The 57,671-nt window shown below is 45.6% G+C and carries 54 protein-coding genes and 1 pseudogene; 44 read left to right on the top strand and 11 right to left on the bottom strand.

Features of this window, described 5'->3' with window-relative positions; translation table 11 throughout:
• Positions 1–58: 58 nt before the first annotated feature.
• The 10 genes from mnmE to C7R94_RS20525 all read left to right on the top strand — a co-directional run bounded on the left by mnmE (position 59) and on the right by C7R94_RS20525 (position 11,338).
• A complete protein-coding gene (mnmE, locus tag C7R94_RS20575; protein WP_047070294.1) occupies positions 59–1,435 on the top strand; it encodes a tRNA uridine-5-carboxymethylaminomethyl(34) synthesis GTPase MnmE in 1,377 nt (458 codons plus the stop codon).
• A 16-nt stretch (positions 1,436–1,451) separates the two neighbouring features.
• Positions 1,452–3,350 (top strand): tRNA uridine-5-carboxymethylaminomethyl(34) synthesis enzyme MnmG, encoded by a 1,899-nt coding sequence (mnmG, locus tag C7R94_RS20570; RefSeq protein ID WP_106784227.1) that lies wholly within the window; start codon positions 1,452–1,454, stop codon positions 3,348–3,350.
• An 11-nt stretch (positions 3,351–3,361) separates the two neighbouring features.
• The gene (gene rsmG, locus C7R94_RS20565) at positions 3,362–4,078 is read left to right on the top strand and encodes a 16S rRNA (guanine(527)-N(7))-methyltransferase RsmG (RefSeq protein WP_106784225.1); all 717 of its coding nucleotides are present in this window, start codon (positions 3,362–3,364) and stop codon (positions 4,076–4,078) included.
• 267 nt (positions 4,079–4,345) lie between these two features.
• Positions 4,346–4,759 (top strand): MgtC/SapB family protein, encoded by a 414-nt coding sequence (locus C7R94_RS20560; protein ID WP_233220624.1) that lies wholly within the window; start codon positions 4,346–4,348, stop codon positions 4,757–4,759.
• A 635-nt stretch (positions 4,760–5,394) separates the two neighbouring features.
• Positions 5,395–6,249 carry a nucleoid occlusion protein gene (noc, locus tag C7R94_RS20550; RefSeq protein ID WP_047070289.1) on the top strand — a complete coding sequence of 285 codons (855 nt, stop codon included), beginning with the start codon at positions 5,395–5,397 and terminating at the stop codon, positions 6,247–6,249.
• A 508-nt stretch (positions 6,250–6,757) separates the two neighbouring features.
• Positions 6,758–7,516: a ParA family protein gene (locus C7R94_RS20545; protein ID WP_015894094.1), complete on the top strand. Its 759-nt coding sequence runs from the start codon at positions 6,758–6,760 to the stop codon at positions 7,514–7,516.
• Complete coding sequence (locus C7R94_RS20540; protein WP_106784222.1) at positions 7,513–8,358, top strand: ParB/RepB/Spo0J family partition protein; 846 nt, start codon at positions 7,513–7,515, stop codon at positions 8,356–8,358. Before C7R94_RS20545 ends, C7R94_RS20540 begins: the two co-directional genes overlap by 4 nt.
• 15 nt (positions 8,359–8,373) lie before the next feature.
• Positions 8,374–9,528, top strand: coding sequence for an aminotransferase class V-fold PLP-dependent enzyme (locus tag C7R94_RS20535; RefSeq protein WP_106784220.1), 1,155 nt, complete (start codon positions 8,374–8,376; stop codon positions 9,526–9,528).
• Between the two features lie 30 nt (positions 9,529–9,558).
• Positions 9,559–10,272: a DUF554 domain-containing protein gene (locus tag C7R94_RS20530; protein ID WP_106784217.1), complete on the top strand. Its 714-nt coding sequence runs from the start codon at positions 9,559–9,561 to the stop codon at positions 10,270–10,272.
• Between the two features lie 166 nt (positions 10,273–10,438).
• Positions 10,439–11,338 (top strand): diacylglycerol/lipid kinase family protein, encoded by a 900-nt coding sequence (locus C7R94_RS20525; RefSeq protein ID WP_106784215.1) that lies wholly within the window; start codon positions 10,439–10,441, stop codon positions 11,336–11,338.
• Between the two features lie 90 nt (positions 11,339–11,428).
• On the opposite strand, the gene yyaC is transcribed toward C7R94_RS20525, so the two are convergent.
• Positions 11,429–12,034 carry a spore protease YyaC gene (yyaC, locus tag C7R94_RS20520; protein ID WP_106784213.1) on the bottom strand — a complete coding sequence of 202 codons (606 nt, stop codon included), beginning with the start codon at positions 12,032–12,034 and terminating at the stop codon, positions 11,429–11,431.
• Positions 12,035–12,248: 214 nt separating this feature from the next.
• Between yyaC and C7R94_RS20515 the strand changes: the two genes are divergently transcribed.
• The 4 genes from C7R94_RS20515 to C7R94_RS20500 all read left to right on the top strand — a co-directional run bounded on the left by C7R94_RS20515 (position 12,249) and on the right by C7R94_RS20500 (position 14,521).
• The gene (locus C7R94_RS20515; protein ID WP_047070283.1) at positions 12,249–12,530 is read left to right on the top strand and encodes a putative Se/S carrier protein; all 282 of its coding nucleotides are present in this window, start codon (positions 12,249–12,251) and stop codon (positions 12,528–12,530) included.
• A complete protein-coding gene (locus C7R94_RS20510; RefSeq protein WP_106784210.1) occupies positions 12,527–13,402 on the top strand; it encodes a mechanosensitive ion channel family protein in 876 nt (291 codons plus the stop codon). The genes C7R94_RS20515 and C7R94_RS20510 overlap by 4 nt, the downstream gene beginning before the upstream one ends.
• A 15-nt stretch (positions 13,403–13,417) precedes the next feature.
• Positions 13,418–13,627, top strand: coding sequence for a DUF951 domain-containing protein (locus C7R94_RS20505; RefSeq protein WP_007720174.1), 210 nt, complete (start codon positions 13,418–13,420; stop codon positions 13,625–13,627).
• Positions 13,628–13,741: 114 nt separating this feature from the next.
• Positions 13,742–14,521 (top strand): Ig-like domain-containing domain, encoded by a 780-nt coding sequence (locus C7R94_RS20500; RefSeq protein WP_106784208.1) that lies wholly within the window; start codon positions 13,742–13,744, stop codon positions 14,519–14,521.
• A gap of 218 nt (positions 14,522–14,739) precedes the next feature.
• On the opposite strand, the gene C7R94_RS20495 is transcribed toward C7R94_RS20500, so the two are convergent.
• Positions 14,740–14,826, bottom strand: a complete 87-nt coding sequence (locus C7R94_RS20495) for a YjcZ family sporulation protein (protein ID WP_017246824.1) — start codon at positions 14,824–14,826, stop codon at positions 14,740–14,742.
• Positions 14,827–15,183: 357 nt separating this feature from the next.
• Here C7R94_RS20495 and pepF point away from each other — a divergent pair, with 357 nt between their 5' ends.
• On the top strand, positions 15,184–17,094 hold the full coding sequence (gene pepF / locus C7R94_RS20490; RefSeq protein ID WP_106784206.1) for an oligoendopeptidase F: 1,911 nt from the start codon (positions 15,184–15,186) through the stop codon (positions 17,092–17,094).
• Positions 17,095–17,157: 63 nt separating this feature from the next.
• Here pepF and C7R94_RS20485 read toward each other — a convergent pair whose 3' ends face one another.
• Both C7R94_RS20485 and C7R94_RS20480 read right to left on the bottom strand, forming a co-directional pair.
• Positions 17,158–17,781 (bottom strand): NAD(P)-dependent oxidoreductase, encoded by a 624-nt coding sequence (locus C7R94_RS20485; RefSeq protein WP_106784204.1) that lies wholly within the window; start codon positions 17,779–17,781, stop codon positions 17,158–17,160.
• Positions 17,782–17,997: 216 nt separating this feature from the next.
• Positions 17,998–18,864: a stalk domain-containing protein gene (locus C7R94_RS20480; RefSeq protein ID WP_158264697.1), complete on the bottom strand. Its 867-nt coding sequence runs from the start codon at positions 18,862–18,864 to the stop codon at positions 17,998–18,000.
• A 335-nt stretch (positions 18,865–19,199) separates the two neighbouring features.
• On the opposite strand from C7R94_RS20480, the gene ychF reads away from it, so the two are divergent.
• The 10 genes from ychF to C7R94_RS20430 all read left to right on the top strand — a co-directional run bounded on the left by ychF (position 19,200) and on the right by C7R94_RS20430 (position 28,123).
• The gene (gene ychF, locus C7R94_RS20475; protein WP_047070275.1) at positions 19,200–20,300 is read left to right on the top strand and encodes a redox-regulated ATPase YchF; all 1,101 of its coding nucleotides are present in this window, start codon (positions 19,200–19,202) and stop codon (positions 20,298–20,300) included.
• Between the two features lie 143 nt (positions 20,301–20,443).
• The gene (rpsF, locus tag C7R94_RS20470; RefSeq protein ID WP_047070274.1) at positions 20,444–20,731 is read left to right on the top strand and encodes a 30S ribosomal protein S6; all 288 of its coding nucleotides are present in this window, start codon (positions 20,444–20,446) and stop codon (positions 20,729–20,731) included.
• A gap of 29 nt (positions 20,732–20,760) precedes the next feature.
• Positions 20,761–21,240 (top strand): single-stranded DNA-binding protein, encoded by a 480-nt coding sequence (locus tag C7R94_RS20465; RefSeq protein WP_047070273.1) that lies wholly within the window; start codon positions 20,761–20,763, stop codon positions 21,238–21,240.
• Positions 21,241–21,280: 40 nt separating this feature from the next.
• Entirely contained in the window at positions 21,281–21,511 is a 231-nt protein-coding gene (rpsR, locus tag C7R94_RS20460) for a 30S ribosomal protein S18 (RefSeq protein ID WP_005831740.1), read from the top strand.
• A 101-nt stretch (positions 21,512–21,612) separates the two neighbouring features.
• On the top strand, positions 21,613–22,521 hold the full coding sequence (locus tag C7R94_RS20455) for a DUF2232 domain-containing protein (RefSeq protein WP_106784199.1): 909 nt from the start codon (positions 21,613–21,615) through the stop codon (positions 22,519–22,521).
• 4 nt (positions 22,522–22,525) lie between these two features.
• Positions 22,526–24,463: a DHH family phosphoesterase gene (locus tag C7R94_RS20450; RefSeq protein ID WP_047070271.1), complete on the top strand. Its 1,938-nt coding sequence runs from the start codon at positions 22,526–22,528 to the stop codon at positions 24,461–24,463.
• A gap of 26 nt (positions 24,464–24,489) precedes the next feature.
• A complete protein-coding gene (rplI, locus tag C7R94_RS20445; protein ID WP_047070270.1) occupies positions 24,490–24,933 on the top strand; it encodes a 50S ribosomal protein L9 in 444 nt (147 codons plus the stop codon).
• Between the two features lie 24 nt (positions 24,934–24,957).
• Positions 24,958–26,307: a replicative DNA helicase gene (gene dnaB / locus C7R94_RS20440; RefSeq protein WP_047070269.1), complete on the top strand. Its 1,350-nt coding sequence runs from the start codon at positions 24,958–24,960 to the stop codon at positions 26,305–26,307.
• Between the two features lie 181 nt (positions 26,308–26,488).
• Entirely contained in the window at positions 26,489–27,775 is a 1,287-nt protein-coding gene (locus C7R94_RS20435; protein WP_047070268.1) for an adenylosuccinate synthase, read from the top strand.
• A 132-nt stretch (positions 27,776–27,907) separates the two neighbouring features.
• The gene (locus tag C7R94_RS20430; RefSeq protein ID WP_007720197.1) at positions 27,908–28,123 is read left to right on the top strand and encodes a hypothetical protein; all 216 of its coding nucleotides are present in this window, start codon (positions 27,908–27,910) and stop codon (positions 28,121–28,123) included.
• A gap of 66 nt (positions 28,124–28,189) precedes the next feature.
• Here C7R94_RS20430 and C7R94_RS20425 read toward each other — a convergent pair whose 3' ends face one another.
• Positions 28,190–28,645, bottom strand: a complete 456-nt coding sequence (locus C7R94_RS20425) for a hypothetical protein (RefSeq protein ID WP_083995087.1) — start codon at positions 28,643–28,645, stop codon at positions 28,190–28,192.
• Between the two features lie 173 nt (positions 28,646–28,818).
• Here C7R94_RS20425 and C7R94_RS20420 point away from each other — a divergent pair, with 173 nt between their 5' ends.
• The 6 genes from C7R94_RS20420 to C7R94_RS20395 all read left to right on the top strand — a co-directional run bounded on the left by C7R94_RS20420 (position 28,819) and on the right by C7R94_RS20395 (position 36,023).
• Positions 28,819–30,315, top strand: a complete 1,497-nt coding sequence (locus C7R94_RS20420; RefSeq protein ID WP_106784197.1) for a LysM peptidoglycan-binding domain-containing M23 family metallopeptidase — start codon at positions 28,819–28,821, stop codon at positions 30,313–30,315.
• A gap of 206 nt (positions 30,316–30,521) precedes the next feature.
• Positions 30,522–31,232 (top strand): response regulator YycF, encoded by a 711-nt coding sequence (gene yycF / locus C7R94_RS20415; protein ID WP_106784195.1) that lies wholly within the window; start codon positions 30,522–30,524, stop codon positions 31,230–31,232.
• Entirely contained in the window at positions 31,229–33,052 is a 1,824-nt protein-coding gene (gene walK / locus C7R94_RS20410; RefSeq protein WP_106784192.1) for a cell wall metabolism sensor histidine kinase WalK, read from the top strand. The genes yycF and walK overlap by 4 nt, the downstream gene beginning before the upstream one ends.
• Positions 33,049–34,431, top strand: coding sequence for a YycH family regulatory protein (locus C7R94_RS20405; protein WP_106784190.1), 1,383 nt, complete (start codon positions 33,049–33,051; stop codon positions 34,429–34,431). Before walK ends, C7R94_RS20405 begins: the two co-directional genes overlap by 4 nt.
• The gene (locus tag C7R94_RS20400; protein ID WP_106784187.1) at positions 34,418–35,191 is read left to right on the top strand and encodes a two-component system regulatory protein YycI; all 774 of its coding nucleotides are present in this window, start codon (positions 34,418–34,420) and stop codon (positions 35,189–35,191) included. The genes C7R94_RS20405 and C7R94_RS20400 overlap by 14 nt, the downstream gene beginning before the upstream one ends.
• Positions 35,192–35,234: 43 nt before the next feature.
• Positions 35,235–36,023 carry an MBL fold metallo-hydrolase gene (locus C7R94_RS20395; protein WP_106784185.1) on the top strand — a complete coding sequence of 263 codons (789 nt, stop codon included), beginning with the start codon at positions 35,235–35,237 and terminating at the stop codon, positions 36,021–36,023.
• Here C7R94_RS20395 and C7R94_RS20390 read toward each other — a convergent pair.
• On the bottom strand, positions 36,018–36,254 hold the full coding sequence (locus tag C7R94_RS20390; protein WP_106784183.1) for a hypothetical protein: 237 nt from the start codon (positions 36,252–36,254) through the stop codon (positions 36,018–36,020). The two genes, C7R94_RS20395 and C7R94_RS20390, sit on opposite strands and share 6 nt — an antisense overlap.
• Before the next feature lie 279 nt (positions 36,255–36,533).
• Here C7R94_RS20390 and C7R94_RS20385 point away from each other — a divergent pair, with 279 nt between their 5' ends.
• From C7R94_RS20385 to rlmH, 3 genes are all read left to right on the top strand, one after another.
• Positions 36,534–37,766 carry a S1C family serine protease gene (locus tag C7R94_RS20385; RefSeq protein ID WP_106784181.1) on the top strand — a complete coding sequence of 411 codons (1,233 nt, stop codon included), beginning with the start codon at positions 36,534–36,536 and terminating at the stop codon, positions 37,764–37,766.
• A gap of 545 nt (positions 37,767–38,311) precedes the next feature.
• A complete protein-coding gene (locus C7R94_RS20380) occupies positions 38,312–38,578 on the top strand; it encodes a CxxH/CxxC protein (protein ID WP_233220622.1) in 267 nt (88 codons plus the stop codon).
• A 3-nt stretch (positions 38,579–38,581) separates the two neighbouring features.
• Positions 38,582–39,061: a 23S rRNA (pseudouridine(1915)-N(3))-methyltransferase RlmH gene (gene rlmH, locus C7R94_RS20375; protein ID WP_048035457.1), complete on the top strand. Its 480-nt coding sequence runs from the start codon at positions 38,582–38,584 to the stop codon at positions 39,059–39,061.
• Between the two features lie 329 nt (positions 39,062–39,390).
• Here the strand turns inward: rlmH and C7R94_RS20370 are convergent, their stop codons facing one another.
• The 3 genes and pseudogenes from C7R94_RS20370 to C7R94_RS30725 form a co-directional block, all read right to left on the bottom strand.
• A complete protein-coding gene (locus C7R94_RS20370; RefSeq protein WP_106784178.1) occupies positions 39,391–39,981 on the bottom strand; it encodes a TetR/AcrR family transcriptional regulator in 591 nt (196 codons plus the stop codon).
• A gap of 21 nt (positions 39,982–40,002) precedes the next feature.
• Complete coding sequence (locus C7R94_RS20365; protein ID WP_106784176.1) at positions 40,003–40,578, bottom strand: HD domain-containing protein; 576 nt, start codon at positions 40,576–40,578, stop codon at positions 40,003–40,005.
• Positions 40,579–40,789: 211 nt separating this feature from the next.
• Positions 40,790–41,174 (bottom strand): annotated as a pseudogene (locus tag C7R94_RS30725) (IS4 family transposase); the annotation flags it as partial.
• Between the two features lie 221 nt (positions 41,175–41,395).
• Here C7R94_RS30725 and C7R94_RS20355 point away from each other — a divergent pair.
• The 7 genes from C7R94_RS20355 (at position 41,396) to C7R94_RS20325 (ending at position 47,516) form a co-directional block, all read left to right on the top strand.
• A complete protein-coding gene (locus tag C7R94_RS20355; protein WP_106784173.1) occupies positions 41,396–41,914 on the top strand; it encodes an SRPBCC family protein in 519 nt (172 codons plus the stop codon).
• Between the two features lie 284 nt (positions 41,915–42,198).
• Positions 42,199–43,026, top strand: a complete 828-nt coding sequence (locus C7R94_RS20350) for a helix-turn-helix transcriptional regulator (protein WP_106784171.1) — start codon at positions 42,199–42,201, stop codon at positions 43,024–43,026.
• Positions 43,027–43,113: 87 nt separating this feature from the next.
• Positions 43,114–44,097 carry an ABC transporter substrate-binding protein gene (locus C7R94_RS20345; RefSeq protein WP_106784169.1) on the top strand — a complete coding sequence of 328 codons (984 nt, stop codon included), beginning with the start codon at positions 43,114–43,116 and terminating at the stop codon, positions 44,095–44,097.
• A gap of 29 nt (positions 44,098–44,126) precedes the next feature.
• Entirely contained in the window at positions 44,127–44,465 is a 339-nt protein-coding gene (locus C7R94_RS20340; protein ID WP_047070248.1) for a cupin domain-containing protein, read from the top strand.
• Between the two features lie 286 nt (positions 44,466–44,751).
• Positions 44,752–46,425 (top strand): DUF6138 family protein, encoded by a 1,674-nt coding sequence (locus C7R94_RS20335; RefSeq protein WP_106784167.1) that lies wholly within the window; start codon positions 44,752–44,754, stop codon positions 46,423–46,425.
• 97 nt (positions 46,426–46,522) lie between these two features.
• The gene (locus C7R94_RS20330) at positions 46,523–47,020 is read left to right on the top strand and encodes an imm68 putative immunity domain-containing protein (RefSeq protein ID WP_106784164.1); all 498 of its coding nucleotides are present in this window, start codon (positions 46,523–46,525) and stop codon (positions 47,018–47,020) included.
• 73 nt (positions 47,021–47,093) lie between these two features.
• On the top strand, positions 47,094–47,516 hold the full coding sequence (locus C7R94_RS20325; RefSeq protein WP_106784239.1) for a tetratricopeptide repeat protein: 423 nt from the start codon (positions 47,094–47,096) through the stop codon (positions 47,514–47,516).
• A 269-nt stretch (positions 47,517–47,785) separates the two neighbouring features.
• Here C7R94_RS20325 and C7R94_RS20320 read toward each other — a convergent pair whose 3' ends face one another.
• On the bottom strand, positions 47,786–48,829 hold the full coding sequence (locus tag C7R94_RS20320; RefSeq protein ID WP_106784162.1) for a zinc-binding alcohol dehydrogenase family protein: 1,044 nt from the start codon (positions 48,827–48,829) through the stop codon (positions 47,786–47,788).
• 125 nt (positions 48,830–48,954) lie between these two features.
• Here C7R94_RS20320 and C7R94_RS20315 point away from each other — a divergent pair, with 125 nt between their 5' ends.
• Both C7R94_RS20315 and C7R94_RS20310 read left to right on the top strand, forming a co-directional pair.
• Positions 48,955–49,332, top strand: a complete 378-nt coding sequence (locus C7R94_RS20315) for a winged helix-turn-helix transcriptional regulator (protein WP_106784159.1) — start codon at positions 48,955–48,957, stop codon at positions 49,330–49,332.
• Between the two features lie 102 nt (positions 49,333–49,434).
• A complete protein-coding gene (locus C7R94_RS20310) occupies positions 49,435–50,568 on the top strand; it encodes a response regulator (protein ID WP_233220621.1) in 1,134 nt (377 codons plus the stop codon).
• 17 nt (positions 50,569–50,585) lie between these two features.
• Here C7R94_RS20310 and C7R94_RS20305 read toward each other — a convergent pair whose 3' ends face one another.
• Positions 50,586–53,663, bottom strand: coding sequence for a hybrid sensor histidine kinase/response regulator (locus C7R94_RS20305; RefSeq protein ID WP_106784155.1), 3,078 nt, complete (start codon positions 53,661–53,663; stop codon positions 50,586–50,588).
• 583 nt (positions 53,664–54,246) lie between these two features.
• Between C7R94_RS20305 and C7R94_RS20300 the strand changes: the two genes are divergently transcribed.
• The coding region (locus tag C7R94_RS20300; RefSeq protein ID WP_146142811.1) for a DUF8202 domain-containing protein at positions 54,247–57,671 on the top strand (3,425 nt) is incomplete at its 3' end.

The following is a 57,671-nucleotide window of genomic DNA, read 5'->3' as shown; positions in this document are numbered from 1 at the left end:
TGTTATGCTAGTAAGTTAGTGGCTGACTTGTAAGAGTGGAAAGCTTGAGGTGAACAGCATGAAATTCGATACAATAGCGGCGGTCGCAACACCGATGGGTGAAGGCGGTATTGCCGTGATCCGGGTAAGCGGTACGGAAGCGATCGAAGTTGTGGATAAGATATATAAAGGAAAGCAGCGGTTGTCCACTGTGGACAGCCATACGATCCATTATGGGCACTTGTATGAGCCAAACACAGGTGAACGAGTGGAAGAGGTGCTGGTTTCCGTAATGAAGGCTCCCCGTACATTTACGAGGGAGGATGTAGTGGAGGTTAACTGTCACGGAGGAATTGTATCCGTTGAAAAGGTTTTGGAGTTAATCTTGGATAATGGAGCGAGATTAGCTGAGCCGGGTGAGTTCACGAAGCGTGCGTTCTTAAATGGACGTGTCGATTTGTCTCAGGCTGAGGCGGTCATTGATTTGATCCGGGCGAAGACAGACAGAGCGATGAAGGTCGCATTGAATCAAGTCGAAGGGAAGCTGTCCAGGCTCATTCGACAGCTGCGCCAAAACTTGATTGAAGCGATGGCCCATATAGAAGTGACACTGGATTATCCAGAGCATGACGTTGAGGAGTTTACACAAAATTTCTTGCGAGGAAAGTGCCTGGAGGTTAAAGGTGAGATCCAACGACTGTTGCAGACCGCACAGCAAGGAAAAATTTTGCGTGAAGGCTTGTCGACCGCGATTATTGGACGTCCGAATGTAGGAAAATCCTCTCTATTAAATAGTCTGGTCCAAGAGGAAAAGGCGATTGTGACTGACGTTGCGGGAACGACACGCGATGTCATCGAAGAGTATGTCAATGTGCGAGGAGTTCCTTTGCGACTCATCGATACCGCAGGAATTCGCGATACAGAGGACATCGTCGAGAAAATCGGGGTAGAGAAGTCCAGACAGCTGCTGCAAAAGGCTGACCTCGTGTTGCTCGTGATTAACTACAACGAGCCTCTCTCCGCTGATGACTACGCGATTTTTGAAGCGGCAAAAGGGTTCCATGTGATTGTGATTGTCAATAAATTCGACCTGCCGCAAAAGGTGGATTTGGAAGAGATCAAGCGTCATTTCCCTCAGCAGCCGTTGATTATGACGTCTGCGCGTGAGGAGACGGGGATCGATCTTTTGGAGCAGGCTATTGGGGAGATTTTCTTCAGTGGCCGCGTACAGCAGGATGACTTGACCTACGTTAGTAACGCTAGACATATTCAACTGCTTCGTCAGGCTGAACGAGCCATAGATGAAGCTCTGGGTGGAATCGATGATTTGATGCCAGTAGACATGATTCAGATCGACATTAAAAAGTCATGGGAGCTGCTTGGGGAAGTCATCGGAGAAAGCGTCGGCGAAGATTTGATTGACCAGATTTTCTCCCAGTTCTGTCTGGGTAAGTGATTAGGAGGGCAAAAAAATGAACGTTGTACCTGCATATGAAGCGGGCTCGTTTGACGTCATTGTCATTGGAGCGGGTCATGCCGGTGCGGAAGCGGCATTGGCGGCTGCACGTATGGGCTGTAGTACATTGCTGTTGACGATCAACCTGGATGCTGTGGCGTATATGCCATGTAATCCTTCCGTAGGTGGTCCGGCAAAAGGACACGTCGTACGCGAATTGGACGCGCTTGGTGGAGAGATGGGACGCAATACTGACAAAACCCATATCCAAATGCGTATGCTGAATACAGGGAAAGGACCCGCTGTGCATGCCTTGCGTGCACAAGCAGATAAATTCGCGTATCAGCATGAAATGAAGAAAACGATTGAAAATACTCCGAATCTGATCCTGCGTCAAGCGATGGTGGAAGAGCTGATCGTGAACGATGGAGTTTGTGAAGGGGTTATTACGCAAACAGGGGCGCGATACATGGCCAAATCCGTTGTATTGACGACCGGAACCTATTTGCGCGGAAAGATCATCCTCGGAGATCTCCAATATGAAAGTGGACCAAACAACATGCGTCCATCGATTCGTCTGGCACACCATTTGAAGGAACTCGGTTTTGAAATGACACGTTTCAAGACGGGGACGCCACCACGTGTTCATAGCAGCAGTGTGGATTTCTCCAAAATGGAGATTCAGCCTGGTGATCCGGTACCGCGCGCCTTTTCTTATGAAACAACGGAATTTATTATGGACCAGCTGCCTTGCTGGCTGACATATACAAATGAAGAAACGCATGGACTCATCAATAGCAATCTGCATCGCGCTCCTATGTATTCGGGAATGATTGAAGGAACGGGCCCGCGTTATTGCCCTTCGATTGAGGATAAGGTAGTTCGTTTTAACGATAAGCCGCGTCATCAAATTTTCTTGGAGCCAGAAGGACGCAATACCGAAGAAATGTATGTACAAGGCTTGTCGACCAGCTTGCCAGAGGATGTTCAGCTTTCCATGCTGCGCTCTATGGCTGGAATGGAAGAAGTCAAAATGATGCGACCTGGCTATGCCATTGAGTATGATTCGATCGTGCCGACTCAGCTCTGGCCTTCTTTGGAGACTAAAATCTTACCTGGATTGTTCACAGCAGGACAAATCAATGGTACCTCTGGTTATGAAGAAGCAGCGGGTCAAGGTCTCATGGCAGGGATTAACGCAGCACGCCGCGTGCAAGGGAAACCACCCGTTATTTTGGGACGAGAAGAGGCGTACATCGGTGTCTTGATTGACGACCTTGTTACGAAAGGAACGCATGAGCCTTATCGTTTGCTTACTTCCCGTGCAGAATATCGCTTGCTGCTGCGTCATGACAATGCGGACTTGCGCCTGACGGATATCGGCCATGAAATTGGTCTGATTAGCGAGGAGCGCTACCTTCGATTTAACCAAAAACGCGCGCTGATCGAGCAAGAAAAAGAACGTGTGGCAAATACGCGTGTACGTCCTGAAATGGAACATGTCCAAGAGGTTTTGCGCAACGCAGGCTCTCCTGAACTGACAGATGTCATCGAGCTGGCTCAATTGCTGCGTCGTCCGGAAATCAACTACAGCCACATTGCTCAAATGGTCCCTGCACCGGAAGCACTGCCAGAGGATGTGACTGAACAGGTTGAAATCCAGATTAAATACGATGGCTACATCAAAAAGTCTTTGCAACAAGTTGAGCGGATGAAAAAAATGGAGGAGCGCCGCATCCCAACGGATATTGATTACCACCAAATCTCTGGTTTGTCCAAGGAATCCCGCGACAATATGACCAAAATTCGTCCGTTGAACATCGGGCAGGCGGCTCGTATCGCAGGGGTTACTCCAGCAGACATTTCCGTGTTGATGGTATATTTGGAGTACAAACGCGTGGGAGTAGCCGAGTAAGGAGAAAAGCTATGACGAAAGAACAGTTTGCCGAGGTACTTGCAGCCCAGGGGATTTCTTTAACGGATCGTCAAAAGGAGCAATTCGATCATTTTTTCCGCCTGCTGGTGGAATGGAATGAGAAAATGAACCTGACCGGGATTACCGAAGAGGGGCAAGTGTACAACAAGCATTTTTATGATTCGATTACGCCGGCTTTTTACTTTCCATTTGATCAGGTGCAATCAGTTGTAGATATCGGTGGGGGTGCAGGCTTTCCGAGTATTCCTTTAAAAATTTGCTTCCCACATCTGAAAATGACCATCATTGATTCCTTGAACAAGCGTATGAGCTTCTTGCAGCATGTAGCACAGGAACTTGGCCTGGAGAACGTGAATCCTGTACACGGGCGTGCTGAGGATCGTGGGCAAGAAGCGATTTATCGGGAGAAGTTTGACCTCGTAGTGGCACGGGCTGTTGCGAGACTCAATCTGTTGTCGGAGTTCTGCCTTCCCTTTGCCAAAGTCGGGGGACACTTTGTTGCTCTCAAGGGAGCGGAGATTACTCCGGAGCTTGCTGAAGCGAAAAAGGCAATCAAGACGCTCGGTGGAAAGACGAGAAAGGTCGAGACATTCCAGCTTCTAGAGGAAGCGGGAGAACGCAACATCGTTATCATGGAAAAAATAGAAGCGACGCCGAAAAGCTATCCGCGCAAGGCAGGAGTTCCTGCGAAAAAGCCGTTAGTGTAGGAGTCAGTTATAAGAGAGGGTCGTAGCCACGTGCTGCGGCCTTTTTTCATAATGGAAAGTTAAAGTGAAGTAGTCTCTCGGGTTTGCTCCTCGGATCATCGAGTCTACAACTCGGTATATACATAGTACTAGCTCCTTGGTACTCTCCTCCTTTATTTCCGCCAGAAATCCCGACCATATTGCTTCTGCTCTTTCTTGCTTTTCTAGCAGGTGCCATTTAGGGATGGGAGTGAGATAGATTTATAAAGGATGTGAGCAGGTTAGGAGGTGGTGGTTTTCGTACGTATAGTCTCGTTTGCTTTGGTTCTTTTCTTTTTCGACTGTGGTTTTTCTTCGATCGGCGTAAATCATGATCCGGGGAGGATAGCTGCTCAAGTCGTGACGGGCATGGAATTTTTGAGAGCCGGAGCTATGATTAAATTCAATGGTAACGTGAAAGGCTTGACGACGGCAGCAGGTATGTGGGTTGCTACAGCCATTGGTCTAATGTTCAGTGCAGGGATGTATGTCGCTACGAACGTTGCCGCGGTTTTTTCGTACCTGACGTTAGACTTTCATAGACTTTTTCCTCGCTTGTTTTCTGTCACCAAGATTTCACATCCTACTGATGAGAGCATTGGAAGTGATGAGAGGCCAAAGCACTGTGATGATCACGATTTTTATCACGAAGATCACGATTGATGTTTCACGTGAAACGTTTTTCGTTAGCAGGAATTGGACGAATCTTGCAGAATTACATATATATAAATGAACCTGTAGAAAGCGTGTAGGAAAAAAGATTAGGTCAAAGGCAATTTTACAAACCGACCGGATGGGCAAGAAGAGTCCGTTAAGCAGTATGTACTATAGGGCTTCTGAAGCTTTTTTAAAAGTAGATGCATGCTGTCTCTAACGATGTAAGAGGAGGACCTATGTAAAAAGAGTAGGACTGGACTCACTTACGACGCCAATATGCCATTTTTCCTTAGCAGCAACAATCAAAGAACATATCCAATCTGTCATATCCGGACAATGGATGGGCGGGGGATACAAAATGTTTCTAGGAAGATTCTGTCGTTGATTGGACAGGACCTTTTTCAGTTTCAAGGAAGTATTCAAAAAGTTGTTTTTTAGTACCAAGAATGCGGGGAGAAGCTGAAGAAAGAGGAGCGGAATGTAGGAGAGCTACATGAGGACCGGGATTTCAAAGGTGAACGCTACTTTCGTTGTCACGCAATATTTCAGGATTACTTCGTGATCAAAAATGACTTTTTGAACACCTCTTCAAAGACTTTAAAATAGCACGGATGGAACGGGTAGAAGTGGGGGATTTTTCTATGGCAGTTAAAGATTCATTTTCTCGGATTTTTGGCTTGACGGACAAGACAGATAACGAAGAAATCAAACAAATACCAGTTGAGGAGATTGTACCGAATCCATATCAACCTCGTACTGTATTTGATGACGAGAAAATTGATGAGTTGTGTCAAACGATACGAACTCACGGGCTCATTCAACCGATTGTCGTGCGAGTTCGCGATGGTCGTTATGAATTGATTGCTGGGGAACGACGTTTGCGCGCAACTAGAAAATTGGGCATGGAGAGGATTCCTGCGATTGTCAAAGAGTTTAATGACTCGCAAACAGCCTCTATCGCATTGATTGAGAATTTACAACGAGAAGGTTTGACAGCTATTGAAGAGGCAGTCGCATATCAAAAGCTGATTGATTTGCACAATCTGACACAAGAGAGTCTTGCTCAACGTTTGGGTAAAGGACAATCGACAATCGCAAACAAACTGCGCTTGCTCCATTTACCGCAAGAAATTCAAGATGCATTGTTGTCCAGACAAGTAACAGAGCGGCATGCAAGGGCTCTGATTCCGTTAAAGGATCCAGAATTACAAAATAAAGTCCTGCTGGAGATTTTAGAGCGGGAATGGAATGTGAAACAGACAGAAGTGCGCGTAAAGCAGCTTCTAGAATTGGCTGAGAACCCTAAATCGGAAAAAGATGCGAAGCCTCGTTGGAAAGCATTTTCAAGAGATACGCGGATTGCGATTAATACCGTTCGGCAATCAATCGATATGGTGATCCAGACGGGCCTACCTGTAGAGACAGCGGAAGAAGACCATGATGAATTCTATCAATTCACCATTCGTATTCCGAAAAATAAGGAAGCAGGGAAATAAAAGTAGATGGTGACATAAAAGGCGACAAGGTCGCCTTTCTTTTTGGGCAAATGCTGGTGATTTATAGGAAATGAGGCTTTCTGTACTGTTAAATTTCCAGAAATAAGCATTTTTCATAAAAAAGCTAGGGAAATCTGCATTTTCGGGACAAAAACCAGGCTTTTTTGTCTCATTATCTAAAAAAAACAGCGTACGACTAAGCTGCAAATCTGATAACATGGAGAGTACCAACCTGTTCATACTTGCAGGTTTACTCGATAATCAATGAGGATAACCTTGCAGAGACTTTTTTCGTCTTATCATGTACAGGCCATGTAAAGGTTACTGGATGGCAACGAACGAAGGAATTTGTAAAAAAGATTATCGTTTTACAAGAATACGAGCAAATCGTAAATAGACTCGAATGACTAACTAGATGAGGATACAGAAGATGACTTTGAAAGACGTACTGGAGAGTGTACTGGTCAAGCCACAAGCTTTCCTACACGACAAAAAAGAGGTGGAGAAGTTGGGAAAAATCATTGCGGTTGCGAACCAGAAAGGCGGCGTCGGGAAAACGACTACGTCCGTCAATCTAAGTGCTTGTTTGGCCGCATTGGGGAAAAAGGTTCTGCTGGTTGATATTGATCCGCAAGGAAATGCAACCAGTGGGATCGGGGTGAATAAGGCAGATGTTAAGTACTGCATTTATGATGTCCTGATTAATGATATCAACCCCGTCGATGCGACTTTGCCAACTGAAATTGAAGGATTAATGATCATTCCTGCCACTATTCAATTGGCAGGTGCGGAAATCGAGCTGGTTCCTACGATTTCTCGTGAGGTTCGTCTGAAAAAGGCGCTGGAAGTAGTCAAGGACAAGTATGATTACGTCATCATCGATTGCCCGCCATCCTTAGGGATTTTGACCGTTAATTCTTTGACAGCATCTGATTCCGTCTTAATTCCAATCCAGTGTGAATATTATGCGCTAGAGGGATTAAGTCAACTGTTGAACACCATTCGGTTGGTCCAAAAACATTTAAATTCGCAGCTTGCCATCGAAGGTGTTGTGCTGACGATGCTGGATGCACGTACGAATCTCGGTCTGCAAGTGATTGAAGAAGTGAAAAAGTATTTTCAGGACAAAGTATACAAGACAATTATTCCTCGAAATGTACGCTTGAGTGAAGCACCGTCACACGGACAAGCCATCATTACGTACGATCCACGCTCACGAGGAGCGGAAGTCTATACTGATTTGGCGAAGGAAGTGGTAGGGGTATGAGTAGAGGATTGGGAAAAGGGCTGAATGCGCTTATTACTTCCAATCTCATCGAAGAAGGGGAACAGGTAAAAGAGATTTCCGTCAATGAGATTCGTCCTAACCCTTATCAGCCCCGGAAAGAATTCGAGCAATCAGCTATTGAGGAACTGGCACAATCGATCAAAGAGCATGGAATCATCCAACCGCTAATTGTTCGGAAAAGCATCAAAGGTTACGAGCTGGTGGCTGGGGAAAGACGATTGCGTGCTGCAAAGGTAGCGGGGTTAAAAGAGGTTCCGGTAGTAGTAAAAGCGTACACCGATCAGCAATTAATGGAGATTGCCCTGATTGAGAACTTGCAGCGCGAAAATCTGAATCCACTGGAAGAGGCAGAGGCGTATGACAAGCTGATTTCTCACCATAATTATACGCAAGAACAGCTTGCACAAAAGATAGGGAAGAGTCGACCGCATGTAGCCAACATGCTGCGTTTGCTGCAACTGCCAGAGAAGATCCGAAAAATGGTCTCAGCAGCCGAACTATCCATGGGACACTCGCGTGCTTTGCTTGGGGTAACGGATAAGAAAGTACAACAACAGCTTGCAAATGACGTGGTGGAAAAAGGATTGAGTGTTCGTCAGCTAGAAGAGCTTGTAAAGCAGCTCAATGTTTCACGTGAAACAAAAAAGAAAAAGCCAGCGAAAAACGAGCCAGTATTGATCGAGATGGAGGAACGTCTACGCAGTCGTTTTGGAACATCGGTCAAGATTAAAAAAGGATCGAAGCGCGGCAAGATCGAGATTGACTTCTATTCACAGGAAGACTTGGAGCGAATCATCGATATGCTGAATATAGAGAAGTAAGTCCAGGAGGTAGTCATGGCGATCATCTATTTGGATAACGCAGCTTCTACATGGCCCAAGCCACCAGCAGTCAAAGAAATGATGGCGGAGGTCATCGAGGATTTTGCTGCAAATCCTGGCCGAGGTGGACATGCACTAGCGATGAAAGCGAGTAAAGCTGTGTTTCGGACACGGGTGCAAGTTTCGCGGTTGTTTGGGATTCAAAACCCGAATAACCTCTTTTTTTACCTCAATGCCACTCAAGCGCTTAATCAGGCGATAAAAGGATTCTTACAAGCAGGCGATCATGTTATTTCATCGTCAGTTGAGCATAATTCGGTAAGACGTCCCATCGAGTACATGCGCAAAAACAACCAAGTAGAAGCAACTTTTGTCGAGCCGAGAGAAGACCATCAATTCTATGTAGAGGATTTTGCCAAGGCAATTACGCCCGCGACGCGGTTAATCGTTGTGAGTCATGCTTCGAATTTGACAGGTGTCATCCTGCCTGTAGCCGAACTGGGAAAACTGGCAAAAGAGCACGGAATTACGTTTTTGGTGGATGCTTCTCAGTCTGCTGGCGTTTTGCCTATCGATGTAGAGGCAATGAATATTGATATGCTTGCTTTTCCTGGGCACAAAGGGCTGTATGGGCCACAAGGTACAGGTGGTTTGTACGTGAGAAGTGATATTGATCTCGAGCCCTTGATTCATGGGGGGACAGGCAGTCAGTCTGAAGCGATCGATCAACCGACAACTCGTCCAGACCGATACGAAAGCGGGACACTTAATACAGTTGGTTTAGCAGGGCTGCAAGCAGGCGTTGATTTTGTCATGGAAAAAGGTGTGGACAAAATCCGTCAACACGAATGGGAATTGGCGAAACAAGCAATTCTTGGATTGCAGCAGATAGAGGGTGTGCATGTCTACGGACCCGGAATTGAGATCGAACGTGTAGGCGTGGTTGCTTTTAATATCGGAGAGGTGGATGCAGCAGAGGTGTCGTTTATTCTGGATCAACAATATGGAATTGCGACCAGATCGGGTTTTCATTGCACGCCACTTGGTCACCATACTGCCGGTACCGAACAACGTGGAGCGGTTCGAGCCAGCTTTGGAATTTTCAACTCAGAGAAAGATGTAGAAGCACTTCATAACGCTGTTCGGGAAATAGCAGCAGCGTTTGTGTAAGGGTAAGGCATCTGTAGGGGGACAGCGCAAGTGATCTTGCTGGGAACACTGGTCAACGCCGGAGCAATCATCTTAGGGGCATTGTTAGGCAGAATGTTGAAGCGAATTCCGGAGTCGATGCGACAAACCGTCATGCAAGGAATTGCTCTGGCCGTATTCGTGTTGGGCATTAAAATGTGCCTGGGTTCGGATAATTTTTTACTCGTGATTATCAGTATTGTGGTAGGAACAGTACTAGGTGAATGGATTGGGATTGAAAAAGGCTTAAACAATCTGGGGCACTGGCTGGAGAGGAAAGTTGGGGGGAGCCAAGGCAGTATCGCCACTGGTTTTATCACAGGGACGCTGGTGTACTGTATTGGAGCCATGGCTGTACTAGGTTCATTAGACAGTGGTTTGCGTAACAACCACGAAGTACTGTTTATGAAAGCAATGCTAGACGGATTCTCCGCGATCATTTTCGCATCAACGCTAGGAATCGGTGTCATCTTTTCAGCAGTGCCCGTGTTTTTATATCAAGGCATGATTGCGTTATTATCTACGAGTATTTACAGTGTGGTGAGCGAAACGATGCTGGATGCGATCCTGGTAGAAGTAACAGCGGTAGGTGGCTTGATGATTATTGCCATTGGCTTAAACGTTTTGGAGATCAAACAGATAAGGGTAGCCAACATGATGCCAGCATTAGTGATCGCAGCAGTAGGAGTTCCCTTTATCGATTGGATTTCAAAGCTGTTTTCATAGGTAGACAGAGGCTCTTCCTTCGGGAGGAGTCTTTTATTTTGAAAATCAACTATCATCGATAAAAATAGCATGCGATAATATGAGACAAAAACTTGATTTGCGAGCAAGGCTGGATAAGTGGGACGGGACAGTACAGTACGACAGCATGTTGGGGAGAGAATTTACTATGTTGGGTGTAATCGTCAATCCTGTTTCGGGCAATGGCACAGGGTTGAAAGTGTGGAGGAAAATTGAGCCGACGCTACGACGTCTAGGAGCGCCTTTTCATGTTAGGCTGACATCAGGAGAGGGGGAGGCCGAAAAATTATCAAAAGAGCTGATACAAAAAGAGGGAGTAAAAAAAATCATTGCTGTCGGAGGGGATGGAACGGTCCGAGGCGTGATAAACGGGATATACGAATCGAATCAAGAGTGTCGATTTGGATTGGTACCGGCTGGTTCCGGGAATGATTTCGCTCGCGGACATGGAATTCCGATGAAACCGTTACAGGCATTAGAGCGAATTTTGTCGGAAAAAGGGGAAAAGCGAATCGATCTGATTTTAATGAATGGAAAAGTAGCAGTGAATTCAATCGGGGCCGGATTCGATGCACAGGTAGCAAAGATAACGGATCAAGCTGTGTACAAAGCTTGGCTGAATCGGTACAAGCTAGGAGCACTCGCCTACATTATATCGGTGATTCGCGTCGTATGTACGTATCAGCCACGTGACATCGTAATAAACGTTGATGGTCATGAGGTTGGTTTTGAGGCTGTCTGGCTAGTCGTCGCTGCCAATATTCCGAATTACGGAGGCGGAATGCTGATTTGTCCCGATGCAATACCAGACGATGGCATTGCGGACATTTGCATAGTAAGTGGTGTGCGTCGCCTCGGATTGTTAGCTGCTTTTCCGAAAATATTCACAGGAGCTCATCGTCATCATCCGGGTGTCCGCTTTTATAGGGGCAAGCAGGTAACGATACAAGCAGCAGGACAGCTGCCTGTTCATGCGGATGGAGAAAGCGTAGCGCCAACGCCGCTCAATGCTCAAGTGATCGAAAAGTGCCTGACGATTTATGTGTAAAAAAAATAGACCTGTCATCCGGTGAGGGAGAGAACAGATCAAAAAGAAAGTTTTCCAAAGAGGGATGGAACCTTTTGCAGAAAGAAACGGTCAATCATATAAGACACTATCGAATCGACTCGGCGTAGAAGCCAGTGTTACGGCTTTTGCCAGTCCGGAAGCTATGATATCTGCCATGTTCATGACGATGGAGAGCCGTGTATTTTGAAGGACAAAATACTCCATGAACCCTCCTACGTTGACTATCCCGGTAATGTGGAAGGAACCAACAGGAGGCAGCTCTTTTTTTACACCAGCCCCTGGCTTTAGTGGACCATTAATCACATTGATGTTTCCGACGTGGCTAAATTGACCTAAACAGGCATCGACTGCAATGAGTGTAGCTGTCGGATGATTCGCTTGGATGAGCTCTAATTTTTCTTTAAGATTCATAGCGTGTACAGGGTCCTCAAGCGTTCCGTACACTTGCAAAAAACGAGGTGACTGTGCGATGAGCTTGGTTCCTACTAATGGGCCTAGAGCATCCCCAGTAGAACGGTCTGTCCCAATACATACAATGACAAGGTCGTCATCGAACCGATTTAAGCGAAAGCGCTGGGCAAGGTGACCGGCGAGATGCTCGTCTGCGTTTTCACTGCGGTATTCCACTTTAAAAGGTGGCAAAGAATAATCCTTGTGATTATCGGATGTACTCATGAAAACCCCCACTCTTGCCGACTTGGCTTAAACCAACCTGTAAAAGGTTATATAAAAGTATTCACAGTATCGTACCGATATGACATTTTTATACCTGCTAATGGGAAAGTTACGTAGGTTTTGAAAACTCAGCGAGGCTGGCAAGCATGAAAACGAACAGGTAAAATAAGAGGAGCCTATGGCAGTTTACGTGAAAGAGATAAGGGGGAGTGAAATGGGAGGAGAGACGGTGCTGATCGCGTTTGATTCCACGCAGCAAGCTTTGCGGGCAGAAATGCTGCTGGAGTACGAAGATATTGAGATCGATACAAGACCTACGCCAAAAGAAATAACGGCAGGCTGTGCACTTTCCATTGAGTTCCCACTGTCGGATTACTCACGAGCGAAAGCGATCATGATGGAACAACAAGTGGTAATACGAGGATACTTCCGTCAGTTTTTTGGCCAGTATAGCGAGGTCGACGAAAAAGGGGAGCAGAAGGAGCGGGAGGAATGAATCAAGCTGGTTTTTTTGAGAGAATTTATGCCCAAGTATATGCGTATGTGACAGATGCAGATATGTGGGTAAATATAGGGATGGCTGTACTGAAAATCGCAGCGATTATCCTGTTATCGCGAATCGTCGTTTCCGTTGTGCAATCAGGCGTAAATAAAGTGTTCCAGCACCGCCATGGAAGCAAGATTCAAATGGATCAACGCCGAGTGGACACGATGCGGGTGCTCGTCAACAATATCGTTCAATACAGCATTTATTTTTTGGCGATTCTCATGATCTTGCAGCTGTTGGGGATAGATTTGCGCCCTGTTTTGGTAAGCGCAGGGGTACTGGGATTGGCAGTCGGTTTCGGGGCGCAAAGTCTCGTGCGTGATATCATTACGGGTTTCTTCATTATTTTTGAGGACCAATTTGCTGTCGGAGACGTCGTAACGATCAACAATTTGACAGGCACGGTGCAGGAGATTGGTCTGCGCATTACAAAGGTACGAAGCTGGACGGGAGAGGTACACATCTTTCCAAACGGCACGATTAATCAAGTGACCAACTTTTCTTTGCAAAATACGTTAGCGGTTGTTGACGTATCTGTGGCATATGAAGAAGATCTGAACCAAGTGGAGTCTGTGCTCAAAGAAGTATTGGCATCGGCTCAAACAGAATTGACGGATATCGTAGCTGAGCCACAGATTTTGGGGGTACATGCACTGGGACCTTCCGAAGTCATCATCCGGGTTACGGCTGAGTGCAAGCCGAACACGCATCACGGGGTCAATCGAAATTTGCGTGCGAAGATCAGAACGGAATTAACCAACCGAGGCATTCAAATTCCGTATCCAAAAATCGTCGCGGTGTCTGGAAAGGGAACAGTGTAGAGAGGAGAAAGAGAAATGGAGCGCAAGCAATTTGGACTGGGGGATGTCGTACAAATGAAAAAGCCACATCCATGTGGCACGAATGCGTGGAAGGTCATACGCATGGGTATGGATGTGCGAATCAAATGTACGGGGTGCGATCATAGTGTGATGATTGGACGACTAGAATTTGAACGCAAGCTGAAAAAGATACTGATTCGCGCGGAGGAAGAACCGCAAGCATAGACCATATTTCTTTGATCAACCCATCTGTCTTTTTCTACAATGCCTGTAAACGATGATGCGATGCGCTTATATGCTTAAGGGAGCGGCTTTGTCGTTTTAGACGGGAGGGGTTCGATGAAAAAGATGAGTGTTCAGTGGTTGCAATGGGTAGTAGTGCTTGCGCTTTTCCTACTTCCATCACAGGGAGTGTGGGCAAAGTCAGCAAACGACTGGGGAGTGAGAATATCCCCAGCTGACAAATCGGCGGAAATAGACCCGGATCAAATCATTACACTGACGTTTTCGGGGCCGGTTTCGTTAAAAAATGGGCAAGAGCTCACCGACAAGTCTGGTCTCTCGATCATTTCGCTCACGGATGCGAAAAAAAAGAAGGTCCGTTTTACGGCGAAATGGAACAAAACAGATCGAAGCATGACGATTGATCCGGTAGGCAATTTGGAAGCAGGGGCATCCTATCGAGTTAGCTTGCTGGGGAAAAAAGTGAAGGATCAGCGAGGCAATTTGAATCCAGAGCTGACCAGCACGTTTCAAACGAGAAAACCTGTGGATAATATCGCTCCACAAGCAGTCATATTGCCCGGTCACGGGGCTAAAAATGTAAAGCTCCAGGATAAAGTGACACTCCAGTTTGCCGAAGATATTGCTTTGGTTGGTGGAGGAGTCCTCTCCAGCAAAACAGTCGGGCCATTAGTTCGTGTGACAGATGAAAAAGGGGCTATCGTTCCGCATACCATTACGTGGAACAAAAGCAAGCGGATGTTGTCTGTGAAGCCAAAAGGAAAATGGCAGCCACATATGAGATATCAGGTAAGTCTCATTGCGGGTCTGGTAAAGGACACAGCAGGTAATGTAAATCAAGCGCAGTGGATAACTTTTCAGACCGGGTCGAAATAGTTGAAGCATGTGGGTAAAAAAAAGGATGCAGCCAATATAGGCGCATCCTTTTTCCTTTTGTACAATCAAATGTATCTCCCGGTGTTGGTACTGAGGTTATGACTGATCATTATCCCTAGGACGCATTGCCTTGGCTATGATCTATGTGGAATTGGAGAAGGTAAGGCTGCTGAGGATGCAAGCTTACCTTCAGATAGGCTGGATGGCAGCGGAGTAGGTTAGTCGCAGTCGCAACCTACGATAACGAGAAGGATGAACAGAACCAAGATCAGCGCGAAATCGTCGAAGCCGTTAAAGATACCCACTTGCTAACACCTCCTACCGTAGTTTCAATACTCATGCTATGTAGGAACCCACTACGAGGTATAGGCGAATGCCCCAGTTCCAAGGAAAATAAGTTATTCACAGCATATCCACAGAAAATGTGGACAACTTTTTGCGAAAAAAGAGAGTGTCCGCAAACGCTGTGGGGGACGAAAAGCTGTTAGTAAATAGTTATCCACAGACTTATCCACAAAAGGGGATTTTCTCTGGATAAATCGACGGTTATTATTGAATATTTTAAAAATTTTTATTAGTAAGAAGGAATTTGGCAGGTGAAAATATAATTACACACTTATAAATTTGGCAAAAATAGATAGAAGAAAAGGGGCGATTGAGATTTGAAGAAGCAAGTATTTGCATCAGTTACGGCTTTGGCCATTGCATTGTCGACAGTATCCGTACCATTCATTCCTTACAGCACGCAGGCGGTAGCTCTTGCTGCTGAAAAGCCTTCTTATCAAACTCGCGCTGAGATCCCAGATGCGTACAAGTGGAAGCTGGATCATATTTATCCGACTGTTAAGGAATGGGAAAAGGATGTTGCTAAGGTTGAATCTTTGGCAAACGCTTTCACAAAGCACCAAGGCAAGCTGGGTACATCTTCTGCTGCGATGCAGGCTGCATTCGATGACTATGTTGAATTGATGCGCTTAAATGACAAAGCATACGTGTACGCAAACATGTCTCTCGATGTAAACTCCGCGAATCCTGATCTACAAAAGCTGGGAGACCGCGCTGAGAAAATGTACACGCTTGTCACGGAAAAAACCTCATGGGTACAGCCTGAAATCGTTGCGATTCCCGACGACAAAATAAAAAGCTTGCTGTCCGAAAAGGAGCTTGAGCCTTACAAGCTGTTTATCGAAGACATGCTGAGAACGAAACCATACTCACTCTCTGCGGATATGGAGCAGCTCTTGGCGAAATCGTCTCCATTGGGCGGTGCGCCTACTAATATTTACAGCATGCTGTCCAAGGACGTGAGGTTCCCTAAAATCAAAGATGAGACAGGCAAAGAAGTACAGTTAACTCGTGCCAATTTCATTTCCTATATGGAAAGCAAAGATCAAAATGTGCGCAGAGAAGCGTTCAAGGCGTATTATGGGGCTCTGATTGATTTCCAAGACTCGTTTGCATCGACGTTGGCTGCCAAAGTAAAGGGCGATAATTTCTACGCAGCGGTACGCAATTACGATTCTGCGCTGGAAGCAAGCCTGACCCCGAACAACGTACCGACGAAGGTATATGATGAGCTGATTGACACGGTGAATGACAATCTGCCATTGCTGCATCGCTACATTGCTTTGAAAAAGAAAATGCTTGGCGTGAAGGAATTGCACATGTACGACATTTACGTGCCGATCGTTCCATCTGATGACAAATATATTTCCTTCGACGAAGGGAAGAAAATTGTCGTTGATGGGCTACAGGTAATGGGTGATGACTATGTGAAGGCAATGTCTGAAGGCCTCGATGGCGGTTGGGTAGATGTCTATTCCACCGATGACAAGCGCACGGGTGCTTACCAATGGGGTGCTTATGATACACATCCATACGTCCTGTTGAACCACCAAGGTACACTCGATGATGTGTATACGATCGCCCATGAGATGGGACATGCCATGCAGTCCTATTACACGAACAAAAACCAGCCGTACATTTCGTCCAACTATCCAATCTTCACGGCAGAAGTGGCTTCTACCATGAATGAAACTCTGCTGTTCAAGAGCATGTACGCGAAGGCGAAGACGAAAGAAGAGAAGATGTATCTCTTGAATCACTATCTGGAAAACTTCCGTTCCACTCTGTTCCGTCAGACGCAGTTCGCGGAGTTTGAGAGAGCGATTCATGAGAAGGAGCAAGCTGGGGAATCTCTGAATGCGGAAGCGATCAAGAAGATTTACCTCGACATCAACAAAAAGTACTACGGAAAAGACATGGTTTCCGATGAGGAAATCGGTATGGAATGGGCACGTGTGAGCCATTTCTACAACTATAAATACTACGTCTATCAATACTCGACGAGCTTTGCCGCTGCACAAGCATTAGCGAAGCAAATCATGGATGAAGGTCAGCCAGCTGTGGATCGAGTTCGCAAAAACTTTCTCGAAGCGGGTAACTCTGCTCCGCCTATCGAGGTGCTGAAAGCAGCAGGTGTGGACATGTCCACGTCCCAGCCAATCGAGCAAGCGATGGAAATCTTTGAAGAGACATTGAATGAGCTGGAAAAGCTGGTAAACGAGAAGTAAAGAAGCAATAGAAAAACAGGCCCCCCTTCCATTACGGATAGGAGCCTGTTTTTTCTGTATGTATCAATAGGCAATACCGACTCGCGCCTGTATGTATTCGGAACTGGAAAGCTGCTGATACGTAAACTCTGCCGTATCGGGAACGGAAATTTGCATCCCATCTACAGGCAACTGGTGAGCCTCAACCCGGTAAGTGCCTGTATACTCGCCATTAGGCAAATAGGTCGGACATACAATGGTCCAATCGAGTTCGGACTGTTCCAAGAGCGAGTATGCCTTGTGATGTTCCTCGGCAGCACGCGTCAATTTTTGTCTGGACTCACTGGATTGATAGCGGAGCAGGTCAGGAGAAACTCTGCTTTGCAAGATGCCAGCGGTGCCCACCGTAATAATGCGTGACACGCCTTCACGTTTCATTGCTTCAATAATATAGGGAGTTCCTTCAGATAACGTCGTCGCTTTATCTGTTCCGAGAGCGCTAATGACCGCGTCAACTCCACGCATGGCTGATGAAACATCCTTTTGATCGAGGACGTTTCCGGTCAGGACACGCATATTTTCATGAGCCAGATGAAGGAGCTTGTCTGCCGAGCGAACGAGAACGGTTATTTCATGCCCATCTTTTAATGCGTAGTCGAGGATATGGCTTCCTACGCGACCAGTGGCACCGAGAAGTAAGAGCTTCATTTTTGGAGTCACCTCATTTATGAAAATGTCGAGAGATTTCAAAGAACAAGTTTTTTTCAGTCTAGTGGAAGTTGTCTGAGTTGAGACTATCTTGGGCGACTGATACTGTGGAACAGGCAACACAAACGCTGGCTAACAAAGTAATCGTAGTGCATAGAGCTCATACATGGCAAGAAAGGTTCAATCAGTGTATTGAAAGGGGCTGCGAACTATTGCTTAGCTCGTCACGCTTGGTCTTTTAAATAAAATATTTTTCATTATGAATTTGCCATCTTTAAAATCATATTCAATGATTATATCCCCCATATATTTCAAATAATCACCTTCTACACCAACAATAGCCTTTATTGTATGATTGGAGATTTCGTAATAAACAAGATTTCCATAACTAATTTCAGAAACTCTCTCAGGAAAAAGTTTGGACAATTTAAAAGGGATTTCCTCTAACTTTATATTAGAAATAGTTTCACCTATTTTTATTTCCACTTCAGTATCAGATATTATTTTTGTTGTGACATTGTTTTTAATGATATCTAATGGATTTTCTATATGATGCTCAGTAAGGTTTTCAGGATTTACTATATGAATTGTTTTGTTAGAAAAACCTGTCCCATGGCCCTTACTTAAAATAATAACCAATTCTTTTTTTTGATCATTATTTAAATCTAAATAACGCAATTGAGGTAAATCTTCAATCTTTGCAATGGTTTGCCAATTAAAAACCTTTTTAACCCCATTAATGCTTACTATTAAATCTTTGTACATGTTGTTATTTTTATTTAAAGCATATAAGTAAATTTCTTCTTCAGGAATAGAAGCAATCATTTTGATATCAGCGTTAATATCAACTGCTTGTTTGTTGTCATCCCAACTTACTTTAGAACCTAAAGATTCCGCAATTAACTTAACTGGTACATAGACACGCCCATTTATGAATTGGGGGTCCCACCCGGTCTTTTGTTCACCATTAAGATAAATAGATATTTTTTGTTGTACGGCATTACTATCATTAATCCAAAGACTAAAGAAAACTATTGACAAAAGCGATAAGGTGATGGCTAACTTTCCCTTTTTGGGTAACATTTTTCTCCTCCTCTTATTTCTCTGATCACTCAACCCATTGAACATGTAAGTAGCATTAATTTATTATGCCTCGTATCAATATCATGAATCCACCTACTGTAAAAAAAGGGATTTACTACTTGTATCTGTCGGTGGATACACCTGAAACAAATGGATTTCGAGATATGTTGGATCGGGGTAAAGAGGGAAGAGCGTGTGATAACTTATTTGATCCGATCCTGACGTTTACTATATTAATTCGTATTCATTGTTTTCAAGTTAATGGTTGATTGGACGCAATGACAGAATGTGATAGACTATTTGAGTTGGATATTAAATGAACGAGGTGTATATAGATGGGTGCATCATGCGGGATTGTAGGTCTTCCTAACGTAGGAAAATCGACATTGTTTAATGCCATTACACAGGCGGGCGCGGAATCGGCTAACTACCCGTTCTGTACGATTGACCCGAACGTAGGGATCGTAGAGGTACCAGATCCGCGTCTGGAAAAGCTGACACAGATCGTTGTACCAAACAAGGTAGTTCCAACTGCGTTTGAATTCGTAGACATTGCAGGCTTGGTAAAAGGCGCGAGCAGAGGCGAAGGACTTGGCAACCAGTTCCTTGGACACATCCGTGAAGTGGACGCGATTGCCCATGTAGTCCGTTGCTTTGAAGATGAGAACATCACTCACGTAGCAGGTCGCGTCGATCCTTTGAGCGATATCGAGACAATCAACCTGGAGCTGATTTTTGCTGACCTGGACTCTGTTGATCGTCGTATTGACCGCATTGCACGCAAAGTGAAATCCGGCGACAAGGAATCCAAACAAGAGCTGGACGTGCTGGAGAAATTGAAAGCAGCATTCGAAGAGGGTCAATCTGCTCGCAGTGTAGAACTCGATGACGAAGAGCGCAAATGGATTCGCGATTTGCATCTGCTGACAATCAAGCCAATGCTGTACGTGTGCAACGTAGCGGAAGACGGCATTAACGATGCAGACAACAACCCGCATGTGCAGACAGTTCGTCAGCATGCAGCGAGTGAAGGCGCAGAAGTGGTTGTCATCAGCGCGAAGGTAGAAGCAGAAATCGCTGAGCTCGAGGGCGAAGACAAAGAAATGTTCTTGGAAGAGCTGGGACTTTCTGAGTCTGGTCTCGACCGCTTGATTCGTGCTGCTTACAAACTGCTGGGATTGGTAACATACTTCACAGCTGGTGTACAAGAAGTACGCGCTTGGACCATCCGTCAGGGTACAAAGGCTCCAGGAGCGGCAGGCGTAATTCATACCGATTTCGAGCGCGGCTTCATTCGTGCGGAAGTGATTGCGTACGATGATCTGGTAGATGCTGGTTCTGTGGCAGCAGCGAGAGATCGCGGGAAGTACCGTCTTGAAGGGAAAGAGTACGTAGTGGCAGATGGAGATGTTATGCATTTCCGTTTTAACGTTTAGTACGAAATTCTTGATTCGGCATAGGCGTTTTGCTATAATACGATAATGCGAGTATTTATGGAGTGCATGTATTGTGCGTTTCGTTTTTAGCACTCGCTCCTTGCCCGTTTAGGGCCGCAAAGTCCATAAGGAGGTGAAAAGGTATGCGTCAATACGAAGTGATGTATGTATTGCGTCCAGACCTTGAAGAAGAGAAAGTAAAATCCAATGTAGCTCGTTACAGCGAAGTTGTAACTAACTATGGTGGAGAAATCTCCAAGCTTCAAGAAATGGGTAAACGTCGTCTTGCGTACGAAATCAACAAGTTCCGTGAAGGTTACTACGTTTTGATGAACTTCAAAGCGAACTCCGATGCTGTTGCGGAAGCTGAGCGTCTGATGAAAATCAATGACGACGTAATCCGCTTTATGTTTGTTCGTGATGAGAAGTAATCATTGTCGCGTTCAGAGGGGGAACCAAGATGAATAAAGTCATTCTCATCGGCAACCTGACGAAAGATCCAGAACTTCGCTACACGCCAAATGGCGTTGCCGTTGCTACTTTTACTGTGGCCGTGAATCGTCCCCGCACCAATCAAGCGGGTGAGAGAGAAACGGATTTCATTAATATTGTCGCTTGGCAAAAACTTGCCGATCTGTGCGCAAGCTACTTGCGTAAAGGTAGACAAGCAGCTATTGAAGGACGTATGCAAACACGCTCCTACGATAATAAAGAAGGTAAAAGAGTGTATGTGACGGAAGTCGTTGCGGAGAACGTTCAATTTTTGGGCGGTCGAGGCAATGAAGCTGGCGGAGACAATTCAGGATACGATCCAGGCCCTGGCATGGGTGGCGGTAACAAACCATCCGGTCAAAGAAACAATGACTACGATCCGTTTGGTGATCCCTTCGCGAGTGCAGGCAAGCCGATCAACATTTCAGATGATGACTTGCCGTTCTAAGATCGTATAACTTTCACATTCCTACGAAGGAGGGACTATCATGGCACGCAAAGGACGTCCTAATAAGCGTCGTAAAGTATGCTTCTTTAAAGTGAACAAAATCAAGCACATCGATTATAAAGATGTTGATTTGCTGAAAAAGTTCATCAGCGAACGCGGCAAAATCTTGCCACGTCGTGTAACTGGTACTTCTGCGAAGTATCAACGTGCACTGACTATCGCGATCAAACGCGCTCGTCAAGTAGCACTGTTGCCTTACACTGCTGAATAATTTTCAAAAGCTATAAAAAGAGGGGCACAATTGCGTGGCCCTCTTTTTTCCATAGTTTTCTATGGAGACTGTACATGAGACATGAATAATGAGGTGCTGACATGCCGTCCAAAACGAAACACTTGGCTGAAAATGCCCTTATGCTGGGTATCGCACTGGTGCTACTGTTTCTCAGTACATATACCATACTGGGAGGACTCGTCAGTTTCTTGATACCTCTGCCGTTTATCCTTTTGGCAGTAAATCGAACAGTACCTAACATGGTGTGGATCTCCCTTGCCTTCACCTTTCTCGGCTGGATCATTACTGGTCCGTTTGCGGCTACACTTGCTTTTTCAAGTGCGGTTTGGGGTTCAGTAATGGGGATTTTTTATACGAAAAAAGGAGCGGCTCTTCCGGCGATCGTGGCAGGGGCAGGCGTTGCCTTTTTGAGTGTTGTTTCGATGCTGGCATTTATGGCATTCGGAATGAACGTTGATTTTAATGCCATCATGCAAGAAGTTGCTAAGATGCGTCCAGCAATGGTGCCAAAAGAGCAGTTTGATCAGCTCCTGCAACTGGGCAAAATTGTTTTGCCTACGAGTCTTGTTATGTTCAGCTTTTTATCAACCGCCATTATTCATGGATTGGCGAGTCTGATTGGACGACGTCTGCGCAGACCGATTCCAGCATTGAAGCCAGTTCGGGAATGGAGCTTCCCTCGCTCATTGCTTTATTACTACTTTATTGCGATGATCAGTCTTTTGCTGTTTGCCGAAAGCATGCAGGGCACGTTCTGGGAAATCGCCCTGATGAACCTGAAAGTCATGCTGGATGCTGTTTTTACCTTGCAGGGTTTGAGTTTTTGTCTATTTGCTGCCTATTTGTACGGCTGGAAGAGATTGACTCCTGTGCTCGTTGTCTGTCTATTTATTTTTCCACCCCTAAGTACTATACTTAGTCTAGTAGGGATATTTGACCTAGGAATTCGTTTGCGTGAAAAACTGGAAACAAGAGTGAAGAGGGGCTGAGGAAATGCCCAAGTTCCTGTTAAAGCGTTGGTACGGGATGCACATGGTCCTGGCACTCAGCTTTAGCTTGCTGTTGTTGGGGATTTTGACCTTGTTCCATTGGATGTACGGGGCAATCGGCATGATTTGCTTGATTGGCTTGGTTCTTTACGCTCTTCAAGCAGAAAAGGGGTTCCAACGAGACTTGCGCCTGTACTTGGCGACGGTTACCCATCGTGTGAAGAAGGCGGGAGAAGGCGTTATCCAGGAACTGCCGATCGGAATTCTTTTATACAACGAGGAAAAGGCAATTGAGTGGGTAAACCCGTATATGACGCATATGTCCGGGGATGAAACCATGATCGGGAAAAGCCTCCAAGAGGTATTCCCTCAACTGGTTTGGAAGCCGGAGCAAAAACGGCTGGAGTTTACTTATAACGAGCGGGTATACGAGGTCATTGTGCGGTCCGATGAGCGCCTTTTGTATTTCAAGGACATTACGGACTTCAAAGAATTGACGACTCGTTACCATCGAGAAAAGGCTGCACTTGCCATCATTCACCTCGACAACTTGGACGAGGTTGGACAAGTAATGGATGATCAGAGCCGTACGCTGCTCTCTACAAGCGTAGCTGGTGTGATTACAGAGTGGGCCAACAAACATGGCATATATCTTCGCCGAATCACAGCCGACAAGTTTTTGGCTCTGATGGAACGGGAAGCACTTGATAAATTGGAAGAATCGCGATTTGACATTCTCGATGTAGTACGCGAGATGACGGCTGACAACAAAATTCCGATTACGCTTAGTATCGGGGTTGGAGCGGCCGCTACCACTTACATTGAGCTTGGACAAATGGCGCAATCCAGCTTGGATATCGCATTAGGGCGCGGTGGCGACCAGTGCGCTGTCAAGATTGGCAACAAGCTCACTTTCTATGGTGGGAAATCAAATGCGGTGGAAAAGCGGACACGTGTCCGGGCTCGTGTTATTGCACATGCTTTGCGTGATCTGATTCATGAGGCGGAGCACGTCATCGTCATGGGGCATAAACAGCCTGACATGGATTCCATCGGGGCATCACTTGGTGTATTGAAGGCTGTGCAGCTGCACAACAAAACGGCTTATATCGTCATGGACGAAGGCAATCATTCTGTCGAGCGTCTGATGAAAGAGATTTATGCCAATGAAGAGTTGGCTGAGACCTTTATTACGCCAGAACAGGCGATCCGACTCATCTCCGGTCGCACATTGTTGGTAGTCGTCGATACGCATCGACCATCGCTGGTGATTGAGCCGAAGCTGTTGACGGAAACGAGCCGAATTGTGGTGATCGACCACCATCGACGTTCGGAGGAGTTCATTGAGCCCGTACTCTTGTATCTGGAACCATATGCTTCTTCGACGGCCGAGCTCGTCACGGAGCTATTGCAATATCAGAGCGAGCGATTGAATATCGACAATCTGATTGCAACGGCACTGTTAGCCGGGATTGTGGTGGATACCAAAAGCTTTGCCTTCCGCACAGGTTCACGGACCTTTGAAGCGGCGTCTTTCCTTCGTCGTAACGGGGCCGATACCGCGGCTGTCCAGCGTCTGTTGAAAGAAGATCTGGGACAGTATGTGAAGCGGGCAAAAATCATCATGAACACGGAAACGTACCGCGACAACATGGCGATTGCCATAGGAGACCCGTCCGAGGATTACACCCAGGTACAGGTGGCACAAGCTGCTGAGCAGCTGCTTACTTTGTCAGGAATCCAGGCGTCGTTTGTTGTTGCAGAGCGATCCGATGATACGATCTTGATCAGCGGACGTTCTCTGGGCGACATCAATGTTCAGTCCATTATGGAACTTCTGGGTGGGGGCGGTCACCTCACTGGTGCTGCCACACAAATTCAAGGCATATCAATTAAAGAAGCTACACGTCGTTTGAAAGAAGCGATTGACTCGGTCGTATAGGCCAAAATATAAAGGGGGAAACGATGATGAAAGTCATTTTTCTTCAAGATGTAAAAGGCCAAGGGAAAAAAGGCGAAATCAAGGATTTGTCAGAGGGCTATGTACGCAACTTCTTGTTGCCAAAGAAGCTGGTAAAAGAAGCGACAGATAGCAACGTGAAAACGCTCGACGCTCAAAAGCGCAGCGAAGATAAGCGCAAGGAGCAAGAAAAGCTGGATGCTCAGGAGCTGGGCAAAAAGCTGGAAGAGCTGACAGTGAAAGTAGCAGGAAAAGCAGGCGAAGGCGGCCGACTGTTCGGTGCCATTTCCAGCAAACAAGTAGCGCAAGCGCTGGAAGATCAGTTTAAAATCAAAGTAGACAAGCGTAAGCTCGAAATGGATGCAATCCGTGCTTTGGGCGTGACGCAAATCAAAGTAAAACTGCACAACGAAGTTACCGTGACTCTGAAAGTACACGTTGTGGAAGAATAATGTCTCAATTGTGGGGGGTGTGACGTGAGCGACCTGTTTTTGGATCGTGTGCCGCCACAGAACAAGGAAGCGGAACAATCGGTACTGGGTGCCGTGTTCTTGTCTAAGGAAGCTTTAATCACGGCCATTGAGATTCTCCGTCCGGAGGATTTTTACAAGACAGCGCATCAGCGCATCTTTCAAACGATGGTGGACCTGTATGAAAAAGGCGAACCTGTCGATCTGGTTACGGTTACAGCGGATCTACAGGACCACAAGCTGCTGGATGAAGTCGGCGGGGTTACGTATCTCACGGAAATTGCCAGCTCAGTTCCAACGGCTGCCAACATCGAATACTACGCAAAAATTGTAGAAGAAAAATCGCTGCTTCGGCGATTGATTCATACAGCTACCAAGATTGCCAATGACGGATACTCCCGTGAGGATGATGTCACGCAGATCATCGCAGATGCGGAGAAGTACATCATGGAGATCGGTCAAAATCGCAACAGTGGCGGTTTTACACCGATTCGTGATGCCCTTCTGGAAACGTACGAGCGGATTGAGTTTTTGAGTCAGCGACGCGGTGATATTACGGGGATTTCTACGGGATATACGGACTTGGACAAGATGACTGCAGGCTTGCAGCGCAGTGACCTGATTATCTTGGCAGCCCGTCCTTCTGTAGGGAAAACGGCTTTTGCCTTGAATCTCGCGCAAAACGTAGCAGCTCGTGCAGGTGAAACTGTAGCCATCTTCTCATTAGAGATGGGTGCTTCTCAGCTCGTACAGCGTATGATTTGTGCGGAGGGCAATCTGGATGCGTCCCGGATGCGTTCAGGTACACTGGAGGAAGACGATTGGCAAAAGCTGACGATGGCAATCGGTACGCTGGCGAAAGCGCCGATTTACATCGACGATTCACCAGGGGTTACTGTACAGGACATCCGGGCGAAATGCCGTCGCCTTCAAACAGAGAAGGGCTTGGGTCTGATCCTGATCGATTACCTTCAGCTGATTCATGGACGAGGCAAAGGAGATAACCGTCAGCAGGAAGTATCTGAGATCTCTCGTACGCTAAAAGGGATCGCGCGTGAGCTGAACGTGCCGGTTATCGCCCTGTCGCAGTTGAGCCGTGGTGTAGAGCAACGGCAGGACAAGCGACCGATGATGTCGGATATCCGTGAATCGGGGTCGATTGAGCAGGACGCCGATATCGTTGCCTTCTTGTATCGTGATGACTACTATGACAAGGAAACAGAAAACAAGAATGTCATCGAAGTCATTATCGCCAAACAGCGTAACGGCCCAACCGGAACGGTGGAGTTGGCGTTCTTGAAAGAATTCAACAAATTCGTTAACCTGGATCATCGCTTTCGAAATCAAGCAGGTTAATAGTTGGAATGGACGAAAAGTCGGAGAAATTCCGGCTTTTTTTTCTATATTGAATTGCCGAACATATCAACAATTAAGTATATGAATGTTCGTATTTAGCGTTGACATGGGGAGTCTCGTTTAGTAAACTTAGATTGTTTCAGGCCCGGAAAGACATGATAATATCAGGAGGTGTTTTTCGATGTCAACAGTCGTTGTCGTCGGAACCCAGTGGGGCGATGAAGGTAAAGGTAAAATTACAGACTATCTAGCTGAAAGTGCAGAGGTAGTGGCTCGTTATCAAGGCGGTAACAACGCAGGCCATACCATTATTTTTGATGGTAACAAGTATAAGCTGCATTTGATTCCATCCGGAATTTTTTATAGTGACAAGACCTGCGTAATCGGAAACGGTATGGTAATCGATCCGAAGGCATTGGTAAAAGAGCTGGACTACATTCACAGCTTCGGTTTTTCTACAAGCAATTTGAAAATCAGTGATCGCGCGCATGTGATTCTGCCATACCACATCAAGCTGGATGGCGTAGAGGAAGATAGCCGCGGTGCTAACAAAATTGGTACGACCCGTAAAGGTATCGGACCTGCTTACATGGATAAAGCTGCTCGTATCGGTATTCGTATTGCTGATTTGTTGGACCGCGATGAGTTTGCTCGCAAGCTCGAGCGCAACCTGGCAGAGAAGAACATGCTGCTGGAGAAAATGTACAACACAACTGGCTTTGAGCTTCAAGAAATTCTGGATGAATACTTGGCTCTGGCAGAAATCATTCGTCCTTACGTAACCGATACATCTGTTGTCCTCAATGACTCCATTGATAACGGCAACCGCGTATTGTTCGAAGGCGCACAAGGCGTATTGCTCGATATTGACCAAGGTACGTATCCTTACGTAACGTCCTCCAACCCAATTGCGGGTGGCGTGACTATCGGTTCTGGTGTAGGACCAACCAAGATCCACCAAGTAATCGGGGTGGCAAAAGCTTACACAACACGTGTAGGTGACGGTCCGTTCCTGACTGAGCTGAATGATGCAACCGGCGACCATATTCGTGAGGTTGGTTTCGAATATGGTACAACAACAGGTCGTCCACGCCGCGTAGGCTGGTTCGACAGTGTAGTCGTTCGTCATGCTCGTCGTGTCAGCGGTATCACTGGTTTGGCGATCACCAAGCTGGATACATTGTCTGGCATTGAGACCCTGCGTATTTGCACAGCCTACAAATACAATGGAGAAATCATCGAGTCGTTCCCGGCGAACCTCAACCTGCTGGCGAAATGCGAGCCAGTTTATGAGGAGCTGCCAGGTTGGACAGAGGATATCACAGGCGTTCGCAATCTGAACGACTTGCCAGAAAACGCTCGTCACTACATTGAACGCATCACGCAACTGACTGGTATTCCAATGTCGATCTTCTCCGTAGGACCAGATCGTGAGCAAACGGTCGTTGTTCGTGGCATTTACGGATAAGCTATTGACTATATAAATAGAAGAAAGCTGTCGAGCAGTCGGCAGCTTTCTTTTTTTTTGCAAGGGACAGACACGAAACGAGACCCTCTGGGCATATGGATAGACATAGGGAGAAATGGAGAGGTGATCATGATGATGGGTTTTGGATTTGACCAAAAGGCCATGAAGCTGCTGGGCAAAAATGTACAGGTAAAGATGATCAATGGCGTCGTCATCAAGGGAACCATGACTCATTTCAACAATGGCTACCTTTGCTTTATCACGACATACAAACAACCAAATGACGCCGAGAAAACGAAAATACGCAGACTTGCGTTAAAAGACGTTACCTCGATGCAAGAGGTGTGAGTCACAGATGTTCATAACGAAATAAGCCATCTTTCCTAGACATTTAGGAAGATGGCTATATTTATTTTAGACCATGCCTCCATACGATCGGATGATCTCAGTCGCAAGATCACCTTGTTCCTCTGGTACGACTGCCGTTAACAAGACACTGCGGTTCAAATTGTCATCGCCTCGATCGGCCATACCGCTGGCGTCTGGATCTACTGCGGCCATGACGCTTGCATCCCTGCCGCTTGGGAAGTCAGCTGCCAGTGTTAGGTTGCCCAAGCTGGGAAAATCTCCGGTTATAGGATTCAGGATCTGTTCATTTCCGTCACCAGGGAATTGTCCAATTCTGTCGATCTGAATGATGGAAAAACCAGCTTGTCGAAGTGCTTTTTCTGCCTTTTGGGCATCATCTTCGGTGTGAAATCCTGCAAGAATGTTACGTTCCTTCACGTATATCAGCCTCCAGATATGATAAATGCTACCAATTGTTTGTACATATAGTGACTCTGTGTCTATTTTTTTATTCGACAGCAATTTACACTTGATGTTGTCGTTAATCTTATGGTAAAGTCGACATAGTTGGTTTCTTTAGGCAATTTGGCAGATAAATGGAAACTAAATTATGGGATTTACGACCTAGTCAATAAATTAAAAATTTTCAGGAAATGGAACGAGCAAGTTGTATCTGTTTTCAGGAGGGACAAGTTATGCATTGGTCAGAATGGAAGGCCAAGCTGCAGGAACGGTCATCACGAATCGTTCGGGATTGCAGTGATCTGGCGAAACGTACAATGAAACGTACAAGCTCTTACATCCAGTCGCATAAAAAACAATCGCTTTCAATTGCGGCAGGTCTAGTTTTGACGATTGCTGCTGGCGCATCTGCACAATACTATTACACAAGCAATGTCAATTCGGTCTACCATGTCAGTGTGAACGGCAAAGAGATTGGCGTGGTAAATGATCCAAATGTGATACATAACTGGACAGCAACCAAGCTGGAAGAGGAAAAGGCAAAAACAGGCCTCAACCTGCAATTGGCTGACTATATTACATTTGAAGAAGAGCGTGAATTCAAGGCATCGTTCAATAATGATGCCGCTGTACAAGCTCTGGCATCCGTAGCGGATATTAAGGTTCAGGGCGTTAAGCTAATGATTGACGGCAAAGTAGTAGGTTACCTGCCAGACCAGCAATCGGCTGATCAAGTACTGGCTGAAGTGAAGCAAAAATATTCCGGAGTTCCTGCAACGACAGGGAAAAAGGCTGTTGTAGCAGCAGCATCCACAGTCCCAGTCAAACCAAATCCGGTAAAAGAAGTCGCATTTAAAGAAAACGTAGAGATGCAAAACGAAACAGTCGATGCATCTCAAATTTTGTCTGCCGATAAACTCGAGGAGTTGCTGGTAAAAGGCACCTTCAAGGATATGAAGCACACGGTCGTAGAAGGCGATTGCATCGGTTGCATCGCGAAGAAATACGGCATTACATCAAAAGATATTTACGCGAACAACCCAGGTGTTACGGAAAATACCGTCCTTCAATTGGGACAAGAAATCAATGTAACCGCAGTTCGTCCGCTGGTTACTGTACAAGTCAAAGAAGAAGTAGATCAACAAGAGGTCATTGCTTTTAATACCCAGATTAATAACAATGACAAGGTTCCTAAAGGCGAAACAAAGGTCGTACAAGAAGGTAAAAACGGTAGTAAAACAGTTAAGTACGAAGTTGTGAAAGAAAATGGACAAGTAGTTAGTCGCAAAGTCATCAAACAAGATGTAACTTTGCAGCCTGTAACCAAAATTATGGAGCGCGGTACAAAAGTTATCCCATCGCGCGGTACAGGCCGTTTGAGCTGGCCTGCTAGCGGGTATATCAGCAGCGGCTTCGGCAAACGCTGGGGCAGCATGCATAAAGGAATTGATATTGCCGGTGCTGGTTCTGTCATGGCGGCAGACAATGGACGTGTCACCTTCGCTGGTTGGAATGGTGACTATGGAAAATCGGTTATCATCGATCACGGCAATGGAATGAAGACATTGTACGGTCACATGAGCGTCATTAATGTGAAAGCCGGCGATGTTGTTAGCCAAGGAAAGAAAATCGGCGTAAAGGGTTCTACTGGGCAATCGACCGGCGTCCACCTGCATTTTGAGGTTCTACAAAATGGACGAAATCAAAACCCGATTCGTTACTTAAAATAGACTAGTAATTTTTGGATAAGAAAGGGCAACTCTTAGGAGGGGCCCTTTTTTTGCTGGCAGGGATTGAATGCCAAGCCCTTCTTTACACGGCGTACATGGTGTATTGTAGAGGAATAGTGACTGTCAAAGTGGAATCCTTGAAGAGGCAGTTTAAGAGGAAACAAAAGACTGTTGAACACGCACTTACAGAAAAAGGAGGGCCCAGGATGGCAAAACTCCTCGTAGTTGACGATGAAAAACCGATTGCAGATATTTTGAAATTCACGTTTGAAAAAGAAGGATATCAGGTCGTATGCGCCTACGATGGTGATGAGGCACTTGTCGTGGTCAAGGATGAGCGGCCGGATCTGATTTTATTGGATGTTATGCTTCCAGGCAGAGACGGAATGGACGTATGCCGAACCGTTCGCCAAACGTATGATGTGCCGATCATCATGCTGACTGCCAAAGACTCTGAATTGGATAAAGTACTCGGGCTGGAATTGGGCGCGGACGATTACGTAACGAAGCCATTTAGTACGCGTGAGCTGGTAGCTCGTGTAAAGGCCCATTTGCGCCGTAACCGCCCGAAAGTGGAAGACAAGGATAGCCAGCATGTACTGCGTGTGCATGAGCTGGAAATCGATCTGAATTCGTATACCGTCGAAAAGGTGGGAGAAGCACTAGAGCTGACGCACCGTGAGTTTGAGCTGCTAGTGTACCTCGCTCGCCATCAGGGACAAGTATTGACGCGAGAGCATCTCCTGCAGTCGGTCTGGGGATTCGATTATTTTGGCGATGTGCGGACGGTAGATGTGACCATCCGTCGTTTGCGGGAAAAAATTGAGGATGATCCAAGCCAGCCGAAGTACATTATCACGCGGCGTGGTTTGGGCTATACATTACGCAATCCCGGCATGGGAGGCCAGCCTGGATGAGGCGGCTGTTCAAAACCGTTCAGTGGAAAATGGTCATCATTTACATGCTGTTGATTTTGCTTGCGATGCAATTTATTAGCGCCTACTTTGCCCGGGAAGTCGAGAGCTATTACATCAACAACTTTTCCGAGGCATTGAATGGACAAGCTAGTTTGTTAGCGAGTTTGCTGGAAAGCGATTTGCGCCCGCATGACGGGAAGGAATCCAACGCAGAACAAAACCGCCAGGACATCGACAACCTGATCAACAACCTGGTAAAAATCAATGGAGCAAATGTGCAGGTCATCGATCAGACAAGAACGGTGGTTGCGACGACAGAGGACAAAAGTACAATTGGACAGCGGACCTCGCAGCCTGAAGTAACGGTTGCCTTGCTCGGGACGCGCAGTGAATCGATGCGGATCGACCCGAAGACGGGGGCGCGGGTGAAGGTATTGGCATTACCTGTTAAGGGCGATCAGATCGTATACGGTGCGGTCTACATGATCGCTTCGATGGAAGGCACTTATGCCACGATTGGGAAAATGAACGGCATCTTAGGGACAGGTACGATGATCGCAATGGCCATTACGGCGGTGCTCGGGGTCGTGTTGGCCCGCACCATCACCAAGCCTGTGAAGGAGATGACCCGTCAGGCACGATTGGTGGCAGACGGAGATTTTAACAGTAGTGTACGTGTTTATAGCGATGATGAAATTGGCCAACTTGGTATGGCCTTTAATCATATGACCTTGCGTTTGCAGGAAGCGATCTTGCAGCAAGAGGAAGAGCGTGAGAAGCTCGCGGGAATTTTGAGCAACATGACGGACGGTGTTATTGCCGCTAACCGGAATGGACAGATCATCCTGTTCAATCGGGCTGCCGAAGATATGTTGCAGGTGACGATGGCTGACGTCCTTCTCAAGAGACGTACCTTGTATGATCTGTTGGGGCTTCCGCCAGAAGATGAGATGTCGCTCTATGCGCAGGAAGAACCGCTTATCATTGAGATGACGCTGCCGAATAAGGAAGAAGTAATCCTGCGTGTGACGTTTACGCCCTTGCAGCACGATAGCAAAAAAATGGGTGGGATCATCGCTGTCGTTGCCGATGTGACGGAGCAGCAGCGACTGGAGCAGCAGCGCCGCGAATTCGTGGCAAATGTATCGCATGAGCTGCGGACACCACTGACAACCATTAAGAGCTATGTGGAAGCCCTGCTGGATGGTGCAGTGGAAGAGCCGGAGCTGTCCCAGCGGTTCTTGAAGGTTACGTCGTCGGAGACAGAGCGCATGATTCGCTTGGTAAACGATTTGTTGCAGCTATCGCGTTTTGATTCGCAGGGAGTTCGACTGCATTGCAAGGAAGCGGACATCAATCGATTGCTTCACTATGCTGCCGATCGTTTTTCCATGTTCAGTGAGCAACAGGAGATTCAGCTCAGTCTGGATATCCCGAGCAAGCTTCCGCCGGTTTACATTGATCTGGATGCGATCAATCAAGTATTGGATAATCTTTTGTCCAATGCGATCAAGTATACGCCTCAAGGGGGCACTGTGGTTCTCATGGCAAGAGAGAACCACAAGCAAAATCGGGTCCAAATCTCCATCACTGACACAGGAATTGGTATTCCCAGCCGCGATTTGAAGCGAATTTTTGAGCGTTTCTACCGCGTAGACAAGGCGCGTTCGCGCGGTCAGGGTGGAACAGGTCTGGGATTGGCGATTGCCCGCGAATTAGTACAGGCACACGGTGCAGATATCGAGATTACGAGTGAATGGAACGCGGGAACGACAGTCACGTTCTGGGTGCCATTTGTCCAAGGAGGAAAAACGGGATGAAGCGGATGCTGGAGCCTGCCAAGACCGTCTTACTCAATCTGCTAGTGCTAGCCAGCTTTGTTTTGACAGCGATGTTGTGGTCGAATCAACCCAATCTTCAATTTATTGAACCGGCAGAGTACACGCAATCAAAGCCAGTTCAGGAAAAACAACTCGAAGAGCTCGTTACGCCGGAGTCTGTTGTTTTTCACTATGGGGAAAATCGCCATACGAAAGCATCCGCAACCGATGCTCCTTACAGTTTGATCGTGCGAGAAATGTCGAAGTGGATCTTCCTCGATTTTTCTCCGCTCACCATCTCGAATGAGAAATGGGAAGATATTGCCCGGGAAAAGATGGGTTTGGAAGTGCGCTTTCGGAGCACGGTTCCCTTGTCAATTGTAGGTCGGCTGGTTACCTTTCGGGATGAGTTTGACAACCGAATAAAAGGAATTGACCGATTGTGGTTGTACTACGAGAAGGACGAGGATGTCGTCTACGCATTGTTTTTGTCGACTGAGGAAGGTCGAATGATGCGTTCTCGAACATCGATCAGCCCTAAGGATTTGCGAGAATCGTATCTGGCTTCTGGTGATTTAATGCCTGAGCAAATCATGAAAATCGTCAAACCAGAGCGAAGCTTCGTAGATTTGGAAGGACCTGCTCTGATGTGGAGTACTTACTATTTGCCAAAGAATCAGTTGCCCATGCAGCAATTCCGCTACAGCTACGTACCTGTTACGAATGAAAGACTAATCGAGTCCTACTTTATCGATCAGTCACTCGTCAGACAGATCATGGAGCGGGACAAAACGGTTATTTTTACAGATGGCAGCAGATCGATTCAATTAAGATCGGAGCAGCAGGCGTTCACGTTTACCGACCCGGCGTACCAACAGCGGGATCAGGAGCTGTCTGATGAAGAAAAAGTGCAGAGTGCCGTTACCTTCATGAACAAGCACTTGGGCTGGCTTGATGAGTACCATTTTGAACGAATCAAGAAGAGCTACAATGAAAAAGACCTGATCACATTCCGCCAGTACTTGGGGGCGTATCCCTTGATTAGTGAGAGGGAGGCCAAGCAAATCGATACGATCCAAATTACCTCAGAAGCAGGCCAGGTTGTGACGATGAGTCGTTCACAGTTGGATTTGGACAAGTATATCGATAATAAAGAGTGGATGATCATGTCTGGTCCGGAGTTGTATCAATATATTCGTGATAAAAAACTGGCGGATACGGAAAAAGTCACGAATGCTTATTTGGCTTACCATACCAAAGTAGGCGATGGATACGTGGACCTGATGCCAATCTGGGTTGTGGAATTGGCGAATCAGGCCAACCTGTATATTTCTGCGCATACCAAACAGGGAGGAGGGAAGGCGCATGGATTGGAGTAGGACCAAGACGATTCTGATCTGGGCCTTCCTTTTCCTCGATTTGTTTCTCCTGTATCAGGTGTATGTGACACGCATTAGCTTGTGGAATGACAAGGAAGTCGCGCAGAGCGAGAAATGGAACACAGAGCTGTACTTGAATCAGCAAAATATCACATTGGATACAGAAGTGCCGCAGGATACACCGGAAATGTCCAATTTGGATGCGGAGTATGTCGGAATTAATCCGATTTCCTTGCATGAGATATCGGGGCTTCAGGCGACGGTAGAAAAGATGGCGCTGGCTGCCAAGCTGAACCCACCCATGCAGATTCGTGGTCAGTTGAATCCTCAGGAGCTCTTGCGACAAATTGGTCCAAGGCTGATTTATTCCGATCAGTACGTAGCCGATCCGTATCAACCGAATCAAGCGCGGCTCTTGTATTGGCAGGTCTATGATAAAATGCCAGTATTCGTCGCGCCGTTGGAAATGTATTTGGACAACGGAGCGATACTTGGCTACAGGCAGACCTTTTTCCACCTTCGCAAGCAGCAGGGGGAACGACAGGTGATCTCTGGTTATGCGGCACTACGCTCTTTGGTGGACAAGCAAATCATTTCACCAGGGGAACGGATTGAGAATGTGAGCCTGGGTTATTACGGTTCTTACGATGCGGATATTCAGACGCTGGTGCCTGTATGGCGTGTGGTCCACGATGGCAAATGGCATTTTGTCAACGCGATTACAGGGGCTCTGGAGCGTCCGATGGTCACGCAGCACTGAAGAGATAGACAGCCTGGGAAAGATACGGGAAGAGGGATGTTCGGTGAGATTTAGTGTATTGGCAAGCGGGAGTACGGGCAACGCCATTTATGTGGCAACAGACCGTATTTCCGTATTGATCGATGTAGGGATTACAGGAAAGCAAGCAGAAGCGGCACTGGAGACCATTGGTGTCAATCCAGCAGAGCTCAGCGCCATTCTCGTCACCCACGAGCACGTCGACCATATTAAAGGAGTCGGCGTCATGGCGCGGCGATATGGATTGCCGATTTACGCCAATGAAAAGACGTGGTCGGAGCTGGACGGGCAAATCGGGACAATCAAGGAAGATCAGCGACGCTTCTTTTCTGTGGGGGAAAAGAAAGAGTTAGAGGATTTGGGCATTGAGTCATTCGGAATCTCGCACGATGCCGCCGAGCCGATGGGCTTTTGTTTTTATCATGGCAAGAAAAAGCTCAGTGTCGCGACTGACCTGGGGTATGTTAGTGATCGCATTAAAGAGACGATTCGTGGAGCAGATGCGTATGTGTTCGAGTCGAATCACGACGTCGAGCTGCTGCGTATGTCCCAGTATCCTTGGAGCATCAAGCGACGTATCTTGAGTGATGTCGGGCACTTGTCCAATGAAGCGGCGGGCGATGCTTTGCTCGATTGTTTGACTGGTGGGTCAGAACGCGTGTACCTCGCCCACTTGAGTAAGGAAAACAACATGATTGATTTGGCTCGACTGACGGTCAAAAACATCTTGGAGGAACGGGGCCTGTCTGTTGGCGACGATGTGCATCTGCGCGATACGTACCCAGATCGACCTACCAAGCTGGAAGAGCTATAAGCTCGGTTTGATCCCCGCTTGACGACTGGCGATGCGCTCTGTGAGCTTCGCGTACGTATCGATATGGAAAGTTAACTGTGTATCGAGCTCATTCACTTTGGCAGTCAGCTCGTCATGTGTCAGCAGTCCTTTGGCTACGAGCAGCTCGATAAGGGCATGCAGGACAAGCGTATTGTGGTAGTCTACTTCCTGAAGGTCAGCCAGCTTGGCGATGAGGTGGACTTCTTTCAAGTCTATCAATCCTTTCTATTTGTTCTGGCAGAAAAAGCTTTTAATCTATCATATCCGTGCTCTCGGAGAAATATTCCGGGAGCTTTTTTTATTCCACAACCTTTCCATAATTCTCACGCCATTTTGCCGAAAGCAGGTCGTATACTAAGGGTGTCAAAAGGAAACAGACATCAACGAAATCAATCATGCACACCAAATAAGGCGCATGTCATTGTGTATACGAGCATGAAAAACCTGCAAAGCTAGTAATGGTGGAAGATAGAAAGGAGAGTATGAATCATGGGTTTTTATGATGATTTAACTCACGTGGAGCGAAAAAAACAACGCGGTTCTAACATTGGACGTATGGTCGTAACGTCTGTAACGTCCGCGGTAATTGGGGGGATGGTCGTCCTGCTCACGCTGCCGACGCTCTCCAATGCGGGATATATTAATATGGTTGAGCCTGGAACAGAAAATGCGATAAGCAGTAATACCTCCGCTTCTACCCTGTTTGCTAAGCCAGTATCTGTAAGTGTGGGATCGGGTACAGTAAATGCGGTGAAGCAAGTAGAAAATGCGATCGTTGGAGTAATCAACATCGGTCAGCGCAGAAACAGTTGGATGCAGAACTCGATGGATGTAGAGCAGGGCCAAGGCTCTGGTGTCATCTTTCAGAAAAAAGGCGGAAAAGCCTACATCGTTACCAACTACCACGTAATCGATAAGGCGCAAAAGCTGGAGGTCGCCCTGCCAACAGGTGAAAAAGTATCGGCAAAAGTGGTCGGCGCCGATGGTTACGCCGATCTGGCTGTACTGGAAATCGACGCCTCCAAGGTTACGGACGTTGCTGAGTTTGGCGATTCCTCTACCTTACAGGTGGGCGAGCCGGCTATTGCCATCGGGAACCCACTGGGAATGCAGTTCTCCCGGACCGTTACACAAGGCATCATTAGTTCCAAGGAACGCTCCATGCCCATGGACTTTAACGAAGATGGTCAGGACGACTGGGAGCTGGATGTCATTCAAACAGACGCAGCGATCAATCCTGGTAACAGCGGTGGTGCCCTCGTAAACATCGAGGGTCAAGTCATCGGGATTAACACCCTGAAAATTTCCAAAGCAGGTGTCGAAGGGTTAGGTTTTGCCCTCCCGATCAATGATGTCAAAGTGATCGTGGACCAGCTGATGGAAAAAGGCACGCTGGAACGTTCTTACCTCGGTGTGCAGCCACTCGACTTGGCTAATGTGCCGCGCTACGAATGGAAAGAAACCTTGAATCTGCCTGACAATGTCAATGCGGGCGTCGTCGTCCAAACGGAAGTAGGCAAATTCTCTCCTGCAGGTCAAGCAGGCTTGAGACAATTCGACGTCATTATCAAGCTGGATGACAAGAACATTTCCACCAGCGCTCAGCTGCGGAAGTATTTGACGATGAACAAAAAGCCGGGCGATACGATGGATATTACGTTCTATCGTGACGGTATTCAGAAGACTGCCAAGGTTAAGCTGACCGCACCGCCACAGCAGTAAGAAGCACTGACCATTTTGGGCAGGCATGTGAAGGAAACAAACTTTGACTGACGGGCAATTCCGGGATGCATTTTATCCCGTTTGCATATATGCAGTATCTTAAGTTCCCCCCTCTATCTATTTTTAAATAGATCCCTTCTTAAGAGCGCCGAGCTGATACGGCGCTCTCTTTTTTTTGTTAGACGGGCTTTCGGTGGAGGAGAGAAAAAAGAAGAAAACGCTCAAGTTCTTGGGCTACCTGCTGGGAAGCGGTTCTGCCCAGCTCCATGTAAAAAGTGAAACCCGCGTCCAAAGTCGTGCAGCTACGCAGTGTCTCAGAGGTGGACGCTAAAGGCAGGTTTCCCTTTTTCCATTACGCTTCGGTTGGTATCCCAAAGACTTTCGCCGTTTTCTTCTTTTTTCTCTCTATAGCTTTAAATGTCCGGCGAAGGTTAAAAAACAAAAGCTATAAAATACAAAGGCATATGATTGTAAACTCATCGATGTCTTTTTGGTGGATTCATTTGTTTTGTTGCTGTTCTGGGGTAGAATAGGAAGCGACATTATTGAACGGAAAAGAGGCATTTGATATGGATATGAAGATGAGAAGCTTACAAATAGAAGGCAAAGAAGTTGAGCTGTTGGCGGAGTATCCGGTGCGGTTTGCTTGCATGGAGCATTTGGAGCAGGAGCTGGATGATTACGTAAATGATTTTGAGGCGGCGCCGGATACGTATGCGGCACAGGCGGTTGAGGGGGATGGAGTAGACAAGCGTTGCCGGGAATGTGGAGAGCCTGGGCAGATTGCGCTTTTGAAAGAGAAGGGAATGTAGGGCATGCAAATTTCGATTATTACGGTAGGGAAGCTGAAGGAGAAATATTTGCGTGAGGGCATTGATGAATACAGCAAGCGCTTGTCTGCTTACTGCAAACTGCAAGTGATCGAGGTCAATGATGAAAAGGCGCCGGAAGAGATGAGCGCGGCGGAGATGGAGCAGGTAAAGCGCAAGGAAGGCGAGCGTATTCTTGCACAGATCAAGCAGGATCAGTATGTGATTGCGCTGGCGATTGATGGGCAAATGTGGTCGTCGGAGAAGCTGTCTGCGGAGATGGACAAGCTGGCTTTGCATGGGCGCAGTCAGGTGGCGTTTGTGATTGGCGGGTCGTTGGGGTTGGCTGATCAGGTGTTGAAGCGGGCGGATGCGTTGTTGTCGTTTTCGAAGATGACGTTTCCGCATCAGTTGGTGCGGTTAATACTACTTGAGCAGGTTTATCGGGCGTTTCGGATTAGTCGGGGGGAACCGTACCACAAGTGATGGTACACAAGATTAGGAAAGAAATTGTACTTGATAGTAGCTATATCAGCAGATTAAGACGATAGTGTTAGTTGTCCGGCGAACAAAGAATATAAAATAAAGCTTTTGTTCGCCGCTGTTTTTGTTGAACTAGAGCTTTCCGTTACTCCAGAGGATTAGCATTAAGTATTAGTTGTCACTAGCGAAGTTTGAGTTAAATATCCCTTGGCTACAGGATCGATAATATAGTTTTTTACAATGACGTAAAGGACCAATAACCTTCTGTTTCAATTTTTGACAAGATGCTGTTCTTCCCGGGGTCAGCGCTCTTGTCAACTAAATGCAGAGGCTTAGGCTTCCAATGTCTTCAAAAAAGCAGATACATGATATTTAATGTAATGAATATGCCGATTATCAGCTTCCAGTTTGCTCAACATAATCCCGCCTTCAAGCGCGGCCATAAGAAAAGAGGCTGCGCCATCTTGATCGATGCTCGATTTGAATTCCCCATTCGTTATGCCCTCATGCAAGATGTTCTTGATAAATGATATAAAGTCGCGCATGCGATTCTGGGTTTTCTCGCGCAGCAATGGATGTCCATCATCGTACTCAATGGCCGCGTTCATCACGGGGCAGCCTCCCACAAATGGAGGAGAGTCAACAACATTGCTGTACAGTTCAAACATACTGATCAGTTTTTCCATAGCAGATTGCCGAGAACTGACAGCTGCTACAAATTGCTCGAATACAGTGTCGGCGGCATATTCAAAGGCTTCCATCGCAATTTCATCCTTATTGACGAAATGTTTATAGATGCCCCCTTTCTGAATTCCCGTAGCATTTATAATTTCGGTGAGAGAGACACCAGCATATCCTTGAAGGTTAAAAAGCTCGGCTGATTTGCAAATGATGTGTCTTCGGGTTTGCTCACCTTTTTTCATATCCTTCACCTCCAGTTTGCATCATTCACTGAAATGGGAGTGATGTTTCGCTGCTTCGATAATCGGAATTAATTTCGTATCGTTTTTCTTCTGAAGTTGGTAAGTAAAATGCTCGATCATTTTTTGATTAATCCCGAGTCGTGGATAGTCTTCGATGATCTGCTGGAGAAGATCCTTTGGAAAAAGATCGACCCGAAAACCTGCATCAACCATAACCCCTAAATGTACCAGAGCAATCTCAGGTTGTTTTTTTTCTGCTTCGACCGTGGCGTGCAGTTCGACCGCTTTTTGTACGATTTCCGCTTTTTCGATTGGATAACCATGTTGAACCAAGAAATGGCAAGCCGCCTCTCCGCCCTCGATTTCAAAAGTACGCTCTCTGTCTGCAAATGGTTCGGTCAAGCCCAAGTCATGCATGATGGCACCGAGATATAGCAATTCCATGTCAATGTTCAGATCATTCTTCTGAGCGATCATATATCCAAAAGCATATGTTCTCATCAAATGATTGAATAGTGTTTGGGTTGAAAGTTCTCGCACATAATGAGTGGCATCAACCGACAGCTTGCTTTCTGGAATAATAAACAGTGAAGTCATGTATTACTCTCCTTTGTGTTAGAAAAATGTGTGCTTCTATGCTAACGTAAAAAGATACCGATCGGTCTCTTTTTACGTTAGCATACTTCTATTTCGTTTTCAATAGTTGCTGCCGCTAGCATCAATATTGCCGCCATACGCGTTAACTCTCGCTTACGTAATCATAATTTTCTTGCTGCAGCCAGCTATCATGCAACCATTTCTCAGTAACTCAAACTTCGCAGCTTGAAATAGGCAGATAAGCCTTGAGATAACTTGGCAAACCGGCAATCCATTGTTGAAGTTGACTTTGGATCAGTTTTGTAAGCTTCTTGTTAGCCTTTGTGGTTACTTCATTGATCAATTCAGAAGTTTTGCAAGGCTACCACCCAATATAAGGCGCTAACTTCATCGCAAAGCAAATAAAACAAACCTCCGAGTGTACGGTGGTAGATGCTTTGTCGATGCAGCTATGCGAGCAGAATGTATCTGGAAAATACGATTGTCGTATGACTGACGAGCAGATTGTATGAAAGTCTTTGAAACTCCTTTTGCAAGCGTAACAAGGATTTAGCGCACTTAAAGAAGACTTCTATGTCCCAACGCATGGAGTAGATAAATCATAAGTAACGGCAAGTATTTACAAGCATTAACAAAGTAGTTGCCTTGAAATAAAGTTCGTAATGATTAGATTTATATATTTAACTGGGTGGGTATGTTTAAAGGTATTAACTTTGTTTAATAATATTGGCGGTGTCAGTAATCGCGGCTGGGCACGGCATCTCGTCCAAGCACTTATATAAATTAAAAGTGAATACTGATTGATGGAGGAATCGATATGACGCCCAACTCGGAAAGCATAGAGTTAGTAATAACGCGTGAGATTCATGCGCCACGCGAACTTGTATTCCAAGTATGGACTGAAGCAGAGCACCTGAAGCACTGGTGGGGGCCGAAAGGGTTTAAAATAAGTGTAAAGCATCTCGATTTTCGTGAGGGCGGATTTTTCCACTACAGCTTGAAAGCTCCTGATGGCAGTCAAATGTGGGGTAAATTTGTGTACCAGGAGATCAAGGCTCCCGAGAAGATTGTCTGGATCAACTGCTTTTCGGATGAGGCAGGAAACATTGTCAGGTCTCCATTCAGTGATTTGATCCCGCTCGAAATTCGCAATGAGGTAACAATGAGCGATAATAATGGTACAACCCAAATAACCCTTTGCAGCAGACCGATTAATTCTACTGAAGAAGAGCGCAAATTCTTTGAGGGGATGTTCGATTCCATGAAGCAGGGCTTTGGGGGGACCTTTGATCAGCTTGAACAATATTTGTCGGAGGGGAGAAATAAAACTAGCTAAAGCGTCCAATCGGACGTCTTTTTTTTTGTCCAAAGTTTAAGACTCAATGAGACTTTTGCCCCTCTATTTTTGAGAATATCCTGACCTTATGCCGTTACCCGCTGTTTGAACATTAGCGGGTGGGGCATTTCTATTGTTCTAACATGCCGAGAGTGATAATCGTTATCAATAATGTTAAAATAAAAGAGATCCCTCATCTGCTTCTGATCAAGAAGCTGCACAGGATGTACAACGATCGATCTTACGTATTACTGGCAAACGACTATTGAAATGAGGTATGCAACGTGAAAATCGACGTTAATCAGTTAGCGGAGCATTTGGCACACATTCCTTTTCAAGTAGAAGGAGTATATCGATATGCGAAAAATCCAGGTGTACCTTACGCTGAATATACGGATTCTTTTCCAGGATTTGTGTTTCCACTTACAGGGAAGGTACAATTTCAATTTAATGGAACGCCTTATATCTTTTCGCCAGGAAAAGTTGTGCATGGCGGTGCAAGAATGAAACTAGCTCAAAAAATGTTCGGTAACACGAACTGGGAATATATCCTTGTTTTATACCGGATATATAACTCAGAACTAGAAGAGACAAGCTTTTCCCATCAGCATTTTGAATTATCAACGGGTCAATCTCCTCGTCTGATTGAATTAATTATGCGTCTTTGGCATGTGTATAATCAGCCTGGTGGTATTTCGATGTTTCAGACCGAAATGCTGTTTCGTGATGTACTTAATGAAACCTTATTATGTGTTGTGAATAGGCAGAATAGCTGTGAATCACAAGCTTTGTTCGAACGGGTATCTCATTATATTCATGAATACTATGATCAAAGCCTTACAATAGCATCGCTTGCAGAACAATATAACGTGAATCGAAATCGATTGTCTTATGTATTTAGAAGACATGCAGGTATGGGACCAGCGGAATACATATTAAAACATCGTATAAACATGGCGCAAGAAATGCTATTTACAAGTGAAGCGTCTGTACAACAAATTGCGCAAACGGTTGGAATTGCTGACCCGTTTTATTTTAGTAGAGTGTTCAAGAAACATCTTGGTATCTCTCCTACTGAATATCGAGAGAAGTTCATCAATAATCCATGTTAATTTCAACAGGCATCCATTCTCATCTGAAAATTCCTTTTCTATACTAATGGCAAACGAAAGATAACATGATGTTGGAGGAATTTTCGCATGCAAAAGATGAAAGGCCTGCTAATCTCCATGTTATTAGTAGCAGGCATACTGGCAGGTTGTAATGAAACACCTGCTGAAAATAAAGGATCAACGACAGAAGGCGCATCTACAACAGCAGGTAAGGTAGATACAACTGAATGGCCAAGAACATTTAAGGATGCCTTAGGTAAAGAAATTGTTATTGAGAAAAAACCAGAGAATATTGCTTCATTATGGTATTTTTATCCTGAAATACTAGTTGCATTAGGTGAGTCGCCTGCTGCTTCTACTGAAAAAGAGTATCTATCTTCTTTAACCTATTTAAAAGGAAAGCTGGATTCTGCTGATGAATTAGGAGAAAAATTATCACCTAATATTGAAAAAATCCTATCGATAGAGCCTGACATTATTTTAGCAACTGAGAATCATGAAAAAATGTATGATTCACTAGGAAAGATTGCGCCAGTCATTACGTTAAAATCCAAGGACATCTATGACGATTGGCAATATGGACTCCGTACAGTAGCCGAGATTATTGGAAAAGAAGATGAAGCGGAAAAAGTCATTGAAAAAATGATGAAAGAAATTACAACTGGGCGCGAAGCATTAAAGTCGATTGAAGGAGAGTCAGTAGCCCTTATATTGTCGTGGGATGGAAAAACGTTTAATGTCCTAGGTGAAGGAAATCCGGTCTATATACTTGCGTTTGATAAAGAGAAGGGACTGGGACTTACACCAGACCATATATTTAAAGGTACGACTAATAAATTTACTACGTTTGAAGGAATATCAACTGTTGAAGCAGACCATATTTTCCTTATCGGTGACATTACCAAAAAGGAAAAATTAATGAATGACTTAAAACAAAGCAATGTGTGGAATAATCTCAATGCCGTTAAGAAAGGAAATGTTCATTTAATGGATACGTCCGCTATTACTGGTGGCCCATTAGCTATCGAATACGCTTTACAAAATATAACAAGTGCCTTGCGTAAGCTCTAAAAAGTCGAGAAAAATGAGGAGGGATTCACATGCATTACCAAGCTATTAATCTGAATGAGAAGCTATCTACATTCAACGATCTCTGGTCTCCGAAAGTCGTTGCTGAAATAAATGACTATCAATTTAAGCTCATTAAGATTGCTGGGGATTTTATGTGGCACGGGCATCAAGGGACGGATAAGGTATTTATTGTGCTCGAAGGTGAGATGTTCATTGCTTTTCGTGATGGTCAAGTGAAAATTTCCAAGGGTGAGATGTTTATTGTCCCGGGGGGAGCCGATCATAAGCCTTTCGCCGAAAAGGAATGCCATATCATGCTGGTGGAGCCTAGAGGCGTAATAAACACTGGCGGTACTGAGTCCGAATGAACAGCAGCCAATGCGAAAACGCTATCATAGACACACAGCTAAAACTACTTTTGCTGGAATGAGATGTTCTGTGGCAGCTCCTTCTTACTTTTCGCCGATAGATCCGTTAAGGTGAGCCTTATCATATGTCAGATAAACAAAAGGGAGAACGGCCATATGGCCTTCTCCCTTTTGCTATTGACCTTTAGCCAACCCAAGGCAGAGGTATACAATTCCAACAAAGTTTCCCATTCTCATAGTATGATTATATTGAGCTAAGATCGAACACGCAAAAAGGCGGGAGACAATGAACGAATTACAAAAAGAAGCGCTGGAAGAGATGAAAACGGCGATTCATAAATGGTTTGATGAACAAGAGAATCGAAAGAACGCAGAAGAACTGGTCTTACGCACCACGCTGCAAGTAGGCATCTTTAACTTTATCCAGCTGGATTATCGGCCGGGCAGGACTAGGGTTGAAACTTCGAAATCTGTGGGGAGTGCCGCAGGCAAAAAGTCGATGAAAGCTTCATCCTTTACGCGGGAGCAGATATTGTATGAGGTGCAGCCCCTGCTGGTGGAAATCGTAAGGGAGAGGCTGGACAAGCTGGAAACGTCGCCGTTGATCAACTACCGTTTTACCTTCCAAGGAACCTTCGCAACGGTGGACGGGCTGGTGGAATTAACGGTGCTGGAAACGGTATATAAAGAGAAAAAGCGGCTGCTTCTGGAGCGAATTCAGTCCTATATCGAGGAAAAGCTGGAGAAGGGCTCTAACCCAACAAACAGGCAGGAAACCTTCTTTTTGGCGCGTCACCTGCTTGATCCGCATTTGTTCCCCGAACCGGAAGCCGCAAAGACGATAGCTTTATTTGACCGAATTCAGGCGTTGAATAAAGAACAGGTTGAGGCTCTCGCGGAGCATCGAAGAGATATCATTTGGGCTTTGACCGACTGGGCAGAGAATGTATTTTTGCCGCGTTACTATGATGTCACCCGTTCCGAATACAGGAACAATGAGTATATGATCAAGCCGGATGCTGTTCTCGAGAATAAGGATGAGCCGAATCAGCCTATCGACCTTCTGTTGTACGGAGCGGTAATGATTATTCGTTACGGGCCGGACTTCAACAAAAATATGGGCCAGACTTTTCTGGAGCTGGCGAAGCAGCTTGGTAGCGGTAAAGCAGCGCGTATGCTGAAGGAGGGCAGTGACAGCTTCTCTCAAGAAGACGTCCATTTGCGCCATGAATTGGTCGAATGCAAAGCTAACGATGTTTTTTCCCTTTTCACCATCGTTATTCGCAAGGAAGAAGCCGGGGCGTATGAACGGGCGATTTCGTTTATTCTCTCCCTGCTCCGAAAGGACTTCCCGAAAAGCTACAAAATCAAGTTAAAATCCAGCGCGCGAGAGTATTTGCCCATCAAGGGGCTAGCCAAATCGGACACGCACCGTTTTTTTGCGAATGCTCTGGCTTATTCCGAGCTGCATCCTTTATTGGAGGAATACGCTCGTGAGGCGATGGAAGAGTATGAATGGTACGAGGATACAGATAGCGAAAGAAGCGTAATGCCGGGCAGTTATGCTGTGTTCGGGCTGGGGCTTTCGTCCGAGCGATATTTTCCGCTTGTTGAAGCTTACATGGACCTTGTAGATGATGAGCATCAGCTGGTGCATAACAAGTTTACAGCCGTTTTTGCCGAAACCTATGGCATAACGGAACGCTCGACTCCCACCTTAATCGCCTGCCTGCTGCGCTCCCACGATTCGCTAAAGCTGAAGATTCAGCCGGAGCTGGAAAGCGAAGACAAGCTGTCGCTATTCGTACAGCAAATAGAGACGCTGTCGGATGACGAGGTCGAGCGGGTACTGTACCCGATCTGGGGCAAGGTTGAGAAGCTGGCTGCATTGGCTCGCAAGGCGCAGGGGCCGCGCAAGGAGCTGATAATTCGTCTGCAAAAGGCGGCGGGTATAGCCTGACGGTGGCCCCGTGAAAGCGGTATTGTAAGTATGCTTTTGAGTGAAACGAACATATTTGGAACATTACAATGTTTAAAATTAAAGTGGGGAAAAAAGGATGTACATTAGCAAATGGTGGGGAGATTTAATTGGCGGTTCCGATGATTCGCTGGCATTAGTAGACTATTTGGAACAATTGGACTCAACGAATGTGACGCTCAATCAGATTTTAAAGGACTTGGGTCTGGATGTTCTGCTTTCCGAGGGAGACTTGAAAAGCGGCGGAAGTATTGGATTTGACATAAAAAATGCTGACGGCACGTTTCGAGCAGAACTTGATATTGCCTGCTCAGCTCTAATCGATCTTTCAGCCATTGTGTTGGAGTCTCAAAAATCAGGCTATGTCGATTTGCATGATTTGGATGAGAATAGGCAGCCGCGTAAACTTTATATAGACGCCTCCGAAGAAAAAAGGAACCTGCTTCGGGAGGAATTGTACAAGTTTTCCCGTGATCCGCTGGCTTACGAATTAGCTGAGCTTGTTCCGGCGGATGATATGAGAGAGCTTGCGGAAAAGGCAAAAATGATAGCAGATGAGCTGGCACCGTTAAGCTGAGCCATACCACAAGTAACGGCGAAATTTCTTTTGTTACGGCGACTTCAAATCACACAGGATAGGAGAGACGATGGTGCAACTTTCAGATGCTACCCATACCGAAATTACCTCGCTGTGTAAACAAGGGGATGATTTGGTGAGAGCAGGCAATCTTGAGGAGGGCAAGAATAAGTACGTCGCGGCCCTCCGATTACTGCCGGAAAATCATCGAGAATGGGCGGCCGCAACGTGGATATATGTGGCTATTGGGGATGTCCATTTTCAAATGAAGAATTACGATAAGGCATTCAAGTGTTTCTTTAATGCTGTACAGTGTCCGGAGGGGCTGGGAAATCCCTACATTCATCTTCGATTAGGGCAATTGTATTACGAACAGGAAAACCTTGATAAAGCGGCAGACGAGCTGACCCGGGCTTACATGGGTGCCGGGATTGCGATCTTTATGGAAGATGACCCAAAGTACCTTGCGTTTCTGGAGACAAAAATAGAGATTTGAAGTTTCAGGATTAGAAATACATTATTGATACAGGGAAAGAGCAACAACAAAAGGAGCTGCAGAGGCATGCTCCTTTCGCATTTTTCGCGGTTATGACGGTTAAGCTGAGCCTTAAATAAGGGCAGGTTTTTTACAGAGTCTGGGGGGATTTGACTCGCCAGCACATACCGTTGTACTCAAAAAGGCCCCATAGTAGCAAGGGGCCTTTGAGTGGTCTATTCACATCATCACATTTTTGAACGAAACCTGCCTACTTCGTCTTCGTCGTATCAGAAGTTTTCTAAAACAATTTTTCCAATGGTCCGTCCAGATTCCAGCTTCTCATGCGCGAGACGCAGGTTTGCTGCATTGATGGGCTCTAGTCGTTCAGTCAGCGTAGTCTTTATTTTTCCATCATCGATTAAGTCCGCCAGTTCATTCAATAATTCGTGTTGTTTGATCATGTCATTGGTTTGAAGCAAGGACCGTGTAAACATGAACTCCCATACAAACGTTACACTTTTAGAAAACAGCAAGTCCATTTTCAAGCTCCCTGCCCAGGTAGCCTTATTTGCAGGAACAATAGCGCAAATTTTACCTTGGGGCACAATGACTTCCGCCATATTTTCAAGATGTTGAACAGTATCATTCAAGCAAAGGATATAATCTACGGTGTCAATACCAACTTCCTTGAGTTGAGGGAGAAAAGGGTTGTTGTGGTTTATGATAAAATCCGCACCGAGACCTCTAGCCCATTGAATTGATTCTGGACGTGAAGCAGTACCAATGACGGTCAAACCTGCTAATTTTGCAAGTTGAATAGCAATCGATCCTACTCCTCCAGCTGCACCGATAATCAGTATGTTTTTGTTTTCTCCTGAATTTACGCTAATTCCTAAACGATCAAAAAGTCCCTCCCATGCAGTTATCGAGGTTAGCGGTAAAGCGGCCGCGGCAGCGAAATCTAAACTTCTCGGCATATTCCCCACAATTCGTTCATCAACTAAGTGAAATTCACTGTTACTGCCAGGCCGAGACACACTGCCCGCATAATAGACCTTGTCCCCAGGTTTAAACATTTGGCAGTCAGGACCGACTTGTTCTACGATTCCAGCGGCATCCCAACCAAGAATTTTTGGTGAATCGGCTTCGTAGTTATGACTTTCGCGGACGCCTACGTCTGCAGGGTTGACGGAGATTGCTTTTACACGTACAAGCAAATCGCGGCCTGTAGGTTCCGGTTTATCCAAGTGCAGATCAACAAGGCTTTCCGGATTGGATATAGGGAGGTACTGGTAAGCACCGACGGCTTTCATCTTTTGGTGAGTATTCATGTGTATTCATCCTCTCAAATAGGAAATGTTGTACAGTTGCATTGTAAATCGATTTAATTACTTTAAGTAAGTACGCATATTTTTATGGTATAGTATTAAAAATCAAACCATTGGGGGATAAGCTGATGGGAGACCGAAGAAAGAAATATGGAGCAAGTCCAGATATGCAAGCATGTCCGGTTGAAACAACGCTGGATGTTATTGGTGGAAAGTGGAAGGGGATCATTCTCTATCAGCTCCTGAACGGAACGAGAAGATTCAATGAATTCAGGCGCCTCAATCCGGGGATCACGCAGTTTATGCTCACCTTGCAGTTAAGAGAGCTTGAACGGGATGGCATCATTCATCGTGAAATATATAAAGAGGTCCCTCCAAGAGTGGAATACTCCCTTACTGATTTCGGAAGGACTCTGGAACCGGTCATTATGTCAATGAAAGCATGGGGAGAGTCTTATAAAGTGCGGCTTAATGAAAATCCAACGATACAAGAGGAAGAAAGTTAAAGGCAAGTTGAGCAGTAGCCTAAGCAGTGGAGCGGGAAGGTTTGAGTAAATGTTCAGGGAGGGAATAGTTTAGAAAATAGATAGAATATTAAAGTGGGGAACATGATGAAAGCGATCTTAATCGACGATGAAGAGTTAGCATTAAATTATTTGGAGCATCAGTTATTAAATATCGGCGATTTTGAAGTTGTTGGAAAGTTTACGGATCCGATGATCGGCAAACGAGAGATTGAAAAAAATGAGATTGATATTGTCTTTTTGGATATTCAAATACCAAAGCTAAACGGTATAGAGTTAGCCGAACAGCTTTTGGAAGTGAAACCTCAATTACAAATAGTATTCGTCACCGCATATGAGAGATATGCAATTAAAGCATTTGAGCTGAACGCCCTTGACTATGTCTTAAAACCAGTTGGCAAGCAACGTCTGCAAAATACAATGAAACGAATTCAATCGATGATGGAGGAACATACGACCTTCTCCCTTCAGAAATCAGAGAATTTACAAATGAGTCTGTTTCAACAAGTAACGATTGTAGACGGAGGCCAGGAGATCCCACTTCGTTGGCGAACTGCCAAGGTGCAGCAGCTGTTCTTATATTTGGTTCAACACAGGGGAACAGCGGTTAATAAAACGGCGATCATTGAGTTGCTCTGGCCAGAGCTTGAACCGGAAAAAGCCTATCATCAATTGTATACGGCTATCTATCATATTCGCAAAACGTTGGCGCCAATTAGTAAATATTTTCAAATCAGCAATACATCAGAAGGGTATAAGGTAAGACTAGAACAAACCATCTTGGATGTGGATCAGTTTGAGAGTTTTTTTCGTTCTGACTTATCCTTATCTGCGGAGACGATTGGCGAATATGAACAAGCCATAGCTCTGTGTAAAGGATATTATTTGCAAGAGCATCATTACATATGGGCTGAAAGCGAGCGTCAAAGATTACATCTGCAATGGGTACAAACCGCCGTGAAAATGGTGGATTGGTATTACGCCAATGATGAATGGGACAAAGCCATCACGCTATGTTTGGACATTTGTCAGCGTTATCCGCTTGAGGAAGAAGCTTATTTTTTCCTTATGAAAATATTTGCCGACATGGGAAGGCACTCTTCCGTTCATAAGCAATATGATCAATTAACGAGTGTGTTGTGGAACGAATTGCAAGAACAGCCTAATCCGGCTATTACAGAATGGTATCAACTTTGGAAGCAGAAAAATAAGGAATAAACCCAGTGGCTTATTCCTTATTTTGGGATTCTAAAAGCGACGATCGTACCTTGTTCAGGTGAGCTATCAATCGTTAACCCCTGGTTATATAGTTGTTTTAGTCGCCGTTCAATATTTCGCAGACCTACGCTTGCTCTTTTTTTGCCATGCCTTGTTTGGCTGAAAAGTTGCTTCAGATCTTCCTCTGATATTCCTTCCCCATCGTCTTGGATCGAAACTTCGAAATACTCCTCTTTGTCTTTGATGTGAATCCAGACTGTTCCCCCACTTGTGCGTTGCATTAAGCCATGTTTGATTGCATTTTCGACTAGCGGTTGTATGGATAAGGGCGGTAAGCAAAAATCGAGATCAGGGTCCAGCTTCCATTCCACTTTCAGTCGATCGCCAAATCGTTGCTTCTCGATATACAAATAAGATCGAACAAGATCAAGTTCATCGTGAAGCGAAATAACGGGTTCAGAATTATGAAAGTCGAAGCTCAAACGCAAATAGTTGCTAAACTCTTCGAGCAGTGCCTGCATTTTCGTGAAGTCCTCGAGTCCCAAGGCAGCAATTGAATTTAATGCGTTAAATAAAAAATGAGGTTCAATTTGAGATTGTAACCATGCTCCTTCCATACGCAAACGTTCATCGAAGGATATTTTAAACTCTGTTAAGGCTTTTACTCTTGCCTTTAATTCCCAAGCATCGACGGGTTTCTTAACATAGTCGTTCGCCCCTGCTTGAAAGCCGGCTACAATATCCTGGGAACGATTGCGCGCGGTCAACAGCAGGACAGGCAGCTCTAAAACAGAGAACCGTTCCCGGATGATGCGTGTTAGTTCATAGCCGGATACGTGAGGCATCATGACGTCTGAGATGACCAGATCCACCGGTTTGCGTTCCAGTATGGACAGGGCTTGCTGAGCGCTGGTTGCCGTACTTACTTCATATTGATCTGATTCAAGCATTTTGCGAAGGATGCTCAGGTTAATACTGTCGTCATCCACAACGATAATTTTTGCTTTTCTATTTATAGAAGAAACCGTTTCTGTCGGTGTATCGATTCGATCAGTCGTTGCAGCAGCGGCCATTTCTAGTGAAGTCTGCATCCATGTCTGAGCGCTGTTTTCTTCTATTGGAACGGAATCTGTAGCTAGTGGGAGGGTAAAAGTAAAGGCAGAGCCTTTTCCCAGGGTGGACTGAACCGATAGCGTACCGCCGTGCAGCTCAACCAACTGTTTGGAAATATGTAAGCCAAGCCCAAATCCGCCACTTGCTCTGATTGAATTCAGTTCCGCTTGTTCGTAAGGTTGAAAAATGGTTTTCAAAGCCTTTTCCTCGATGCCGACCCCAGTATCCTCTACTTGAATACGCGCAAATCCGTTAGACGTTGTCGCGCGAATCGTGATGGTTCCTTCATCTGTAAATTTAATCGCATTATGCACCAAATTAAAAAGAATTTGAATCAGCCGGTTTTCATCTCCCCGAACAGAAGGAAACGAATCGTCTATATCCACTTTTAAAGCAATCGGTTTTCCGTCCAGCATCAGTTTCGCCATATCGAAAACACCAGCGAAGATTGACTGCAAGTTTAATTTTTTCTCATGGAGGCGAATGGTGTTCTCCTTTAATCGGGTTACATCCAGCAAATCATCTAGCATGAGCGTCAGACGCCTGCTGACATGCAGGAGAATATCCAGACGCTTTTTGTGTTCTTCATGAAGGGGCGTATTTGTATCCTCGATAATGGCTTGTGTGATATTGATGATGCCATGTAATGGGTTTCTCAGTTCATGAGAAGTATTCACCAAAAATTCGTCCTTGCGCTTATCCTCATGCTGTAATTTCTCAGCAAGATGTTTCGTCTCAGTCGTTGCCCGGAAAAATCGTCTAAACCAATATGCCGCAAAAGAAAGTACGGCAAAGATCAGATCGAAGGGGTAGTGAACAAATTCTATGCCTTTTATGGCATAAGTAATCGTCCAGATCACATTCACCCCTACAAACAAGCAAGCTAGCAGGAGAAATATAATGTCTTCCTTATCCCGAATGGCTTTCCAGAGTATGTAGGCAGAAATAATGACGGATAGGAGCATCACGACAGAGAGCATTCTGCTCACCGCTAGGATAGTTCCAGCAGGTACGAAGAGGATGAACATGGCGTATAAGCTGCACAAGCCACCGAACCCTTGTAAAATCCTTCTATTTAGATAAGCAGGAAGTAGATGATGAAACAAGGCAGGTATGAAGGCGACCGCACCAACATAGACGAGATACGTCAATTTAACTGTCCAATCATAATCGAGTTGCAACCAGACAAATAATAACTTGTCATCGGCCGTTACCACAGTCAATATTCCGCAAATCATGACCAAAGAGAAATATACCAAGCCTTTATTTCTGGCACCTAAGAAGTACAGGAGCAAGGCATATAAACTATGGATCAGAAACACGACGAGTAACAATAGTTGCAAACTGATGGAGAGGTTCGTCCGCATCTGTACAGCTTCTATCGTACCGAAGCGAATAGGTTTTGCGATTCCTCCTGCCCCGGCATCATTGGAAACATGCATAAGCAACTCTATTTGGCCTTGTTCTGGTGTTAGTTTGACAGTATAGGGAATATTGCGTGCTTGATGCTCTATGAGGCTGGTTGCCGGTTGGCCCACCTGGGCGACTAATTTCCCATTGGCATAGACCGCCGAGGCAGTTCGAAGCTCATTGATCCTGAGCCCAAGTGTCTGTTCCTGTTCCGGATCAAGCAAAATGCGTAGTCGATATGTGCCGAAGTGGAAGGAGTCCGGTATCCCCTGCTCATCAACAAATGCCTCATCCCACCGCTTGGGCACTTGGAGGTATGTCTGTCCCTCAGGTTTCTTCAGGCCGTTTCCCTCTATGAACTGAGAAGGGAAGAACTCCCACTCCCCATCCAACCGTAATGTTTGGTATCCCGAGAATTCCCACCCACGTAAATCAAGCACACCTTGTACAGCCACTGGTTTTTCAGCGTAGTCAAAGGTGGTAAGAAAACTCATCCAGAGTAACCGAACAGCTGTTACCACTAGTAGAGCAACAACGATCATTTTCGTCCATTTCCAGGCGACTGTTTTCATATTAATGATTACCCTCAATGAATAGTAGTAAGAAGATTGTTAGTTCTCAAATCCGAAGAATATTATTTTTTCTCATAATGAATACTCTTCGACAAGATTGTCAGGACACCTCTTATAAAGAATATATCAGGGTGGAATTAGGAACGTTGTAGAGGTTATGTAGAGGTGGCCCTGTTAAGATGACATATTGGATGAGGTCTATTGAAAAATAGATAGTTTCAACAAAATATCCAGAATCCGAGGGGAGAGGAAGAAAGGGCTATTTGGTGGAAGTTAAGTGGTTACGTACAAGTTTGATACGTTTAGTAATGGTTCTGGATGAGGTGATTCTCATTTAAATTATCAGGGGTAAAATTTCCTAATTTAAAATAGAGAATCCAAAGAATTAGGAGCACTACTTTGTCTTTTTGGAAGAATATACCAAGTTTGCGTTCTTTACTTATTCTATTGAAGAATCCGATGCTGTATGCCCCTGACATATGACATAGCAGATGAAAAAGTAAAAGTGAGGGGAGAAGGTCGGTTCATATTGAGAGCATCGGAAGCGTAACACAAATCAAATCTTAGAGAGGAATGGATTTGCATGCTGAGCAACGGTATTAATCTACGGAAAATAGGGATAGTTTACCTAATTTTTTCTCTTGTCTTCACCGGCATGGGGGCAAGCTTAGGAATACCCGTCAGCTATGCTGCTGAAGAAGAGGCCTATTACGTCTCTAGCAGTGGCGATGACACCACAGGTAATGGAACCCGAGATCTTCCTTTTGCTTCGTTGTATACAGCCTATCAAAAGATTGGTAGCGCGGGGACTATATACGTTCTGGACAATATCAACTTATTGGCCAGCACTACAAAAAAATTCGATAAGAACAAGGTTGTTACAATCACCACGGCTCCTGAAGTCGGGGAGAATGCCGTGATTCAGCGTGACCCGGCTGGAGATGGCACTCTTTTAGATCTTAGTCTGGGCCAGCTTACATTAAAAAATATTATCATTGACGGCAGCTACCAGGGGGGGAAAATAGCCCAAGGTAGAATCATTAACGTCTATGATGCAAAACTGATCATTGAAGAAGGCACTGTTTTACAGAATAATTATTCAAACTTTCCGGGAAGCGCAATCTATCTCGGTCAAAGTACAGCGGTCTTACAAATGACTGGTGGAGTAATTACAGGCAATAAGAATAATAGTACAGGTGCGGTCTATCTTGGTGCTGGTACATTCAATATGACCGGAGGCCAAATCACTAACAATAGTGGCGGAGGAGTTGATCTCCAGGCGGGGAAATTCGCTCTTTCCGGCGATGCAACTATTACAGGGAATACATTAGTAGTTTCGGGCCAACCAAAAGCACGAAACGTTAATCTGCAAGGCAGTACGCTTCTTACTCTAAGCGGTGAGTTTACCGGAAAAGCGGGTATTACCGCGCAAAATCGTATGACTGCAGGAAGCAAGTTTGGACAAGCCGACGCAGGTGATTTAGCGGGGCTGGAGAATCTGATTGCTGACGACAGTCCTCTTTTTGCAGTTTACGGTGCAAGTAATGATTTGTTGTGGAAAGCTCCACCGACAGTAACGGTTGAACAACCGTCCGGAGACAAGGTGTCCACTGGGAAACCGGAGTTCAAAGGCACGTCAACAGCGGGATCTAAGGTGACCGTTGAGATTAAAGACAAAGCTGGCAATGTAGTAGATACTCCAACGGTAACAGTTGATACAGAAGGCAACTGGACCTTTACACCAACCCAAGATTTGATAGACGGTGAATACACAGTTGAGGTAACAGCTACGACAGACGAGGGCAAGTCAGCCAAAGCAACAAAGTCTATTACCCTAGATACAACACCAACCGAACCTGTCGTCGATAAATCGAAGCTGCAAGCAAAAGCGGACGAAATCAAAACCGAGAGCCTAAAGGCAGACGACTACACAAGCGAAAGCTGGGGAGAACTGCAAAACGCATTGCAAAAAGCGGAAGCCGTTCTGGCTGATCCAAATGCAACCCAACAAGAAGTAGACGAAACGCTCTTGGCATTGACAAAGGCCAGAGAAGGCTTGAAAAAACCAGGCGTACCTACGCAAGGGCCAGGCGGGGTGAGTGAAGGCTTACTCTCTTGGGTTGATGTAGAACACAGTGCTGTGCTTTCGGGGCAACAAATCAATCAATTAACAGACTTGGCAGATGGCGGAGTATGGATGCCTAGCGGTGCTACCTCCAATGACAATGTGCCTAACGCTCTGAATTTTAACAGCGGAATCCAAATTGACTCAAATAAAGGGTATTATACTCGCTCTTCCATTGATTTTAATAATAATGCTGCTACGGATCGGGAAATATTCTCCGTCCAGGCAAGTGATAAATATAGCGGATTTCCATGGGAGTTTGGAGGAAAACATACAGCTGCAGTTGTTTATGGAGCTAATAATGGAAAATCCATAAGTTCATATTTCGGTAGAGACGAAGGTAGCTTGAGCGTAGACGTCGGTGATTACCAATTAAAAAATGGAGCGATGTTAAACATCTGGAGTGCACCAAATGATTGGGCGCTTTCGCTAAATGGAAAAGTATTACAGGTGGCAAACAGTAATACTCCCAACTTTGCATCTCCGATAACAAGCGGAAGTAAACCTTATTATTTTGGTGCAGGTCATAACAGTCGCTTTTACGGGAAGATGTCTGAAACGATCCTTTATAACCGTAAATTGACTGATGAAGACCGAAACAAAGTCAACAGTTACCTTGCTTTAAAATACGGATTGACATTGAAAGACGGAAATAATGCTCCGATTGATTATGTTGCTAGCAATGGCTCAATGATGTGGAAAGCTAGCAACAACACTGGCTACGGCAACCGCATAACAGGGATTGGTCGTGATGAAGCAGGTGCTTTGTATCAAAAGCAATCGAAATCTCAGGTTGACGGTGCCAATGTCACGCTTGCAATAGGAAATGCGATCCAAGAGACGAATGCCCGGAATACCACGTCGATTGCAGAAGATAAATCATTCTTTGTTTTTAGCGATAATGGTGGAGACGTTACATTCGAGACTCCAATCACAAAAGATACAGAAAGTCTAAAACGTATTGGACGCACCTATAAAGTAGAGAAAACGAATTGGCAAGATACAGACATTACGCTGCACGTAGACAAAGTAGCAGGTGCTTCTGCTTGGCCTTTGTATCTGGTTGTTAGTGAGGATGAGCAATTCGATCAGAACGATGCATTCTATCCACTAACAGATGGTACAGCAACACTTAATAGTGCTGAATTAGCTAATGGCCATTATTTTACGATTGCCGCAACTGTACCCGTACCAACAGCTGCTAAAATTGAGGAAACAGTAGCGGATGGCAATAAAATAACGGTGACGTTTGATCGAGGAGTGGAGTTAACCGATTTAACTGGATTTACAATTACAGTTGATGGTACAGCTGTAGAAAACAGTGGTCTCACTTTCAAAGTTGACGAAAACGATGCTACAAAGCTAGTGATCACCTTGCCAGCAGGTACGAATGTTTCCGATAAAGCAGTGAACATTTCCTATGATGGCTTGGGGAACTTAAAAGGTACAAACGGTGTTCCAGTAGGTCCATTTAACAAAAATGTTGAGGATTCTGGGGCGACACTTACGATTACTGAACCAAGTGCCAATCCGGTCACTGTAACGAAGCCAGTGTTCAAAGGAACGTCAACAGCGGGATCTACGGTGACCGTTGAGATTAAAGACAAAGCTGGCAATGTAGTAGATACTCCAACGGTAACAGTTGATGCAGAAGGCAACTGGACGTTTACACCTACCCAAGATTTAAAAGATGGTGAATACACCGTTGAGGTAACAGCGACGACAATAGACGGCAAGTCAGCCAAGGCGACAAAGTCTATTACCGTAGATACAACACCAACCCAACCTGTGGTTGATAAATCGAAGCTGCAAGCCAAAGCGGATGAAATCAAGGCTGAGAATTTGAAAGAAGAAGAGTACACAAGCGCGAGCTGGGCAGAACT

The organism is Brevibacillus sp. NRRL NRS-603, assembly GCF_003013445.1.
Lineage (GTDB): Bacteria > Bacillota > Bacilli > Brevibacillales > Brevibacillaceae > Brevibacillus > Brevibacillus formosus.
This window is presented reverse-complemented; position numbering and strand designations above follow the sequence as displayed.

Bases quoted from the DNA above. Each gene is read 5' to 3' on its own strand.
- rpsR (WP_005831740.1), top strand. From the start codon at position 21,281: ATGGCACGCAAAGGACGTCCTAATAAGCGTCGTAAAGTATGCTTCTTT.
- rpsF (WP_047070274.1), top strand. From the start codon at position 20,444: ATGCGTCAATACGAAGTGATGTATGTATTGCGTCCAGACCTTGAAGAA.
- C7R94_RS20480 (WP_158264697.1), bottom strand. From the start codon at position 18,864: ATGTTACCCAAAAAGGGAAAGTTAGCCATCACCTTATCGCTTTTGTCA.
- C7R94_RS20435 (WP_047070268.1), top strand. From the start codon at position 26,489: ATGTCAACAGTCGTTGTCGTCGGAACCCAGTGGGGCGATGAAGGTAAA.
- C7R94_RS20365 (WP_106784176.1), bottom strand. From the start codon at position 40,578: ATGACTTCACTGTTTATTATTCCAGAAAGCAAGCTGTCGGTTGATGCC.
- C7R94_RS20535 (WP_106784220.1), top strand. From the start codon at position 8,374: ATGGCGATCATCTATTTGGATAACGCAGCTTCTACATGGCCCAAGCCA.
- C7R94_RS20400 (WP_106784187.1), top strand. From the start codon at position 34,418: ATGGATTGGAGTAGGACCAAGACGATTCTGATCTGGGCCTTCCTTTTC.
- mnmE (WP_047070294.1), top strand. From the start codon at position 59: ATGAAATTCGATACAATAGCGGCGGTCGCAACACCGATGGGTGAAGGC.
- C7R94_RS20515 (WP_047070283.1), top strand. From the start codon at position 12,249: ATGGGAGGAGAGACGGTGCTGATCGCGTTTGATTCCACGCAGCAAGCT.
- C7R94_RS20505 (WP_007720174.1), top strand. From the start codon at position 13,418: ATGGAGCGCAAGCAATTTGGACTGGGGGATGTCGTACAAATGAAAAAG.
- rplI (WP_047070270.1), top strand. From the start codon at position 24,490: ATGAAAGTCATTTTTCTTCAAGATGTAAAAGGCCAAGGGAAAAAAGGC.
- ychF (WP_047070275.1), top strand. From the start codon at position 19,200: ATGGGTGCATCATGCGGGATTGTAGGTCTTCCTAACGTAGGAAAATCG.
- C7R94_RS20420 (WP_106784197.1), top strand. From the start codon at position 28,819: ATGCATTGGTCAGAATGGAAGGCCAAGCTGCAGGAACGGTCATCACGA.
- rlmH (WP_048035457.1), top strand. From the start codon at position 38,582: ATGCAAATTTCGATTATTACGGTAGGGAAGCTGAAGGAGAAATATTTG.
- C7R94_RS20430 (WP_007720197.1), top strand. From the start codon at position 27,908: ATGATGGGTTTTGGATTTGACCAAAAGGCCATGAAGCTGCTGGGCAAA.
- C7R94_RS20405 (WP_106784190.1), top strand. From the start codon at position 33,049: ATGAAGCGGATGCTGGAGCCTGCCAAGACCGTCTTACTCAATCTGCTA.
- C7R94_RS20510 (WP_106784210.1), top strand. From the start codon at position 12,527: ATGAATCAAGCTGGTTTTTTTGAGAGAATTTATGCCCAAGTATATGCG.
- C7R94_RS20450 (WP_047070271.1), top strand. From the start codon at position 22,526: ATGCCCAAGTTCCTGTTAAAGCGTTGGTACGGGATGCACATGGTCCTG.
- C7R94_RS20330 (WP_106784164.1), top strand. From the start codon at position 46,523: ATGTACATTAGCAAATGGTGGGGAGATTTAATTGGCGGTTCCGATGAT.
- C7R94_RS20355 (WP_106784173.1), top strand. From the start codon at position 41,396: ATGACGCCCAACTCGGAAAGCATAGAGTTAGTAATAACGCGTGAGATT.
- noc (WP_047070289.1), top strand. From the start codon at position 5,395: ATGGCAGTTAAAGATTCATTTTCTCGGATTTTTGGCTTGACGGACAAG.
- C7R94_RS20320 (WP_106784162.1), bottom strand. From the start codon at position 48,829: ATGAATACTCACCAAAAGATGAAAGCCGTCGGTGCTTACCAGTACCTC.
- C7R94_RS20465 (WP_047070273.1), top strand. From the start codon at position 20,761: ATGAATAAAGTCATTCTCATCGGCAACCTGACGAAAGATCCAGAACTT.
- C7R94_RS20485 (WP_106784204.1), bottom strand. From the start codon at position 17,781: ATGAAGCTCTTACTTCTCGGTGCCACTGGTCGCGTAGGAAGCCATATC.
- C7R94_RS20540 (WP_106784222.1), top strand. From the start codon at position 7,513: ATGAGTAGAGGATTGGGAAAAGGGCTGAATGCGCTTATTACTTCCAAT.
- C7R94_RS20345 (WP_106784169.1), top strand. From the start codon at position 43,114: ATGCAAAAGATGAAAGGCCTGCTAATCTCCATGTTATTAGTAGCAGGC.
- C7R94_RS20385 (WP_106784181.1), top strand. From the start codon at position 36,534: ATGGGTTTTTATGATGATTTAACTCACGTGGAGCGAAAAAAACAACGC.
- yyaC (WP_106784213.1), bottom strand. From the start codon at position 12,034: ATGAGTACATCCGATAATCACAAGGATTATTCTTTGCCACCTTTTAAA.
- C7R94_RS20335 (WP_106784167.1), top strand. From the start codon at position 44,752: ATGAACGAATTACAAAAAGAAGCGCTGGAAGAGATGAAAACGGCGATT.
- C7R94_RS20370 (WP_106784178.1), bottom strand. From the start codon at position 39,981: ATGAAAAAAGGTGAGCAAACCCGAAGACACATCATTTGCAAATCAGCC.
- C7R94_RS20500 (WP_106784208.1), top strand. From the start codon at position 13,742: ATGAAAAAGATGAGTGTTCAGTGGTTGCAATGGGTAGTAGTGCTTGCG.
- C7R94_RS20340 (WP_047070248.1), top strand. From the start codon at position 44,127: ATGCATTACCAAGCTATTAATCTGAATGAGAAGCTATCTACATTCAAC.
- yycF (WP_106784195.1), top strand. From the start codon at position 30,522: ATGGCAAAACTCCTCGTAGTTGACGATGAAAAACCGATTGCAGATATT.
- walK (WP_106784192.1), top strand. From the start codon at position 31,229: ATGAGGCGGCTGTTCAAAACCGTTCAGTGGAAAATGGTCATCATTTAC.
- C7R94_RS20305 (WP_106784155.1), bottom strand. From the start codon at position 53,663: ATGAAAACAGTCGCCTGGAAATGGACGAAAATGATCGTTGTTGCTCTA.
- mnmG (WP_106784227.1), top strand. From the start codon at position 1,452: ATGAACGTTGTACCTGCATATGAAGCGGGCTCGTTTGACGTCATTGTC.
- C7R94_RS20525 (WP_106784215.1), top strand. From the start codon at position 10,439: ATGTTGGGTGTAATCGTCAATCCTGTTTCGGGCAATGGCACAGGGTTG.
- rsmG (WP_106784225.1), top strand. From the start codon at position 3,362: ATGACGAAAGAACAGTTTGCCGAGGTACTTGCAGCCCAGGGGATTTCT.
- C7R94_RS20310 (WP_233220621.1), top strand. From the start codon at position 49,435: ATGATGAAAGCGATCTTAATCGACGATGAAGAGTTAGCATTAAATTAT.
- C7R94_RS20315 (WP_106784159.1), top strand. From the start codon at position 48,955: ATGGGAGACCGAAGAAAGAAATATGGAGCAAGTCCAGATATGCAAGCA.
- C7R94_RS20455 (WP_106784199.1), top strand. From the start codon at position 21,613: ATGCCGTCCAAAACGAAACACTTGGCTGAAAATGCCCTTATGCTGGGT.